We start from the raw sequence: 52999 nt of genomic DNA, 5'->3' as shown, positions 1-52999 counted from the left end.
CATCTGCCGCTGCATCTTGAGAAGCTTGTTCAATTCGCTGACTTCCATGCCAGCCCCGGCGGCGATGCGCTTTTTGCGGCTGGCCTGCAGGATCTGCGGATTGGCGCGTTCGAGCTTGGTCATGGAATTGACCAGCGCGATCTGGCGCTTGATCATCTTGTCATCAAACCCGGCCTCGGCCACCTGTTTCGACATCTTGGCCATGCCGGGCATCATGCCCATCACGCCTTCCATGCCGCCCATCTTCTGCATCTGTTCCAGCTGCATCTTGAGGTCGTTCATGTTGAAGCGGCCCTTCTGGAACCGTTTCATCATGCGTTCGGCCTGTTCGGCCTCGATGGTTTCCTGTGCCTTCTCGACCAGCGCGACGATGTCGCCCATGCCAAGGATACGGCCCGCAATCCGGTCCGGCTCGAAGGTTTCGAGCGCGTCCATCTTTTCGCCAAGACCGACGAACTTGATCGGCTTGCCGGTCACCGCGCGCATCGACAGCGCCGCACCGCCGCGCCCGTCGCCATCCATCCGCGTAAGGACCACGCCCGAGATGCCGATCTTGCCGTCAAACTCTTCCGCGACTTCCACGGCGACCTGGCCGGTCAGACCGTCCACGACAAGCAGCGTTTCACGCGGGTTGACCACGTCGCGCACGTCCTCGACCTCTTTCATGAGGACTTCGTCGATCTGCAAACGACCTGCGGTATCCAGCATGTAGACGTCATAGCCGCCCAGCGTCGCCTGTTGCTTGGCACGCTTGGCGATCTGTACGGCGGTTTCACCCGGAACAATCGGCAGGGTGTCCACGCCGATCTGCTGACCCAGAACCTGCAGCTGCTGCATCGCGGCCGGACGGTAGATGTCGAGCGAGGCCATCAGCACGCGCTTGCCGTTCTTCTCGGTCAGGCGTTTGGCCAGCTTACCGGTGGTGGTGGTCTTACCCGAGCCCTGCAGACCGACCATCAGGATCGGTGCGGGCGCGTTGTCGATTTTCAGCTCGCCGGGTTCTTCATCATCTCCGGCAAGGACATGTTTCAACTCGTCATGAACGATCTTGACGACCTGCTGGCCCGGCGTGATCGACTTGGTCACCGCCTGGCCTGTGGCCTTTTCCTGCACCGCTTTGACAAAATCACGCGCCACCGGCAGCGACACGTCGGCCTCAAGTAGGGCCACGCGCACTTCGCGCAGGGCGGTTTTCACATCGTCTTCGGACAGGGCGCCCTGTTTGGTCAGGCGGTCAAAGACACCGGACAGGCGTTCGCTTAGATTTTCAAACATCGCTCACCGGCTCCTTCTCACCGTTTCCAACATGGCCCGAACATAAGCACGCGCCGCTCAAGTGCCAGTCCAAATACACGAAGGCCCCCGTGGGCGAAACTCGCTGACGGGGGGCGATCCCTGCACGTGGCATTGGGACCGGAAGCATTGACAGACTCCCGGATTGGGACGTCGCTTAGACTTTACACGGGCAAGAGTCAAGCGTGGCGGGTCTTTGAAAGGTCCGCGTGAAACCACACGGTATTCCCATTTCCGGCACAGCGTCGCGTTTGGCCAAGATCGAAGTAGTATATCGAAACAGTGAAAGACCGCGCAGGTGTTGACCCCTGAATATCTCATCTTTGTTGGCTGGGATACAGACCATACCGACGTTGCATTTGTAACGACGACCGACATCGCGCCGGGCGAGGTCATCTATTTCACCGACACGGAGTGGAACGGCACCGATTTCAACGCGGGCGAGCAACTGTTCGAGTGGGGTGTGCCGCCCGAAAGGATCCCTGCCGGCCGCTTGCTGTCCCGTGACATGCAGCGAGACCGGCCACCGCGCGGGTCATTGAGGGGGGAGATCTGATCAACGGGGCCGGAACCGGTGATATTGACTATATCTCTGGCGGTGGGCGCTTGCGCTTCGAAAACGAAATGGTCTGGGCCTTTCAGGTCGCGCGCGACGGCGACGAGGCCACGGCCCAATTCTTTATCTCGGTCATCGGGAACGAGGCCGACGGCAACAGCAACGTCTCGCCGAACCTGACCAATACCGGGCTGACCTCCGACACCGGCGCTATCATCATTGATGGTGACCATGTCTATATGGTGTTCGATGGCTTTGACGCACTGTCCGATCCGCTGTCACAGGACGGTGTTTTCTCGGTGATTTCGGACACGACAAACTGGACCGTGGATGGCGCCGGACGTAATCCTGTCAACAGCAAACCGTTGGTGAAAGTCGGCTTTACCAACATCACCCCGTTGCGTGCGTACGACCCAAACGACGTCAGAACGCTCTACTTCTCGGGCGATCACGTGGCGTTCATTGATGATATGTCTTCGGGCGACAATGATTTTTCCACTGATCTGAGCGTGTCAGAGCAACCGTTCCTGCCCGCCGACATCCTCGCGATTGACATCCTGAACGACCCAGTCTGGTCAGATGGCGAATTCGACTTTGATGAGGTCATCTTTGTATCCGTGCAATTCAAGCGTGACGACGTGACCTATGAGTTCGTGGTCAATGACGGATCAAAGATCAAGGAAAGCGGTGCCACCGACACCGAGTCGGGGCAGGCGGTAGAGCAGGGCGATACGTTTTCTGTCACCCATGATGATGTGAACAGCTTTGTTGCCGCGCCGCGAGGCATCTCTCTGTCCAGCGGGCTGCCCTCGGGGCGCTTGGCCTTTGCGTTGAACGCAACTTTTGTCGATGGGGGCGTGACCAACATCGTTCGCGAACAAAGCCTTGTTGACGAAAACGGTTTGCCGGTGGGGGACGAAAACGCAAACTTCTTCACCGGCCTTTCGCTTTTGCCGCCGCCACCCTGTTTTTGTGAGTGGAGCATTGATCGAAACCGATCGGGGGGCAGGTTGCCGTGAAAGACCTGCAGGAAGGCGACCTGATCAGAACCGCCGATCACGGGCATCAGTCCCTGAAATGGGTCGGTAGCCGTACCGTGGCGGCCTTTGGCGACATGGTGCCGGTCCTCTTTCCCGCCGGCAGCATTGGAAACGACCGCGATCTGCGGGTTTCACCGCAGCATCGCATGCTCTTGTTTGGGTGGCGGGCCGAGATGGTCCTCGGAATGGACGAGGCGCTGGTGCCAGCGCGTCATATGCAGATGGCAAGGATGGGGTGCGCCTGTCACGCATCAGCGCGGGTTGCGTATTTCCACCTTTTGTTCGACTGCCCCGAGATTATCTTTCCGAAAGGGTGTCGACAGAAAGCCCCGATCCCTATTGGCTGACGCAGGTCGCCGTCAACGACCCCGCCGCCGCTGAAATTCGTACATTGTTCCCTGAAATGCTCGTGCAGGATCAGGTGACTGCAGCTCGCGTCGTGGCCCGTGCCCATGAAATCCGTCTCCTGCTAGCCTGGGGTGATGTACCTCCAGTGATCAGACCTCGCCCTCCATTTTGGGAAGTGACGACCCCGTGCTATCGTCGACAGGATTACGCCGATGGAGTGTTGCGAATGCCCCAGCTACCTTCCCTGCCCCAGAATGCGCATCTGCGGGACCTTCTTGCGCGCTTTCCCAAGAATGTCGAACCGCTGATGATCTTCGTGAATGCCGTGCTTCGATCAGAGGGCGCACTCACCATTGCCGAGCGCGAACTGATTGCCGCCTATGTCTCCGGCCTGAACGCGTGCCGTTTCTGTTATGGTTCGCATGTGATCCATGCCGAAAACCTTGGTGTGGACCCGAACCTTCTTGAAAACCTGCTGAATAATATCGAGACCGCGGGTATTTCCAACAAGATGAAATCACTGCTGCGCTATGTCGAAAAGCTGAACAGCTTGCCCAACAGGCTGGTTCAGGCGGATTTGGATGCCGTACTCTCACATGGGTGGAGTGAGGAAGCCGTTTTCGAGGCGGTCGAGGTCACGGGGCTTTTCAACATGATGAACCGGATCGTTGAAGGTGGTGGCGTGACCTTTGACTATGCCGGAAATGCTCAGGGTCATACCAGTCAGAACGCAGGGCCAGAGGTGGCCAAGAATTCTTACCTGATGTTTCTCGAGACAATTCAACAGCAGGTCGCTGACAGGGAAAAAGCTGCGCGTTAGGCGACATATTCCCCCCGATCCGTTCCGACTGTTGGGGCCGGGTCATGTCAGGGTCGCCCGTCGTGTTTTTCGTCCGAACCATGATGCAGGGTGATTGCGCCGCGCGCTGAGACACGTCAAAAGCGGTGAAACGAATAGTCACGGAAGACCCAAGATGGACGCATCCTCAGATTATCAGGACACGCTGCCGGTCAGCTCTGACGCCTTGCTGGACCAGCTGCGGGCGCTTGGATTGACCTTCACTTATCACGAACACATCCCCCTGCGCACCGTCGATGAGGCCAAAGGGGTTGAACGTGGCCTTGTCGAGGACGGTGAAACCCCGTTCCGCGTCAAGAATCTCTATTTGCGCGACAAGAAGAAACGCAATTACCTTGTCACGCTGGAACAGGACCGCGAGATTGATCTCAAGGCGCTGGGCGCGCGGCTTGGGGTGGGCAACCTGTCGTTCGGTTCGGCAGATCGTCTGATGGAAAACCTTGGTATCCGCCCCGGCGCGGTCAGCCCTCTGGCCATGGTGACAGGGCAGGAAAAGGGCGTGCGGTTTTTCATGGATGCTGCTGCACGGGATGCTGACCGCATCTACATGCACCCATTGGTCAATGACCGCACCATCGGCATGACGCCAGTGGACCTGATGACCTTTTTCGACCGGATCGGGGTTGCGCCCGAGTGGTTGGCGCTGGATTAAGCGCGCTTGGGGCGGGGGTGTCCCGCCCTTTTGCGTCACTGCGTTGAGATCAGGCCGCCTGCGCGATCACTTCGTTTCCGGCCCCGTCAAGGATGGTGACATCGGTGATGCCCACAAAGCCCAGCACAAAACGCAGGTAAGACGAGGCAAAGTCGAAATCCGATCCCAGAGGCGTGCCGCCGGTGGCGATGGTGATGATGGCTCTCTTGCCCTCCAACAGGCCCTTGGGGCCGTTTTCCGTATAAGCAAAAGTCACACCTGCGCGGGCGATCTGGTCGATCCAGGCTTTCAGCACAGCCGGGATTGCGAAGTTATACATTGCCGTGCCGATCACGATCGTGTCGGCCTCTTGCACCTCGGCTACCAGCTTGTCCGACAGCTCCAGTGCGGCGGCATGGGCAGCGTCGCGATCGTCGGGCGCCATGAAGGTGCTGTTGACCCATGTTTCATCCAGAAAGGGCAGCCCCCCGGTCAGGTCGCGGCGGATTACCTTGTCGGCGGACAGGCTGTTGACGATCTCGGCCGATTTATTGCGCGAGACCGAACCTTCCAAGCGGGCAGAGGCGTCGATGTGTAATACAGTGTGGGTCATTGGGGTCTCCTCGTAGGGTGATGCGTGCTGTGGCTGTGACACTGAATTAGTCGTTGCAAATCCGAACGCAATCTCATCAAATGCACTGTATGTGTTGAAATTTGCACAAGGGGTCGTCATGGACAGTTGGGATGAAATCCGCACCGCCTATCAGGTGGCACGCATGGGCACCGTCAGTGGTGCGGCCGAGGTTCTGGGCGTGCACCACGCCACGGTTATCCGCCACATTGATGCACTTGAGGCGAAGCTGGGTGAAAAGCTGTTCCAGCGCCACGCGCGTGGTTATACCCCGACCGAGGCGGGCGAGGATCTGTTGCGCGTCGGCAAGGCAACGGACGACCAGTTCTCGCAACTGGAAGGCCGCATCAAGGGCAGCGGCGAGGCAATGAGCGGCGAACTTGTCGTGACCTCGCTTGAATCCATGTCGCCATTGCTTGTGCCTGTGCTGGCCGAATTTCAGGACCAGCATCCCGAGATCATCGTACGCTATCTGACTGGTACGCGCCTGTTCCGCCTCGAATATGGCGAGGCCCACGTGGCCCTGCGTGCAGGGCCGACGCCCGAGGAACTGGACAATGTCGTGCAACCGCTTGGGCGGCTCGAGATGGGGCTCTATGCAAGCCCGTCCTATGTCGAGAAATATGGGCTGCCCAAGGATGAAACAGACCTTGCCAACCACCGTTTTGTCGGGCCCGATGACACGCGCGTGCGCCCGCCCTTCCTCAGATGGCTGAACGAACAGGTGCGGCGCGACCAGATCGTATTCCGCACGACCGATTCGCTGGCCAATGAACATGCCGTCCTGACCGGCGCGGGGATCGGGTTTCTGCCCAAATGGGTGTACCAGTCCTATCCCGACCTGATCGAGGTCTTACCCTCGCAGGAAGACTGGAGCGGCAACCTGTGGCTCGTGACCCATGTGGACCTGCACCGCACGACCAAGGTGCAGGGCTTCCTCAGCTTCCTAAAAGACCGCGCCAAAAGTTGGGACTGTTCATGACGAATGCCGCCCGTGGCCATCTGGCCATGCTGCTGTTTTCCGCGCTGGTGGCGGGGTCGTTTTCGCTGGGCTCTTTGGCGGCCAATGAAATCGCCCCTGCCGCGCTGAATGCGTTGCGCTTTCTGATTGCCGGTGTCGTGATCGGCGTCGCTGCGCTGGCCAGCACGGGTCTGCCCCGCAGCGCGGCGCGCGCGCCTTGGCGTTATCTTGTGCTGGGCGGGCTGTTCGCCACCTATTTCGTGCTGATGTTCGAAGGTCTGAAAACTGCGGTGCCGGTCAGCACGGCGGCCGTGTTCACCCTGACCCCCCTGATGTCCGCTGCGTTCGGTTATCTCCTGCTGCGCCAGATCATGACCCGTCGCATGGCGCTGGCACTGGCCATCGGGGCGGCCGGGGCGCTTTGGGTGATCTTCCGCGCCGACTGGCGCGCCTTGGTGCAGTTCAACATCGGGCAGGGCGAGGTTTATTACTTTTGGGGCTGCGTAGCCCATGCCATTTATACGCCCATGGTGCGCAAGCTGAACCGCGGAGAACCCGCCGTGGTCTTCACCTTTGGCATGTTGCTGGCAGGGTTCGTGATCCTGACCGTCTATGGCTGGCAGGATATCATGGCGACCGATTGGGCCGCCTTGCCCGCGATTGTCTGGATCACGGTGCTGTACCTCGCGATCTTTGCCTCGGCGGCAACCTTTGTGTTGTTGCAATACGCCACGCTAAACCTGCCAAGCGCCAAGGTCATGGCTTATACCTATCTGGTGCCAAGCTGGGTGATCTGCTGGGAGGTCATCCTGCGCCATGGCGCGCCGACCCCGATGGTCCTGCTGGGCGTGGCGCTGACGGTGGTGGCGCTGGTGATGTTGCTCGAAAACGAAGAAAACGCCTCACCTGCGAAAACTTGAGCCAAATCAGTTTCCCTTACGTAAGCCTGTGCTACCTTATGCGCGGGAGGGTCGCCTGTGCCCGCAGCCACGACGAAATCAGAACTGCTAGAAACCACGGACAAAGAGTTTGCCAAACTGTCCGCGTTGCTTGACGGGCTTGATCCCGCCTTCGCCTGTCTGCCCGATGACGACGGATGGAGTATCAAGGACGTGGTCGCGCATCGGGCCCATTGGATTCAACTGTTTCTTGGCTGGTATCGCGATGGCAAGGCGGGCAAATCCGTGGCCTTTCCCGCGCCGGGCTACAATTGGAACCAGCTGAAAGACTACAATCAGGCCCTGAAGGATGCGCAGGCCCCCATGACATGGGAGGATGCCCGCATCGAATTGCTGGCCGCGTATGATGCACTTGGGGCGCTGATCGTGTCGCTTGAAGAAACGGCGCTTTACGATGGCCCCATGCAGGGGGGGCAGAACGCGTGGACCACGGGGCGCTGGGCCGAGGCTGCCGGTGCCTCGCATTACCGGTCGGCGGCCAAATTCATCCGTGCCCGCCTGCGCGAACTGGAACGGCTCTGCGCCTGATCCTGTCGCCGCTTATCCTTCGCCCAGTTCTTCTTTCAGAAACCGCTCGAACGCATCAAGGTTCACCGGCTCGAACTGGCCGAACCCCTGCATCCAGACCGATGCGGCCTTGAGCGCGTCAGGCTCCAGCTTGCACCATTTCACCCGCCCGCGCTTTTCCTGCGAGATCAGCCCGGCCTTGGTCAGGATCATCAGATGCTTCGAGATCGCGGCAAGGGAAATCTCGAACGGCTCGGCCACGTCGGTCACGGCCATGTCATCTTCCAGCAACATGGTCAGGATCGCGCGCCGGGTCGGGTCGGCCAAGGCGGCAAAGACGGTATCAAGGGCGGTTGTGTCAGTCACGCTTTCGCCTAAGCGAAAAGGGGTGGGGCGGTCAAGCATCGCCTGCCGCCCCGCCCGGATCAGTCGAGCGCGTTCTTGTAGACCTTGCCGTCCTTCATGATCAGGTCGAAATTGTCATGCGGGTTGGCGATCAGGTCGATATCTTCCAGCGGGTTGCCGTCGACAAGGATCAGGTCGGCATAGGCGCCCTCGGCAATCACCCCCAGCTTGCCCTGTTGATAGGGGTGGCGCGGGCCGGACAGTTCCAGCAGCTCGGCATTGGTCGAGGTGGCCATTTTCAGCACCTCGTAGGGCGTATACCAGCGCTGCAGCTTGGCAAGGAAGGCGCCCTGACGCTCGGCCAGTTTTGCATCGAACAGGATATCGGTGCCAAAGGCCACTTTCACACCGACCTCTTTGGCGGTCTTGTAGGTGAAATCGGTGCCGTTGGTCACGTCGATCCATTTCTGCTGGCTGACCGGATCGTCAAAGGAAAACCCGTCTTCGTCGTCCGCCAGCGGCTGAACCGAGAGCCAGACATCGTTTTCACGCATCAGCTCTATGGTTTCGCGGCTCATCAGGAAGCCATGTTCAACGGATTTGACGCCGGCTTCAATGGCGGTCTGCACGGCTGCGTCCGTGAACAGGTGCGAGGCGACATAGGTGTTATAGGTCTCGGCCACTTCGACAAAGGCTTTCAACTCGTCCAGCGTATACTGGCTGACGTCCAGCGGATCATAGGTCGACGAGACGCCGCCCCCGCCGGAAATCTTGAGCTGGGTCGCGCCCATGCGGAAGATCTCGCGTGATTTCTTGATCACTTCGGGCACGCCATCGGCCTGCGCCATAAGGCCCACGGCATACCAGTACCATTGCGAGTCGCCGGGGTTGGTGGGCACCGCCTGATAGGGGCGATAGTCGAAATGGCCCCCGGTCTGGGTGATCGGCGGCCCCGAGGGCAGGATACGCGGGCCGTTGATTTCGCCCCGGTCGATCATCTTCTTGATGGCAAAGGAATTGCCGCCCACGTCGCGCACCGAGGTAAAGCCGCGCATCAGGGTCTTCTCCGATCCCATCGCGCCACGGATGGCCACCTCGTAGATATCACCGGTCACGACGACACTTTGCGGATTGCAGCAGTAAAGCGTGTGCCAGTGCACGTCGATCAGGCCGGGCATCAACGTGCGCCCGCCGCCATCGATGACCGTGCCGCCCGCAACGGCGACATCCTCGGTCGTGACCGACGTAATGAGATTGTTGGTGATGACGACATTGGCATTTTCGATCAGCTTTTCGTTGACGCCGTCGAAAACATTGACGTTGGTAATCAGAACCGGTGGAGTCTCGGCATCCTGCGCCGCAGCTGACGTCGCTGCCGCCAGGAAAATCGCCGTGGCAAAACGGGGAAGGTTCATTTTATGCTCCTTGCAAGGGGGGCGGGACGGACTCCCACTCCTTTTTGGGGGCAAGTTTATCGCCAAAGCGGCTGAGTATTGAGTAACAAAGCTATGCAAATACTTAAATCGGCAGGAATCCCCCGGTCAGCTTCCCGGATTGCCCGGTTTTCGAGCCCTTTGAGCGGGTTGGAGGACATGGGGCTGATGGACGGGCAGATCGTTCAATACGCTCCGGGCGAGGGGCTGGATCAGGTCATGGGGTTTGGCACCGGACGGGTACGGCTTGCGCATATCCGGTTTCCGCATGTGGCATGTGTGCGAACCGGGCAACCGGCGCGCGCAATCCCTTTTTCGCTGCCGCTGGTATCTGCGGAAACATGGACCGTGAACGGGGTGTCGGGGTTTGAGCGGACGCTATTTCTGAACCAGAGCCTTGATGAGACCCATGTGTTTGCCCCCAACCGCAACCTGATCGCGGGCGCGGTGGATCGGGACTTGTTCCTGTCGACGCTTGCGCGGCTTGGGGGGCAGGAACTGGATGAGACAGAGCTTCCCCGTGGCCCGTTGTACCTGACGCACGAGGCGCATGCGGCGGCGCGATGTGCTTTTCTGGATGAGATCTATGACTGGGCCTCTGATACCGATGTAGAACTGGTCGAGGAAGCCGTGGCCTCGACGCTTGCAGAAGCCGTGCTTTCGGTTCTGCGGCCAAACAAAGTGCGGACCAGGGCAGATGCGAGGAGCTACGCGATCTTTGCGACGGCGCATGCGCATTTGCAGTCCTGCGGGGGGCGGGCTGTCTGCATTGACGATCTGTGCCGGATCACCGGGGTCAGCGGGCCGACCCTGACTTCTGCGTTTCGTCGGGTCTGCGGGCAAACCCCGATGCGCTATGCCGCGCGCCTGCGACTGGCTCAGGCCCATCGGCTTTTGACGCGCCACGACGCCGATATCGTCTGCGTCAAGGAAGCCGCCTTGCGCGCCGGGTTTACCGAGATGGGCCGGTTCAGCGCGCTCTATGAAAGTGCTTATGGCGCCTTGCCTTCCGGGGTTTTGCGCAGTGCGCGGCAGGACGGTATCGCTCTGGGCCAATGGTTGCGCGCAAGTGGCGACCCGGTGGCGTCGAATAAAACTCAACCAAACTGTTGAATATTGGTTTTGGCGCAAATGCCGGGATTTTCCGCCTGCGACGGAATCTCCTCTTTGGATTGGGCGTCTGTTAGTTTTCATAAAATCAATGAGTTAGCTTTGATTTATGAGGTGTGTGTAATCCATTGACTCAGAACGTGCTGCACCGTAGCAATGCCCCAACGTCTGAAGTGGGAAATTGCGTGTGACCGATCCCGAACACCAAGAGCGTATGACGCAGCTTGAACAACGGATCGAGGCGGCCAAAAGGGCCCAGGACCCCAAGCCCCGCGCGGACGAGCACTATTCGGCAGCCAACCTGGCCTGGCGCATGGTGATTGAACTGGTAGCCGGTCTCGGGATCGGCTTCGGCATCGGATACGGGCTGGATATCCTGTTTGGAACCCTGCCCATCTTCATGGTGCTGTTTACAATGTTGGGTCTGGCGGCCGGTATCAAGACGATGCTGCGCAGCGCCAAAGAGATCCAGAAGGAACAAGAGGCCGAACAGGCCGAGAGAAACGAGAGGACGTAAACGTGGCAAGCGAAGCACACGGCGCCGAAGAGGGCGGTCTGGTATTCCACCCGATGGATCAGTTCATTATCAAGCCGCTGTTTGGTGGCGACGCGATCCACTGGTACACCATCACCAACGCGACCCTTTGGATGGCTCTGGCCGTTCTGGCCGTCATTGCCATGATGGTCTTCGGCACCCGCAGCCGCGCCATCGTGCCCAGCCGTTCGCAATCGATCGGCGAACTGGCGTATGGTTTCATTTACAAGATGGTCGAAGACGTCGCCGGCAAGGACGCGGTCAAGTTCTTCCCCTACATCATGACGCTCTTCATGTTCATCGTTATGGCCAACTTCCTTGGCCTGATCCCGATGTCCTTCACCACAACCTCGCACTTCGCCGTGACCGTGGTTCTGGCGCTTCTGGTCTTCGTGACTGTCACGGTTGTTGGCTTTGTCAAGAACGGCGCGGCGTTCCTTGGCCTCTTCTGGGTCTCGTCGGCCCCGCTGGCCCTGCGCCCGATCCTGGCGATCATCGAGATCATTTCCTATTTCGTCCGCCCCGTCAGCCACAGCATTCGTCTGGCCGGCAACGTGATGGCAGGCCACGCCGTGATCAAGGTTTTCGCAGGCTTCGCCGCGATCGCCGTCGTCAGCCCCGTTTCGGTTGTCGCCATCACCGCGATGTACGGTCTTGAGGTCCTCGTGTCCTTCATCCAGGCCTACGTCTTCACCATTCTGACTTGTGTTTACCTGAAGGACGCTCTGCATCCGTCGCACTAGGGTCAAGGTGGGTTTCACACCCACCCAATGCCAAACGACAAGTCACACCCGAACACACCTAATACCAACTTCCAATCGTAAGGAGATACACCCATGGAAGGTCAACTCGCACACATCGGCGCAGGTCTCGCAGCAATCGGTTCCGGCGCAGCCGCTATCGGTGTTGGTAACGTTGCAGGCAACTACCTGGCCGGCGCTCTGCGCAACCCCTCGGCAGCTGCTTCGCAAACTGCCACCCTGTTCATCGGTATCGCATTCGCAGAAGCACTGGGCATCTTCTCGTTCCTGGTTGCTCTGCTGCTGATGTTCGCCGTCTAAGCCGACTGGACTTATCCTTACGTGCGGGCGCGGGCGCGTCCCTGACAGCGCCCCGCCCGTAATCTAACGGAAGTTCCCAGGAGGACGACATGGCATCTTCAACAACAGAAGCCGCAGGCCACGCCGCCGACGCCGCCGCGTCCGCGCCCGGCATGCCGCAGCTCGACTTCTCGAACTGGGGCAACCAGATTTTCTGGCTTTTGATCACGCTGGTCGTGATCTACTTCGTCCTGTCGCGCATCGCGCTTCCGCGCATCGCAGCGGTTCTGGCCGAGCGCCAGGGGACAATCACGAATGACATCGCCGCAGCGGAAGAGCTGAAGGCGAAAGCCGTCGAAGCGGAAGAGGCCTATAACAAGGCGCTCGCAGATGCGCGTGCGGAAGCACAGAACATCGTCGCTGAGGCCAAGGCCGAGATTCAGGCCGATCTGGATGCAGCCACCGCCAAGGCGGATGCAGAGATCGCTGCCAAGGCCGCCGAGTCGGAAAAGGCAATCGCCGAGATCCGCGCCGGTGCGCTTGAAAGCGTCAAGGTCGTGGCAACCGAGACGGCAGCCGAAATCGTATCGGCACTGGGTGGGAAGGCAGATGACTCTGCCGTGACCGCCGCTGTCGACACACGGATGAAGGGGTAAGAGAAATGCGGAAACTGGCAACTCTCATCGCCCTGACGGCAGCTTCGCCGGCCTTCGCCGCAAGCGGTCCGTTCTTCTCGCTGAAAAACACGGACTTTATCGTGTTTCTCGCGTTCATCCTGTTCATCGCGGTCCTGTTCTACTTCAAGGTTCCGTCGCTGCTGGCTGGCATGTTGGACAAGCGCGCCGAAGGCATCCAGTCGGAACTTGACGAAGCGCGCGCCCTGCGTGAAGAAGCACAGACCCTGCTGGCCTCTTACGAGCGCAAGCAGAAAGAAGTGCAGGAACAGGCCGACCGCATCGTCGAGCACGCCAAGGCAGAAGCCGCCAACGCGGCGGAATTGGCCAAGGCCGACCTGAAAGCGTCGATTGCACGCCGCCTGGCCGCCGCCGAAGAGCAGATCGCCTCTGCCGAAGCCGGCGCTGTCAAGGAAGTGCGCGATCAGGCGATCACCGTGGCCATCGCTGCCGCCAATGACGTCATCGCCAAGCAGATGACTGCAGCGCAGGGCAACAAGCTGATCGACGACGCAATCGCCGAAGTGGAAGCCAAGCTGCACTAAGCGGTTTCCACCGGACAGATTTGAGAAACCCGGCCTTTGGGCCGGGTTTTTCTTTTTCGGGATTTGGGGGGCATCACAACTGCGACGCCCTTTTCTTGCCACGATGATGTGTTTCTTTTCCGGCATCCGCTTTGAAAATGACAAGGCTGCCTTATGAAACACGTCGCTTTTCTCCTGTGCGTGGCCTCGATCGCCGCGTGCAGCGCCTCTCCCAACACGATGCGTGTCTCCAGCAAATCCGTGACCTCGGATCCACGCGAAGTGTTCAACGCCAAGAATGTTCTGGCCTCGAAAACCGTGCGCCCCCACGAAGCAAGCTTTACCGGATTTCAGGCGTTTGCCCTCGGCAATGGCGATCGGGTCTATTGCGGGCAAATGGATGCGACACTTCCCACGGGCGCGCGCACCGGCCAGATCCCGTTTTACGTCCGAACCGATGGCGTGACCGTCAAGGCACTTCACTACAAACCCGAGTCAGCCGAGTTCGCCAGCCGCAAGTGTACAGAGGTCAACAAGGGCTCTATCAAGATTAGCCCGCACTAGGGGCGGGCGTTTCGGCCTAACCCGCTGTTAAGCCTTGGACGCTGTTAAATTTGGACGCTGTCAAATTTTGTACAAAACAACAAGATGCCGCGCGAAGTACGTACAAACCAGACCATTTCCAGCACTACCGCACCGGATCGAACCGCGCATTGTTCAGGGTGCAATCCTTGATGACGTCCCGCCCGCAGGGTACCGGCTTCAACTCTCGTGACAGGCAAATCCGCGCTTCCTGAATGAACCCGTCGCGGCAGGTGATGGTCACCATATCGTGCTCAAGCTGCGGATTGGCCTTGAGAAACGCGTCCTCCACCACGCTGGCGGGCAGCTTGATGGTCTTGTCGAGCTTGCGGAAAACCTGCGGTTTGGTGACACTGTCAAAGGCGGTGCGCGACAGGTCATAATACCTCTCGGCAGACAGGCCGGAACAGCGCCCGTGTTTCTTCCATTGATACCAGGCGAGCCCGGAAGTCCCCATGATATCAGAGATTTGTTCTGTCATCCATCGGGGTGGGTTGCGATGGATGGTCGAACATTGTTCGGGCCAGCCGCGATGGTATTGCGGCCACAACCCGTGCAACACCCAGCCGAAATCCTCATCATAGTCGCATTGCGGCGATTTCTTCGCGTCTCCCTCGGTCGCGCACCAGTTCGGCGACCAGCTGAGCGCAAGCACGTAATAGTCGAATTCGCCGGCCTTGTGGGTCTGGGCCGTGGCTTGCATTGCCAGCAGAAACACGCTGGCACAGAAAATCAGGACACGCATTCACTCTTTCCTTATGGGTTTCTTGCCACTATATAGGCGCCAAGTTCCCCGACAACGGAAACCCGCACCCCTCAAAAGGTGCCGCCTGCAAAGTCAGGCAACGGGGAAGATTTATGTGAAGGAGAAGTGCAAATGGCCAAATTGCTGCACCCCAAGGCAACCGCCGTATGGCTGGTCGACAATACCACGATCAGCTTCAAGCAGATCGCGGATTTTGTCGGTATGCACGAGCTGGAAATTCAGGGCATTGCCGATGGCGACGTAGCGGCGGGCGTCAAGGGTTTTGATCCCGTTGCCAACAACCAGCTGACCCAGGAAGAGCTCGATACGGCCGAGGGCAATCCGCTGCACAAGTTGAAGCTCAAGTTTAACGCTGCAGCCGCTGGCGAGGAAAAGCGCCGTGGCCCGCGTTACACCCCCCTGTCCAAGCGTCAGGACCGCCCGGCCTCGATCCTGTGGCTGGTCAAGTTCCACCCTGAACTGTCGGACGGCCAGATCTCGAAACTGGTGGGCACCACCAAGCCGACCATTCAGGCCATCCGCGAGCGGACCCATTGGAACATTGCCAACATCCAGCCGATTGATCCGGTTGCGCTTGGGCTGTGTAAACAGTCCGAACTGGACGCTGCGGTTCAGAAAGCCGCCGCCAAGAAAGCTGCCGATGGCAGCGTGATGAGCGATGACGAGCGTCGCAAGCTGGTCTCAACCGAACAGTCGCTTGAAATGGAAGCGGAACCCAAGATTCCGACCGCGATCGAGGGGCTGGAAACCTTCTCGCTCTCGACGGATGACGTGGATGACGATGAAGATGATCTGCGCAAGGGCGACTACTCTGATGCGGACAGCTTCTTCAATCTGCCTGGCGGGGACGATGACGAAGACGAACAACCCTAAATCGCAGGGGTTTACCATCTAAAAGGCCGTTCCTTCGGGGGGCGGCCTTTTTGTTTAGGTGGCGCGTGATCGGGCGACCAGTCAAGAACGGTCGCGCAGCCAGACGGGCAGGGCCGCGAAGGCGATCTGCCCCGCAAGCCCCACAGCCCCGTGAAGCGTGCCGAACCCGGCAAGGAACGCGTGGGCTGTCATATCAAACAGGGTCACGGCAACCGCCAGTTCCGCCAGCATCAATAGGGCAAAGGCGACGGCGCCCATCACCATGGCCTCGCCTTTGGTCAGCCGCGGGACCTTGCGCAAAAGACTTATGCACAGGACATAAGCCACCGTCAGGATCACCGGCAGTTCTATCAGAACAGCAATGAGTGGGCCGCTCAGAGGGACTAGAATAACTGTTCGCAGTGCACCGAACAGGAAAGCCACCGGAAACAGGATGGCAACATACAGAACCCCCAGACGCGCTGCCATCGGGTGTCAGATCTGTTTGCGAGCGGTCAGGGCCGCGCTGATCGTGCCTTCGTCGAGATAGTCCAACTCGCCACCGATCGGCACACCTTGGGCCAGCGAGGTCAGGCGCACCCGTCCCTCCAACTGATCGGCGATGTAATGGGCGGTGGTCTGGCCATCCACCGTGGCGTTCAGCGCAAGGATGACCTCGGAAATACCCTCGGCGGTCACGCGGTCGACCAAACGCGGGATCGACAGGTCTTCGGGGCCGACCCCGTCCAGTGCCGAAAGCGTGCCACCCAAGACGTGATAGCGCCCCTTGAACACACCCGCCCGTTCCATCGCCCAGAGGTCGGATACATCCTCTACCACGCAGATTTCACCGGTGGCGCGTTTGTCGTCGCTGCAGATCTCGCAAATTTCACTGGTGCCAACATTGCCGCAGTTCAGGCATTCGCGGGCGCTGATCGCGACAGCCTGCATGGCGTCGGACAGCGGCGTCAAAAGCAGGGCGCGTTTCCGGATCAGATGCAGCACGGCCCGTCGTGCTGAGCGCGGCCCAAGACCCGGCAGCTTGGCCATCAGGTCAATCAGGGTTTCGATCTCGTTGCTGCGCATGAACTGCCCCATTCTGGCTGTCGGCACGGGACTGCGCCGACAGGTCTTGGTTCGTCATAGTAAGTGGATGACGGGGCGCGGCAAGCCCTTAGAAGGGCATCTTGAAATCGGCGGGCAGACCAAGGTCGCCGGCGATTTTCTGCATTTCCTCCTGCGCGCGCTCGGCCGCCTTGGTCTGGGCGTCCTTGATCGCGGCCAGGATCAGGTCTTCGACTACTTCCTTGTCGTCGCCGTTAAAGATCGACGGGTCGATATCCAGTGCCTTCAACTCGCCCTTGGCAGTGGCGGTCGCCTTGACCAGACCCGCGCCACTTTCGCCGGTGACGGTGATGGTTTCCAGATCTTCCTGCATCTGGGCCATCTTGGCCTGGGCTTCCTGGGCCTGTTTCATCATCTTGGCCATATCGCCAAGCTGGCCGAGTCCTTTGAGCATATGTCGTCTCCTGATCGGGGTTGTAGGATTTGGCCCTAGATATGCGGAAACCGTCGCCGCCACAAGAATGCAAGGGCCTTGCGGGTCTTGGTGGTCGGGCCGGACCTCAGTCTTCTTCGAAGGGATCCCATTCGTCCTCGACCTCGGGCAGGGCCTCGGCCATGGCTTCCTGTGCGATTTCCTGCGGGGTCTTGATTTCAGTGATCTTGGCTGTTGGGAAGGCGGCGATCACGGCCCGCACCATCGGATGCTGCATGGCTTCTTCTTTGAGTGCGTTCTCTGCTGCGTTGCGCTTTTCAAGAATGGTCTCGGTGCCACCGCTGTTGACAAGGATCACGGCCCAGCGATTGCCAGTCCAGCTTTGCAGGCGCGACCCAAGCCGTTGGGCGAGGTCTGATGGCGCTGTCGGCGTTGGTTCGAATTCAATCCGTCCGGGGCGATAGCTGACAAGACGCAGATCGGCCTCGACATCCATCAACAATTTGCCGTCGCGGTTCTTGCGGATCAGTTCGATCACGTGGTCGAAGGTGGCATAGCGTGCCAGCGCGTTCTCGCTCTGCGGGGCCAGCGCCACGACCGTACCGCCGCCAGACGGGCCTGACACGTGTGTGCTGCCATAGGCGGTGGTCCCGCCTTGCGGACCGGGGGTCGGGGCGCCGCCACCGGGGCCACCGGGCATGGGCGGCGGCGGGGTGGCGTCTTTGAGTTTGCGGACCAGTTCTTCGGGGCTGGGCAAGTCGGCCACATGGGTCAGGCGGATGATCGCCATTTCCGCCGCCATCATCGCGTTCGGGGCGGCGGCGACCTCTTCCAGCGCCTTGAGCAGCATCTGCCACATCCGCGTCATCACACGCATGGGCAGCTTGCCCGCCATCTCGACACCGCGGGCGCGTTCATCGGGGCTGATCGTGGGGTCATCGGCGGCATCCGGCGTAATCTTCACCACGCTGACCCAATGGGTGATCTCGGCCAAATCGCGCAGCACCGCCATCGGATCGGCCCCGTCGGCATATTGGGCCGACAACTCGGCCAGCGCAGCGGCGGCATCGCCCCGCATGATCATGTCATAGAGGTCCAGCACACGACCCCGATCCGCCAGCCCCAGCATTGCGCGCACCTGATCGGCGGTGGTTTCGCCCGCCCCGTGGGAAATCGCCTGATCGAGAAGCGAGGTTGCGTCGCGGGCCGATCCTTCGGCAGCGCGGGTGATGAGCGCCAGGGCCTCGTCGGTGATCTGCGCACCTTCGGCGGTCGCGATCTTGCGCAACAGGCCGATCTGGTCCTCGGGTTCGATACGGCGCAGGTCAAAGCGTTGGCAACGCGACAAAACCGTGACCGGTACTTTGCGGATTTCAGTCGTGGCAAAAATGAATTTCACATGCGCGGGCGGTTCTTCCAGCGTCTTGAGCAGCGCGTTGAACGCGCTGGTCGACAGCATGTGCACCTCGTCGATGATGTAAATCTTGTAGCGGGCCGAGGCCGCGCGATAGTGGACCGAGTCGATGATCTCTCGGATGTCGTTCACACCTGTGCGCGAGGCGGCGTCCATCTCCATCACGTCGACATGGCGACCTTCCATGATGGCGGTGCAATGTTCGCACTGCCCGCAGGGTTCGGTGGTCGGTCCGCCATTGCCATCGACCCCGATACAGTTCATGCCCTTGGCAATGATCCGGGCGGTCGTGGTTTTCCCGGTGCCGCGAATCCCTGTCATCACAAAGGCCTGTGCGATCCGGTCGGCCTCGAACGCGTTTTTCAGGGTGCGTACCATGGCATCCTGCCCGACAAGATCGGCAAAGGTCTCGGGGCGGTATTTACGGGCGAGAACCTGATAGGCGGTGTCGGGTGTGTCGGTCATGAAGGGCCTTCGCGCAGGATTCGGCAGTTCGGTCAGAGGTTACGGGGCCTCGCGGGCGAGGTCCACCTCAGAGCGCCCACAATATGGCACCGGTTGCAAGGGCAGCGATGGTCATCAGCACGGTCAGACGGGTATAGGCGCGCGTTGGCATCGGCTCGGAGTCCTGATCGTTCAGGCGCGAAAGGGTCCGGCAGGCCTGACGACGTGCCGCCCAGAAAATCACGATGGCCGTGATCAGAAACAGCGAGGCCACGGCCTTGGCCGCCCAGGTCGGGTCGAAATCCCCGAACACCGCCTTAAGCCCCACGGCAACGCCAATCGCGCCCAGCCCCGTGCCCATCCACGCCGAAAAGGTGCGTTCATTGGCCATGATCGTGCGATCTTCGGCCCATCGGGTGCGGCTCTCCGCGCGGTCTTGGGTGTCATCACTCATGCTCTGAACCATACCGTGCTTTTGCGGATGCGCCACTGCGGAAATGGCGCTGTTGCAAGGCCGGGGCGCGTCACGCTTGGCGCTGTCGGGGTGTTGCGGTATGGTGATCGCTGTTTGACAAGAGGTGCGGTATGCGTTTGCGCGGGGTTAGGAAAAGCCGGAACATAGAGGACCGACGGCGCAGCGGCACGGGCCGTGGTGTCGGGATCGGCGGTGTGGGCCTGCTTATCGTGCTGGCGATCGGCTATTTCGCGGGCGTCGACGTGACGCCCTTGTTGCAAGAGGCATCCGCCCCGCAGCCTGCCGAACAGCAGGAACTGAGCGTCGAGGAACAACGCGCCGGTGCCTTTTCCGCCGCCGTTCTGGGCACCACCGAGGATGTCTGGAGCGATATTTTCGCAGAAGAACTGGGCCGGTCCTATGTGCCGCCCGTGCTTGTCCTCTATTCCGGCGTGACCCAAAGCCCCTGTGGCGGGGCCAGCGGTGCCACGGGGCCATTCTATTGTCCGGCGGATCAAAAGGCCTATCTCGACACTGAATTTTTCGCCACCATGGCCCGCCAGTTGCAGGCCGGGGGTGATTTCGCGGCGGCCTATGTGATTGCGCATGAGGTGGCCCACCACGTGCAGAACGAACTGGGCATCCTGCCCGAGGTCAATCGCATCCGCCAGCGTGTCTCGCAGACCGAGGCCAACGCCCTGACCGTGCGGCTGGAGCTGCAGGCCGATTGCCTGTCGGGCGTCTGGGCGCGTCATGTCGACGGGTTGCTGGAACCCGGTGACATGGAAGAGGCGCTGAATGCCGCGCGGATGATCGGCGATGACCACCTGCAAAAGCGCGCAGGGCGCGTGCCGCAACCACACACCTTTACCCATGGCACCTCGGCCCAACGGGCGCGCTGGTTTGCGCGGGGCTATGAGCGTGGCGATATCAGCCGCTGCAATACATTCGAGGCATCCCGCCTATGAGTTTCGGAATTTCCAGTCTGAGTGCCGGCGCCGGCGATCTGGGCATCTGCCCCGCGCCCGGGCGCTTTGGCGATTATCCTGCCGATATGGCTTCGGTCGTGGCATGGGCCCCGCGTCTGGTTCTCACCATGACCGAACAATGTGAACTCGACAGGATCGGCGCGGCCCGGTTCGGGCCGGATCTTGAAAAGCACGGCATCGGGTGGGTGCATTTGCCGATCCGCGATTTCGGGGCCCCGCAAGGCGCAACACTGGCCCAATGGCCCGAGGCCAGCGGCCGTGCCCGCGCCGTGTTGTCGGCGGGGGGGCGTGTGCTTGTGCATTGTTATGGCGGATGTGGGCGCTCGGGCATGGCGCTGTTGCGGCTTCTGGTCGAGATGGGGGAAGAGGTCGACGTGGCCCTGCATCGTCTGCGCGCGGTGCGCCCCTGTGCGGTGGAAACCGACGCCCAGATGAGCTGGGCCGGATTGTCTGGCGCGATCCGAACCGGCCTTTGATGACAGGGGCGCGACCTCTGCCGCGCCCCGCCGGATCAGCGGTTTCGCCGGCGTTTTTCCTGCATCACCGAGCGGACCATCTTGCCAAACGCTTTGTCCTTCGCGCGGGCCTCGTGCAGCGCGGCGCTGTTATGGGCGTCTTCGCGCAACAGTTTGTTCCAGCGCACAAGACGGTCGGGCGACAGGGTGCCCTGCGCAATCGCCTCTTGCACCGCGCATCCCGGCTCGGAGTCATGCTGACAGTCTGAAAACCGGCAGTTTCGTGCCAGTTGCGCGATATCGTCGAATACCGCGTCGATCCCGTCAGCGGTCCCGGCCAGCCGAAGGGCACGCATGCCGGGCGTATCGATCAGCCACCCGCCATGCACCGTGCGAAACAGGCCGCGCGCGGTGGTGGTATGGCGGCCCTTGGCGTCATCCTCGCGAATGCCCTGCGTTGCAAGATGCGCTTGGGTCAGGCCATTAGAGATCGTCGACTTGCCGACGCCGGAACTGCCCACCAACGCAAGGGTCTGACCATTGCGGCACCAAGGCGCAAGCCGCGCGACATCATCCGGTGCCTGCGCATTGAGGGCCAGTGCGGTCACCAGCGGTGACAGGCGTTCGGCCTGCCGCACGTATTCGCGCGCGTTCTCGCAAAGATCGGCCTTGGTCAGGATCACCAGCGGCAGGCACCCGGCCCCGGATGCCAGCGCCAGATACCGTTCCAGTCGCGCCTGGTTGAAGTCGGCATTGCACGAGGTCACGATCCCGAGCGTATCGACATTGGCCGCGATCAACTGGGTTTCGGCCGATGTGCCGGCGGCGCGACGGCTGAGCGTGGTCTGGCGCTCAAGCACCCTTTCAAGCCGCTGTTGATCCGCGGTCATGATCCCCCAGTCGCCCACGGCAAAGGCCGCGGTAGATGTCTTGGGGGGTGGCAACAGGGTCAGGTTGCCGTCCGGTCCTGACACGAACAGGCGGTCACGCGCCACCGAGGTGATGCGCACGGCGCGCGCGGCATCGTCTGGCGAAACCTGCGCACGGAAGTATGCCGACCAGCCAAGGTCAGGCAGTGAATATTGGGTCATTGTTTTGAAGTCCCGAGAATGAATCAATCAGTTGCGCAAACCAAGGGTCGCGCAGTGCAGGTTCATCGGGCAGAAGCGTCCTGTTTCAGGCAGCTACGGCCCGGAAGGGTGCTACATTCTCCATGTATCCTCCGGGTACTTTGTGGGTGAGAGGTTGGACATCGACCCAAGCGGGGCTCGTTGTGGCTGCTACCTTCCGGTCCTGACCAGGTTGGCGAGGCGCTTGCCCGCGCCAACCTCTCGATGCGGGATATAGGCGTTTGGGGCGGGTGATGCAAGATGTCGAGATCAGGTCAAATCATAACGGCACAGCAGAAACCCGTCCGGCGTTGCGCCGATCTGCGACAGGCGGCGTGAGTCCGACAGGTGCGAAACCGCTGCGGGGGTGGTTGCAAACGTGGCTGCGGCGCCGGGAACGGGTGTGAATTGCCACGGGGTCCGCGCCGCGCCGACCTGTCCGTCAATCGCCTGCAAATGGGTGATGATCAAGTCGCGCACCTTGGTTGTGTCCTCGAAAATGATTCGGTCCGGCGCGACATGCGGGACATATCCGCCGCCGCCCGCACGATAGTTGTTCACGGCCACCACGAAGTCCTGGGCGGGGTCGATAGGGGCGCCTTTATGGCAGATGTTTTGCACGCGGCGCGTGGCCGGACTGCGCAAGCCGCCATCCGTGCCATAGCGGGCCGGCTGGGACAGGTCGATCTGATAGGTCAGGCCAAAGATTGTGTCGCTGTTGTAGGGCGGAAATGAAATATCGACCAAGGGCTGGTCGCCCCGACCGGGCAAGGCCTGTCGATAGATGCTCGCCGCCATTTCCAACCAGTCGGCAAGTTCGGCGCCCGTCATGCGCAAAGCACAGATTTCGTTCGGGAAATACTGGATATCCGTAATGTGGCTCAGGGCAATCGGACCCGCAGGCACGTCGGTATAGTGGGTTGGCCCGCCTCGACCGCCGCATTTCTGGGGGGCGCTGGCCGACAATAGGGGCAGGTCGGCGTAGGGGGTGCCCCGCAGTTTCTGGTGAACATAGCGGGCCTGCGCATCGGCAATGACCTGAAGGCACAGATTGCCCGGCAAGAGGCCGAAATAACTGTGTAGGGGACGGTCGGTATGCCCGACCGGTTTGCGGATTTCACTGATTAGCCAGTCATGTGCGGGTTGCAGAAGACGGACGAAATCCGGGTCTTCCGCTACCAGCGCCGGGGCGCCGCTTGCCAGCTCGGCCTTGGCCGCGCCAAGCCGGAACCCCGCATCGCAGGGCGACAGCACCAGCGTGAACTTGGCCAGAGATCGCCCCCCTGGTCCGGGCATGAGCGTCGACGTGCCGTGAATGCGGGCGTTCTCGTGGTCAAACGCCGCGTCGTCGGGTTGGCCGCTACCGGGAAAGGCAAGATGCGAATGTCCGGCCACCACCACGTCGACCCCGTCAAGGGCAGCCACCGCTGCCGCAGCATGTTCCATGCCCGCGACATGGGGGCCTGCGCTCAGCCCGGTGTGGGCCAGCGCGATGATCAGATCGACGCCCTGCGCCCTCAGGCGATCCACAGACCGGCGCGCGCCCACAAGAATGTCCTCGGCCCGAATCTTTTCACCGATTCGCGAACGATCCCAGCTCAGCACCTGCGGCGGCATGACCCCGAACAGGCCGATCCTGAGTGTGTGCGACCGCCCGCTGCCATCGGTAACGCTGCGCTCAAGCACTGTGTCAGGTAGCCAGATGTCCTTGGTGAGTTCGGCACTGGGGTCTGTGGCTATCAGGTTGGCGCAGAGTTTGGGAAACCTCGCCCGCGCCAGCGTCGCCTTCAGGTCTGCCAAGGACAGGTTGAATTCATGGTTGCCCAAGGCTGCCGCATCATAGCCAAGGTGGTTCATGGCCGTGATCACGGGGTTTTCCAATGTCTCGGGCGGGGTCAGATCCACGAAAAGATCAGACAGCGGCGTCCCCTGAAGAAAATCTCCGTTGTCCAGAAGCAGGGTATTGGCACTCAAGGCACGTTCCCGCGCGATCAGGCTGGCAAGGCGGCTGAGCGCAGGGCGTTCGCTCGGCTGGTCCGCGTAATAGTCGTAGGACAAGAGGTTCGCATGCACGTCGCTGGTCGCGAGCACGGTCAGCACGATGTCATCAGGCGAAAGGGTCAAATCAGATGTCATGGCCATGTGTGCATGAAATAGTGGAAAGAAAACAATTTGGTACGACCAACCTGTGTCTCTAGGGAATCATCAGCAGGCCCCTTGCACAAGAGGTGAATTGTCCCACCGTGTCCATCACCAACCCGTTTTCTGAGGCGCAAAGACAGCTTTCCATTGCCCGCCTGCCCAACACATGGCAAGCGGGGTCAAGCAGGAGGCGTATATGAAACACGCGGAGACAGTGACATTTGGCGGGTCCGGACTGGACCGGTTTGCCCATATCCGGGGCGACGAGGCGGCCCTCAATGCGGCACGGGAACAGGCCGAAACGACAGCGATCCTTTTGTGGCGGGGCAAACCGCTTGTCGGTGGCGAGGCGCTTGACCATCTGGTCCGGCTGCCGATGGATCATCCCGTTCTGGCCGAGGCAAACCCGAACCCCGTCTATCTCGGGCGTGAAGACAGTGGAGACAATGGTGGCCATTGCTTCGCCTTCGATCTCTCGGGGTGGACGCCCCCGGATCTGGATGACGCAAGTTTCAACAGCTTTCTTGACCGCAGCGAACAGCAGCACCCGCTCTTGCCGGACGGACAGGTCTTTGCCGAACTGCGCGGGCTGATGACCCGTCTGGACGCGCGCGACGCAGAACTGGCGGCCACGGCCAAGGCCGTGTTCGGCTGGCACCGGTCGCACATGTTTTGTGCGCTGTGCGGCGCGCCAAGTGTTATGGCGATGGCCGGATGGCAGCGGGATTGTCCCAGTTGCGGCGGTCACCATTTCCCGCGCACCGACCCCGTGGTGATCATGCTGATTACCCACGGTAACAAAGTTTTGATGGGGCGCAGCCCCGGCTGGCCCGAGGGCATGTATTCGCTGCTCGCAGGGTTCGTCGAACCTGGCGAAACACTCGAGGCTGCGGTGAGGCGTGAGGTGGCCGAGGAATCGGGCATCAAGGTCGGAGAGGTTTGCTATCTCGCCAGCCAGCCTTGGGCCTTTCCGTCCTCGCTAATGTTTGGGTGCCGGGGTGAAGCTCTGACAGAAGAGATCACGCTGGACCCGAACGAGCTTGAACATGCGATGTGGATCAGCCGCGAAGAGATGATGCAGGCCTTTGCCGGGCTACATCCCGTACTGAAACCCGCCCGAAAAGGGGCCATTGCGCATTTCCTGCTGCGCAACTGGCTTGCGGATCGGTTGGATTAACGCAAAACTGACAAAAACATCACAAGAGCAGTGCTATGGAAATTTCTTCGAAGGCAGACATGGACGTCCCGATCGCGCAGGCGTTCGAACTCGTGACCGATTTTGCACGGCATGAACGCTCGGCGATGCGACGCGGCGCCGAGGTGTCGCGCACCGATGCGCTCAAAGTACCCGGGGTGGGGGCCAGTTGGGACATCCGCTTTGATCTGCGCGGCAAAACCCGCGAGATGACACTCGAGGTTGTTGAATTCGACCGTCCCAATCAGGTCGCGCTGAGCAGCACCATGCAGGGGCTTGATTCGCGGGTTGAGATTGAACTTGTCGCTCTGTCACGGACCCGCACGCGCCTGATCCTGCGGTCGACGATGAAACCCAAGACGTTGACCGCGCGGCTGTTGCTGCAATCGGCCAAACTGGCCATGGGCAACATCACCAAGAAACTGGACAAGCGTATGCTGGCCTATGCCGAAGACCTCGAAGACCGTTATTCCAAGATGGCCTGAAACGGCCTGAGGCTATGGTCCTGCGTCAGTCGAGGTGACGCGGTTTGGCCGCCGGATAAACTCCGAGAATATTCAAAGAGTTGGTGAAATAGTCCAGCTCCTCCAGCGCACGGCGGACCGGCGCGTCGTCGGGGTGGCCTTCGATATCGGCATAGAACCGCGTGGCCGTGAACGACCCGTCCACCATATAGCTTTCCAGCTTGGTCATGTTGACGCCGTTGGTGGCAAAACCGCCCATACCTTTGTAAAGCGCGGCCGGAATGTTGCGTACCTCGAACACGAAGGTCGTCATCATCTCGATATCGCCACGACGGCTGTAGTCCGGTTCGCGCGACATGATGACAAAGCGGGTGGTGTTGTGGCCGTGGTCCTCGATATCCGAGGCCAGCACGTCCAGCCCGTAAATCTCGGCCGCCAGTTCCGAGGCCAGAACACCTTCGTTGAGGGCCCCGCTTTCGGCCAGTTCGCGCGCCGCACCGGCGCTGTCGGCGGCGGCAATGCCGTGAATCCCGTGCATCTTCAGAAAGTTGGCCGATTGCGGCAGCAATACCAGATGCGCGCGCACGGTGTCGATCTCGTCCAGCGTTGCGCCGGGCTGTGCCATCAGGCTGATCCGGACGCGCACAAAGGCCTCATCCACGATGTGCAGCCCGCTTTCCGGCAAAAGGCGGTGGATATCCGCCACGCGGCCATAGGTCGAGTTTTCAATCGGCAACATGGCAAGCTCGGCCTCACCCGACCGCACGGCGGCGATCACCTCTTCAAACGTATGGCAGGGCAGGGCCTCCATGTCGGGGCGGGCCTCGTGACAGGCCTGGTGGGAATAGGCACCCGGCTCTCCCTGAAATGCGATGCGTTTGGTCATCTGTTGCTTTTCCGTCTTTTGCGCCAAGTTGGGCGTTTCGTCGCGGTAACTATACCTTGCCTTTGGTAAGAGGAAGCGGATAGATACCCCGCAAACGCCACGAGATGGAAACGTAGCATGTTTGACACGATGACAATGACCAAGACCCTCGGCGCACTGTGCGGGTCACTTTTGATCCTTTTGCTGGGCGCATGGGTTGCTGAATCCCTGTACCACGTCGGTGGCAAAGGCCACGGCGATCACGCCGAACAGGCATATGTGATCGAAGTCGAAGGTGGTGACGACGCCGGAGCTGCCGAAGAAGAAACCGGTCCGACCCTCGAAGAATTGCTGGCTGCGGCAGATGTTGCCAAGGGCGCCAAGGCGTTCAGCAAATGTAAAGCCTGCCACAAGCTGGAAGATGGCGCCAACGCCACCGGCCCGCACCTGTTCGGTGTCGTGAACCGCGCGGTTGGCTCGGTTGACGGCTTTGGCTACTCGGGCAATCTGGTTGCCGTGGCCGACACCTGGTCGCCGGAAAACCTCGACGCCTTTATCGAGAACCCCAAGAAATTCGCACCGGGCACCAAAATGTCCTTCTCGGGCATGAAAAAGCCCGTCGACCGTGCGAACCTGATCGCGTATCTCGAGACGATCCAATAAGCCGCAATATCGCGCTTGTTTCAAAGGCCGCTGCCCCGTGCAGCGGCCTTTTTCTTTTTGGGGATTGCCTTTCGCGCGCTATTTCACGTCTTGTTTATGCATTCCCGCCTTGAAGTCCAGTGGGGTGGCACTTTAGCTTGCGCGTCAAGAAGAATGACGCAAAGTCCGGAAACCAGAGGAGGAGCCATGTCCCGCACCCGTGTTCAGGCTGTTGAGTTGCAGGGTTTCACCCGACTGGGCAAATGGTTGGCCGCCGGTGCCGCGGCGCTGGCACTCATGGCCGCGGCCCAGACCGCCAGAGCCGAGGATGACGGCATCATCCGCAGCCACGGCTATTCCTATTTCGGGGATCTGACCTATCCCGAGGATTTTACCCATTTCAGCTATGTGAACCCCGATGCCCCCAAAGGCGGAGAAATCGCGCTCTGGGCGCCGGGTACGTTCGACTCGATGAACCCCTATAGCCGCAAGGGACGCGCAGGGCGTTATAGCTGGATGATGTATGAAAGTCTGCTGGGCGAAGCGCCTGCCGGTGGCGCGGGCCTTCCTGCCGATGTCTATGGCGAAGCCTACGGTCTTCTGGCCGAACGTCTTGAATATGATGAAGGCAAGACGTGGGTAATCTTCCACATGCGCCCCGAAGCCCGGTTCTCCGACGGCACCCCCGTAACCGCGCATGATGTCGTGTTCAGCCATAATCTTTTGCTGGATCAGGGTCTGCCGTCCTATGCACAGGCCGTCAGGAAACGCGTGCTCAGCGCCGAAGCGCTGGATGACCACACCGTGAAATTCACCTTTGCCGAGGGCATTTCGCGGCGCAGCCTGATTGATCAGGTGGGCGGCGTGCCAGTCTGGTCGCAAAAATGGTACGAGGAAACCGGCGCCCGTCTGGACGAGCCGCGCATGGAAACCTCGCCCGGCTCTGCACCCTACATGGTCGACAGCTATGATGTGAACCGGCGCATCGTCTATAAACGCAACCCCGATTACTGGGGCTGGCACCTGCCGATCAACAAAGGGCGGCACAATTTCGATACGATCCGGATCGAGTATTTCGCCGATGATTCTGCCGCGTTCGAGGCGTTCAAGGCGGGCGAATACACCTTCCGCGCGGAAGGCAATTCCAAGCAATGGGCGACCGGCTATGATTTCCCCGGCATTCAAAAAGGCTGGGTCAAAAAAGAAGAACTGCCCAACGGCACCCCGCCCACCCCGAACGGGATCGTGTTCAACCTTGGCAAAGAGGTGCTTCAGGACCGCCGCATCCGCGAGGCTGTCGCGCTGGCTTATAATTTCGAATGGACCAACGAATCCCTGCAATACGGCCTGTTCAAACAGCGCCATTCCTTTGTGCAGGGGGCCCCGCACGAAGCCAAAGGCATCCCCGAAGGCAAGGAACGTGAACTGTTCCTCAGCCTTGGCGATCTCGTGCCCGAGGAAATTCTGACCGAACCGGCCGTCATGGCCCATGAATCCAGTCCGCGCCGTGAAATCGACCGCCGCAATCTGCGCACGGCGATGGCCCTTCTGGACGAAGCAGGCTGGGCTGTTGGGGATGACGGGATGCGCCGCAATGCGGCGGGCGAGACCCTGAAACTAAACTTCCCGATTCCGTCTTCGGCCTCGGGGACGCTGGGCGCCTTTATCGAGGTGTTCATCCAGAACCTGCGCCGCATGGGCGTGGACGCGACCATGGAAAAGGTCGATCCCGCCCAATACACGCTGCGCGAACGGGATCGGGACTATGACCTCGTGTTCGACAATTATGTCTCGTTCCTCGACACCGGCACCGGCCTGCATCAACGCTATGGCTCGGCCGAGGCGGCGTTTTCGCTGTTCAACCCCGCCGGTCTGGCCAGCCCGCTGGTCGATAAGATCATCGATATCTCGCTGGAAACCGAAACCCGCGAAGACCGCGATGTCGCCCTGATGGCGCTGGACCGCGTGCTGCGCTGGGAAAGGTTCATGATTCCGGTCTGGTACAATGACAGCACATGGGTTGCCTACTACGACCAGTACGAGTACCCCGAGCCCCTGCCGCCCTATGCGTTGGGAGAGCTTGATTTCTGGTGGTACAACGCGGAAAAGGCCGCGAAGCTGCGCGCCGATGGCGCCTTGAGGTAAACGCTGCATGGGCGCCTATATTCTCCGAAGACTGTTGCTGATCATTCCGACGCTGCTCGGGATCATGATCATCAACTTTACCCTCGTCCAATTCGTGCCAGGCGGGCCGGTCGAACAGGTCATTGCCCAGATCCAAGGGCAGGGCGACGTGTTCGAAGGCTTTGCCGGGGGCGGACAGGATGCGGGCAATCTCCAGACCGAGGATTTCGCCGGAAGCGCGGCTGGCAGCAGCAAATATGCGGGTGCACAGGGCCTTCCGCCGGAATTCATCGCCCAGCTTGAAAAGGAATTCGGGTTCGACAAGCCGCCGCTGGAACGGTTCCTGACCATGATGGGCAATTACCTCACGCTGGATTTCGGCGAGAGCTACTTTCGCAAGATTTCCGTGACCGATCTGGTGCTTGAGAAAATGCCGGTATCGATCACGCTGGGCCTGTGGTCCACGCTGATCGCCTATCTGGTGTCGATTCCGCTGGGCATTCGCAAGGCCGTTCGTGACGGCACACCGTTCGACACATGGACGTCGGGCGCGATCATCGTCGCCTACGCGATCCCCGGTTTCCTGTTCGCAATCCTGCTTCTGGTGCTGTTCGCGGGCGGGTCTTACTGGAAAATCTTTCCGCTGCGCGGTCTGACCTCGGACAATTTCGAAGACCTCACCATGATCGGCAAGGTGCTGGACTATTTCTGGCACATCACGCTGCCGGTTATCGCCTCGACCATCGCGGCCTTTGCCACGCTGACGCTGCTGACCAAGAACTCGTTTCTGGACGAGATCAAGAAACACTATGTCATGACCGCCCGCGCCAAGGGCCTGACCGAAAGCCGGGTTCTTTATGGGCATGTCTTCCGCAACGCCATGCTGATCGTGATTGCGGGCTTTCCGGCGGTGTTCATCGGCGTGTTCTTTGGCGGGTCGTTGATTATCGAGACCATCTTCTCGCTCGACGGTCTGGGCCGGCTCGGGTTCGAGGCCGCCGTCGCGCGCGATTATCCGGTGATCTTTGGCACGTTGTTCATCTTTGGCCTGATCGGCCTGGTGGTCGGCATTCTGACAGACGTTGTCTATGTGCTGGTCGATCCGCGCATCGATTTTGAGAAGAGGGAAGGCTGATGGCGCTGTCCCCGCTCAACCAACGCCGCTGGCGCAACTTCAAGCGCAACCGCCGCGCCTTCTGGTCGCTGATCATTTTCTCGATCGCCTTCTTCGTGACCTTGTTTGCCGAAGTGCTGGCCAATGACAAACCGATCCTGGTCAGCTTTCGCGGTGATCTTTATGTCCCGATTGCCAAGTTCTATCCCGAAACCACCTTTGGCGGCGATTTCAAGACTGAGGCGGACTATAAAGACCCCGTCGTGCAATGCCTGATCGCCACGGGCGGGGTGGATTTCTGTTTTGACGAACCCGAGGACATCCTGTCCGAGGTCAACGCCGGCACCTATGCCGAGGACGGGTTCGACAAGGGCTGGGCGATCTGGCCGCCGATCCCTTATTCCTATGATACGCCCGTCGACCGCCCCGGTGCGGCGCCGCTGCCGCCGAACGGCCACAACCTTTTGGGGACAGATGACCGCAAACGTGATGTGCTGGCGCGGGTGATCTATGGCTTCCGCCTGTCGATTTTCTTCACCCTGATCGTGACCACGCTGGCCAGCATCATCGGCATCATTGCAGGCGCGATCCAGGGCTATTTTGGGGGCTGGATCGACCTGATCTTCCAGCGCGTGATCGAAATCTGGAGTTCGACGCCCAGCCTTTACATCATCATCATCCTGTTTGCGATCCTCGGACGAAGTTTCTGGCTCTTGGTGTTTCTCACGGTCCTGTTCGGCTGGACGGCGCTGGTGGGGGTCGTGCGGGCCGAATTCCTGCGTGCCCGCAACCTTGAATATGTGCGCGCGGCCAAGGCATTGGGCGTTAGCAACCGCGTCATCATGTTCCGCCATATGCTGCCCAACGCGATGGTGGCGACTGTGACCATGCTGCCCTTTATTGTCACCGGCACGATTTCGACCCTGGCCGGTCTCGATTTCCTCGGGTTCGGCCTGCCCTCGACCGCGCCATCGCTGGGCGAGTTGACGCTTCAGGCGAAACAGAACCTTCAGGCCCCTTGGCTGGCCTTCACCGCCTTCTTCACCTTTGCCATCATGCTGTCGCTGCTGGTCTTCATCTTTGAAGGCGTGCGCGATGCGTTTGATCCCAGAAAGACCTTTTCATGACGACCCCCGCCTGCGAGAGCAAATGGCACTGTCAGTTGAACGGCCTGTTCAATACCGCCGCCCTTGTAACCGGGATTGCCCTTGTCTGGGGAACGGTTGAGATGCTGATCGCGTCGTCCGGCATGGCCCGCTTTGCCCTTGCCATGGCCGTGCCGCTGGCCTCGGTGCTCTATGCGGTCACGCTGCGCGCCCGCCACCGCACGCCGGGCTGGGGCGGTCTGGGTTTCGTGTTCGGGGCGATGGGATGGGCGATCTATGCAATGAACACGATGGTGCAGTCATGAGCCTTCTTGAAGTCAGGGATCTGCGCGTCGCCTTCCGCCAGGACGGCACCTCGGTCGAAGCGGTCAGGGGCGTGTCTTTCACCGTCGACAGGGGCGAAACCGTGGCGCTTGTCGGGGAATCCGGGTCGGGCAAATCTGTCACTGCCCTGTCAACCGTGTCGCTTCTGCCGCCCAGTGCCGAGATTTCGGGCAGCGTCACCTATGACGGGCAGGATATGGTCGGGGCCAATGAACGCCTGCTGCGCAAGGTGCGCGGCAACGACATCTCGTTCATCTTCCAGGAACCGATGACCTCGCTCAACCCGTTGCACACGTTGGAAAAGCAACTGGCGGAATCGCTGGCCTTGCATCAGGGCATCGCGGGGGACGCCGCGCGGACCCGTATCATCGAGCTTTTGGAGAAGGTCGGAATCCGCGACGCCGAAAGCCGCCTTGGCGCCTATCCGCACCAATTGTCCGGCGGCCAGCGTCAGCGCGTGATGATCGCAATGGCCCTTGCCAACAAGCCCGACATCCTCATCGCCGACGAACCGACCACGGCTCTGGACGTGACCATTCAGGCGCAGATCCTTGACCTCCTGGCCGAGCTCAAGAAAACCGAGGACATGGGCCTTTTGTTCATCACCCACGACCTTGGCATCGTGAAACGCATCGCCGACAAGGTCTGCGTGATGAAGGGCGGCGAGATCGTCGAGGCCGGCCCCGTGGACGAAATTTTTGGCAATCCGCGCCACCCCTATACTAAAACCCTGCTTAGTGCGCGCGCCGCCGGGGCGCCGGATCCGGTGGCACCGGATGCGCCTGTCATGGCGGAAACGGAAAATCTCAAGGTCTGGTTCCCGATCCAGCGCGGGTTCTTCCGCAAGACGGTGGGCCACGTGAAGGCCGTGAACGATGCCACGATCTCGGTCCGTGCAGGCGAAACCCTGGGCATCGTCGGGGAATCCGGCTCGGGCAAGACGACGCTGGCACTGGCAATCATGCGGCTGATTTCCTCGGAAGGCGGGATCACCTTCGACAACCGCGATGTGCGCAAATGGTCAACCAAGGAACTGCGGGACCTGCGCAAAGACATGCAGATCGTGTTTCAGGACCCGTTCGGCAGCCTGTCCCCGCGCATGACCTGTGAACAGATCATCGCCGAGGGGCTGGGCGTGCATGGCAACCCTGACGGGCGCGGCGAGCGCGATCTGGTGGCCGAGGTGATGGAAGAGGTCGGGCTTGATCCCGCCACGATGGATCGCTACCCGCACGAATTTTCGGGCGGCCAGCGCCAGCGCATCGCCATTGCCCGCGCCATGATTCTGCGCCCCAAGCTGGTGGTGCTGGACGAACCCACCTCGGCGCTGGACATGACGGTGCAGGTACAAATCGTTGATCTGCTGCGGAACCTGCAACAGAAATACGGGCTGGCCTACCTGTTTATCAGCCACGACCTGCACGTGGTGCGCGCGATGAGTCACAAGATCATGGTGATGAAGGCGGGCGACGTGGTTGAACAGGGCGAGGCGCAGGCATTGTTCGACAATCCGCAAACCGAATACACCCGCAACCTTCTGGCGGCGGCCCCCGACCTGATCAAGGTGCCTGCCTAAAGCCCCGGCAGGTCAATCACCACCGCCGCGTGGTCGCTCGCATGGGGACGGTGCGTGCCCACCGTATCCAGACGCGGCCCGTCATGGCGGTCGGCCTCGTACCCCATACCGACGCGGATCACGCGCGGGCAGGTTTCTGGAAAACGCGCGGCCAGCGCGGGCGAGGCGAAAACGGCGTCCGGAGTGCTGTAAAGATCATCCTGCGCCCCGTGATAGCTCCAGCGCTCCGACTTCGGCAGCCGCGCCATCAGGTCCACCGAAAACCTGCCACGCAGGGGTGCGAGGTTGTTCTGCCCCCTGCGTGCTTCGTTCAGATCCCCCAGAAGCAGCCACAGCGCCTCGTCCCGATCCGCGAACCGTGCCTCAATGATCTGGCGCATGGCCAGTGCCTCAAGATGGCGCACCTGTGCCGTGCGGCCAGTCTCGGGATAGGGGGCTTTGAAGTGGCAGATGAACAGGGTCAGCGCGGGCAACGTTACCTCAAGACAATCGCGCCGAAAGATCGGGGCATCCGCATCAAACCCATCTGGCACGGGCAGCCCCGCCCGGCGCGGCGTCAGGTCGGCATGGCTGATCACGGCTACGGGTTTGATCCGTGACAGGATCGCCACGTCCAGCCCGCGCCCATCATTTCCCGGCAGGCACTCGCGATAGGGATAGGGCGTGGCACCCGCGGGCCCCAAGTACCGGTCGTGAAAATGGTCAAGCGTGGCCTGATCGAACACTTCCTGCAGCGCGACTATATCGGCGTCTGCCTGCGCCAGCACCCCAGCCGTCAACCTGCGATCATAGTCATCCAGCACGCCCGCCGCTGGCCCAAGGTCATCAGGCAAGTCGCGGTCGCGCGCACCGTCCAGATGGTCGGCGCGCAAACGCATGTTCTGCACGTTGAACGTTGCCAGTCGCATGTCATGTGGCGGGCGGCTCAGATCGCCGAGCTGTGCCCTGCCTTGTCCAGATCATAGGCATCCAACGCCCGCGCGATCATCCGCGTCAGCGGCCGCGCGGCGACCGGGATCGACAATCCCCCCGCCGTCAGATCCAGCATTTCCGGGAAAGCACGCATGATGTGGGCGTAATAATCCTGAAGCTCTGCTTCGGAAATCCCGAACGTGTCGCGGATCTCGGCCGAGTCGATGCGGAAATCGCACATAAGCGCCTCGATCATGCGGCCCCGCAGCAGGTCTTCGCCGCTGAACACGTGCCCGCGGCTGGTCGAGAACCGACCCGCGCGGATGGCCGTGGTATGGGCCGACGTTGCAGGCGCATTCTGGGCATAGCCCTGCGGAAAGCGCGAGATGGACGACGCCCCGACCCCGATCAGCGCCTCGGCGGTGTCATCGGTATAGCCCTGGAAGTTGCGGCGCAGCGTGCCGTTGCGCTGTGCCACGGCCAGCCCGTCTTCCTTGGTGGCGAAATGGTCGATGCCGATCTCGTCGTAATTGTCCCACAGGAACAGCTTGCGCGCGGTCTCGAACAATTCGAGACGCTCCTGTGGCGTGGGCAGGGCGTCCGACGGGATCATCTGCTGGCGCTTGGCCATCCACGGCACATGTGCATAACCATAAAGCGCAACCCGATCGGGCGACAGCGACAACAGTTTCTGAACGCTTTCGGTGATGCGGGCATTGGTCTGGTGCGGCAGACCGAACAGGATATCGGCATTCAGGCTTTTCACCCCGTGACTGCGGATCATCTCGACCGCGTCGCGGGTGATGTCATAGCCCTGGATGCGGCCAATGGTTTTCTGGATTTCGTCATCAAAATCCTGCACCCCGATCGAGGCGCGGTTCATGCCCGCATCGGCCAGAACCTGCAAACGGGCGTCGTCAACCTCGCACGGGTCGATCTCGACCGAGAATTCGCCATTCGCTGCCATCGGGGCGACATCGAAAATGGCCCCGGCCAGATCTTCCATCATGCCCGGTTCAAGAAGGGTCGGCGTACCGCCGCCCCAATGCAGGCGCGACAGGGTGACACCCTGCGGCAACGAGGCTTTGAGGATCTGCAATTCGGCCTTGAGCGTCTCGACATAGGCCGCCACGGGCGAGGCCGTTGCCGTGCCCTGCGTCCGACAGGCACAGAACCAGCACAAACGCCTGCAAAACGGCACGTGCACGTAAAGTGATATCTGCGAATCATCTTTGATTGCATGGATCCAATTCCTGAAAATTTCAGGAGTTACATCGTTATGGAAGTGTGGTGCCGTGGGGTAACTTGTATAACGCGGCACTTTCGCGTCAAATAACCCCAGCTTTGCCAATTGTGTTTTCGTTGTCATGAGCATACGCTTATGCGTATCCGGTCAGGGCTCTCCTTGACTCAGATCAAGCGCGAACAATGAATATGCTCAAAGAACCTATGCTCAACACGCCACACGATTGTGTGGACTGTCCGATCCGCCATCGTGCCGTGTGCGCGCGGTGCGAAACGGACGAATTGGAAGCGTTGGAACAGATTAAATATTATCGTACGTTTGAAGCTGGCCAGACTGTCATCTGGTCGGGGGACCCGATGGATTTCGTCGGGTCGGTTGTTTCCGGTATCGCAACGCTGACACAAACCATGGAAGACGGGCGCACCCAGATGGTGGGCCTGCTTCTGCCGTCCGATTTCGTCGGGCGGCCCGGTCGCGATGGTGCGGCCTATGACGTGGTGGCCACAACCGATCTGGTGATGTGCTGCTTCCGTAAGAAGCCGTTTGAACAGCTGATGATGGAGACGCCGCATATCGCGCAGCGCCTTCTCGAGATGACGCTAGATGAGCTGGACGCGGCTCGCGAATGGATGCTGGTGCTTGGGCGCAAGACCGCCCGCGAAAAGATCGCGTCGCTCTTGTCGATCATCGCACGGCGTGATGCGTCACTCAAACTGGACGCCACCAAGGACACGCTGGTATTTGATTTACCGCTGACCCGCGAGGCGATGGCGGATTACCTCGGGCTCACGCTCGAAACGGTCAGCCGGCAGATCTCCGCCCTAAAAAAGGACGGCGTTATCCAGCTTGAGGGCAAACGCCACGTGACCATCCCGAACCTGTCGCGCCTTCTGGAAGAAGCGGGCGATGACTCGGATGGCGGGATCATGGCCTGATCTGCCGCCCAAATGCGAAAAAAGACAGAGGCGGGCCATCCCGCCTCTTTTTTTTGGCGTATCGCTTCCCATTTAGGGTTCAGGTCCCCCGTCCGGACGTTCACCGCGTCCCGAATACCCGGACGGGCGGATCGGGGGATATGTCATGAAATGGCGCGACCTCGCGGAACACCAGATCCAGAAGGCCAAGGCTGAAGGCCAGTTTGACGGCCTTGCGGGCCAAGGCCGCCCGCTACCGCCACGTGCGGGCGGGGATATCATGTCCGCAGGTCTGGGCATCATGGCCGAGGCCGGGGTTCTGCCCCGAGAAATCCAGTTGAAAAAGGCCGTTGACGCACAACGCGACAGCCTCAAAGCCGAAACCGATCCAACGCGCCAAAAAGAGATCATGCGCAAACTCGCCGATCTCGAAATGAAACTGGCCATCGAACAGGAAGCGCGCCGCAAATTCTATCGCACGACCTGAGCAACCGGGGTCCACGAAAAAGGCCCGCCGGTATTTGGCGGGCCTTTCGCGATTCAGTTTTGGTCGCGATCAATGCGCAAGGAATACCGGAATTTCTGCCTGTTCCAGCATGTTACGGGTGGCACCACCCAGAATGGCCTCGCGGAAACGCGAATGCCCGTAGGCGCCCATCACCAGCATCTCGCACTGCGCGTCCTTGGCGTGGCGCATCAGCACATCCGACACACGCGGCAGGGTTTTTGACAGAACGTCGATTTCGACCCGCACGCCATGGCGCGCGAGATATTGCGACAGCATTCCGCCCGGATCGGACCGGTTCGGCCCGTGGGTCGGCGGGTCGATCACGACCACATGCACCGTGTCCGCCTTGATCAGGAAGGGCAGGGCGGCGCGCACGGCGACCAGCGCTTCGCTGCTTTCATTCCATCCGATCGACACCTTTTTCGGCGCACGGATCGGGTCACAATCGGTCGGGATCATCAGAACCGGAGCCTGCCCCTCGAACAGGGCTGCCTCCATTGTGGGTTCCAGCTCAGCGCCGGTATTTTCGCCATAGGGCTGCGGCAGGATCACGAGGTCCGAAAACCGCGCGCGCTGTGCCACGTGACGGCCAAGATCCGCGATCTGCGCGACCCCGGCCTCGGTGCCCCAACGCACGCCAGAGGCCCGCAAAAGGTCAGTCGCGGACTTTTCAAGCGCCTCGCTTTCCTGCTGGGCACGGTTCAGGGTTTCCTGCAAAATCATCGCGTTAGCACCGGCGTAATAGTATCCGGTCTGGCTGCGGTCCACGCCAAGGCAAAGCGCGTCGTAATGCGCGTCCATTTCCTGAGCGAGCGCGATGCCTTGCGCCAGAGTGGGGTCTACAAGTTTCGGGTCGGTGAGGACCGACAGCATCGATCTGTACGCCATGGAAAATCTCCGTGGATGTGAAAAGTCTGGTTGAACGGGGGCTGACCACCTGCGGCTGCCCCGGCTTTTTAGCAATAGGTGACAAATCGATCCGCTCTGCTTTGACTCAGATCAAGGTATTGCTGCGCCTGCGAACGCAAAACACCATCAGTCTAAATCCGTCGGAGACAACACGAATCATTTCCGGCAAGACGAAGGGACGCAAAATGTTGAATTATATCAAGCTTATCGCGCTTGCTGTGGTCACGCTGTTCGCGATGATCGCCGCAAACTATGCGCGCGATTTGGCTTACCAGATTCACGCCATCATCGTGGCGCTGGTATCCGGTGGGCTGTTTATCTGGACCTTGCGGGGGATCGGTGACGTAAAAGTTGCTCCGCAGAACGAATATCTTGACGGCGTGGTCCGCGCCGGTGTCATCGCCACCGCCCTCTGGGGCGTTGTTGGCTTTCTGGCGGGCGTGTTCATCGCTTTCCAGCTGGCCTTTCCGGGCCTGAACTTTGACTGGGCACAGGGCTATGCCAACTTTGGCCGCCTGCGTCCGCTGCACACTTCGGCGGTTATTTTCGCTTTCGGCGGGAACGCCCTGATCGCGTCATCGTTCTTTGTCGTACAGCGCACCAGCGCCGCACGCCTCTGGGGTGGCAATCTGGCGTGGTTCGTGTTCTGGGGCTATCAGCTCTTCATCGTTCTGGCGGCGACCGGCTATCTGCTGGGCGGCACGCAGTCGAAAGAATACGCTGAACCCGAATGGTATGTGGACCTGTGGCTGACGGTTGTCTGGGTGGCCTACCTGGCGGTCTTCCTCGGCACGATCATCAAGCGTAAAGAGCCGCACATCTACGTGGCCAACTGGTTCTACCTGTCGTTCATCGTCACCGTTGCAATGCTGCACTTGGTGAACAACGCGACCATCCCCGTGTCGATCTTCGGCTCGAAATCGGTCATCCTTTGGGCCGGTGTTCAGGATGCGATGGTTCAATGGTGGTATGGCCACAACGCTGTGGGCTTCTTCCTGACCGCGGGCTTCCTCGGCATGATGTATTACTTCATTCCGAAACAGGCTGAACGTCCGGTGTTCTCGTACAAGCTGTCGATCATCCACTTCTGGGCGCTGATCTTCATCTACATCTGGGCTGGTCCCCACCACCTGCACTATACCGCGCTGCCTGACTGGGCGTCGACGCTGGGTATGGTCTTCTCGATCGTCCTCTGGATGCCGTCGTGGGGTGGTATGATCAACGGCCTGATGACGCTTTCGGGCGCATGGGACAAGCTGCGCACCGACCCGATCATCCGTATGATGGTAATCTCGGTCGGCTTCTACGGCATGTCGACCTTCGAAGGTCCGATGATGTCGATCCGCGCGGTGAACTCGCTGTCGCACTACACTGACTGGACCATTGGTCACGTGCACTCGGGTGCGCTTGGCTGGAACGGCATGATCACTTTCGGTGCTCTGTACTATCTGGTTCCGGTTCTGTGGAAACGCGAGCGCCTCTACTCGCTGTCGCTGGTATCCTGGCACTTCTGGCTGGCCACCATCGGTATCGTTCTCTACGCCGCTTCGATGTGGGTAACCGGTATCATGGAAGGTCTGATGTGGCGCGAAGTTGACGCCAACGGCTTCCTTGTGAACTCGTTCGCCGACACCGTGGCCGCGAAATTCCCGATGTACGTTGTGCGCGGTCTGGGTGGGGTCATGTTCCTCGCTGGTGCCGTCATCATGTGCTACAACCTCTGGATGACTGTGAAAAAAGCGCCGGCGAAAGAGCCGCTCGCCACCGCAGTCCCGGCTGAATAAGGAGGGTTCGAACTATGGGAATTCTCGATAAACACAAGGTCCTCGAGACCAACGCGACACTCCTTCTGGTCTTCAGCTTTCTGGTTGTTACCATCGGTGGTATCGTGCAGATCGCTCCGCTGTTCTGGCTGGAAAACACCATCGAAGAGGTCGAGGGCATGCGCCCCTACACCCCTCTCGAACTGGCCGGTCGTGAAGTCTACATCCGCGAAGGCTGCTATGTCTGCCACTCGCAGATGATCCGTCCGATGCGCGACGAGGTAGAACGCTATGGTCACTACTCGCTGGCCGCGGAATCCATGTATGACCACCCCTTCCAGTGGGGCTCCAAGCGGACAGGTCCCGACCTGGCGCGCGTGGGCGGTCGTTACTCGGATGACTGGCACGTAGACCACCTGCGCGATCCGCAGTCGGTTGTGCCGGAATCGGTGATGCCGAAATACGGCTTCCTCGAGCGCAAGCTGATCGATGGCAAGTATATCGGTGACATCATGGCCACCAACGCCATCGTCGGTGTTCCCTACACCGAGGACATGATTGCGAACGCGCAGGCTGACTTTGCGGCGCAAGCTGATCCCGACAGCGACTATGACGGTCTGCTGGAACGCTATGGCGAAAAGGTCAACGTCCGCAACTTTGACGGCCAGCCCGGTGTGTCCGAAATGGATGCCATGGTCGCTTATTTGCAGATGCTGGGCACGCTGGTTGATTTCTCGACCTTCACCCCTGACGCGTCGCGGTAAGGAGCAGGGAAGATGGAAACATATTCCTTCCTGCGAGAGTTCGCCGACAGCTGGATGCTGCTGTTCCTGTTCCTGTTCTTCATTGGTGTGATCGTCTGGGTTTTCCGCCCGGGCGCCACCAAGGAGTACAGCGACACCGCAGACATTCCGTTCCGGCACGAAGACAAACCCGCCACGGATGAGGAGGCGAGGACATGAGTAAAAAACCTGTACAAAAAGGCAACCAGGTCGAAACGACTGGTCACAGCTGGGACGGGATTGAAGAGTATAACAACCCTTTGCCGAAATGGTGGGTCTATATCTTCTACGCCTGTATCGTCTGGGGCATTGGTTACACCATCGCATATCCGGCATGGCCGGGGATCCAAAGCGCAACTGCGGGCGTTCTCGGGTGGTCCACCCGTGCGAACGTCGCGGCCGACATCGAACAGGCTGCGGAAAAGCTGGCCCCGATCAACGCCAAGCTGGAAGCGGCTGAGTTGACCGCAATCCAGTCGGACGCCGAACTGAACGCCTATGCGGTGTCGGCGGGTGCGGCCGTGTTCAAGACCTGGTGCGCCCAGTGTCACGGATCCGGTGCTGCCGGCGCGGTTGGCTATCCCAACCTGCTGGACAACGACTGGCTGTGGGGTGGCGACATCGAAGCCATTCACGCCACGATCAGCCACGGGATCCGCAACGAGGATGACGACGATGCGCGTTACTCCGAGATGCCGGCCTTTGGTGAATTGCTCGAGCCTGCCGAAGTCGAACAGGTCGTCAATTTCGTGATGACCCTGTCGGGCGGCGAAGCCAAGGATGCGTCCTTGGTCGAAGCGGGTGCCGTTGTGTACGAAGACAACTGCTCTGCGTGCCACATGGAAGACGGCTCTGGTGACCGTGAACAAGGGGCACCGAACCTGACCGACGCGATCTGGCTCTATGGCGGCAGCTACGAGGACATCCTCGAAACTGTCAACTATAGCCGCTACGGCGTGATGCCGCCGTGGTCGGCGGATGCGTCTGAAGCAGGTCGTCTGACCGAAGCGCAGGTGCGCGCGGTCTCTGTCTACGTCCATCAGCTGGGCGGCGGCGAGTAAACACATCCCTAAAGGGCGGCGCATCACCTGCGCCGCCCTTTTTCCTATTCCGAACCTTGCGGGGTTTGGTCTGGACACCGGCTTTCCGTCCTGTTCGCGCGTTTCCTGGAAAGCCGGTGCTTCCTTTTTCCTCAGAACAATCCAGCCAGAAACCCCCACAGCCCTTTGCGCCGCGGCACAATGGATTTTGTTCTGGGCGCATCTAGCGGTGAAAACTCGGTGCCTCTCAGAAAGGTCGCGGTCTGAAAGGATTTGGCAAAGATTAGTAACATGTCCGTTGTCCTGTTCTGGTGTAATCCTTGTTGATAATTGGATGTTTTGCCTTCACTCTGCGAGTCAGGAACATTTTTAACGTGTAAGTTGCAGTTACATATGGATTGGCGCAGCCTTCCCCCGCTCAGCGCGCTGCGCGCTTTCGCGGCCTTTGCAGAAAAGGGCTCGGTGCAATCCGCCGGTGCGGCCCTGAATGTCAGCCATGCCGCGATCAGCCAGCAAATCCGCAATCTGGAAACGCATCTTGGCCTGGGCCTGCTGGACCGCTCGGGGCGGGCGGCGGTTTTAACGCTTGAGGGGCGTCAATTGGCCGAGGCTTTGCTGAGCGGGTTTGAAGTGATGGCGCAGCGTGTCGAGGAACTGACATCGCAGCAGACCGTGCGCGCCTTGCATGTTGCGACAACCCCGGCTTTCGCGACGCATTGGCTCGTGCCGCGCCTGCCCGAGTTCCGCGCCAAACACCCCGAAATTGACATCATGATTGATCCCAACCCGGCCCTGACCGATCCCACGCCGGGCGGCGTCGACATTTGTGTGCGCTATGGAGACGGGCGTTGGTCCGGATTCGACACGGAAGAGCTTTTGCCGTCGTCCATTGTCGTAATCGCGGCGCCATCCCTGATCGCGGGGCGCCAGATCACGACCCCCGCCGATCTGGCACAGTTTCCGTGGCTGCAGGAATTCGGCACCTCGGAAAGTACCGAATGGTTAAGGAAGCACGGGGTTGACGAGGGCACCGCGCGGGGCGGGATGGTGCATTTGCCGGGCAATCTGTTGACGCAGGCCGCCTGCAACGGACAAGGTGTTGCCGTGACCGCCCGCGCCTGGGTCGAAGACGACCTTGCCACGGGTGCCGTGACCCTGCTGTTCGAGGATGCGCGCGAGAAAGGGTATCACATTGTCACCCATCCCACGGCGTTGCGCCCTGCGGCGCGGTCCTTTCGGGCGTGGCTGCGCAAACTCGCCACGCCGCGCGCCTAACCCATCGCGCTGTCAGTCTTGCGCAGGGCGGCCCGTTTTGCATCGTTGCGGTCGCTCCAGATTGCCAGCCCGCTCCAGGCCAGCATATAGGCCGCGCCGAACCCGATGATAAATTCGCCGGGCAACGGCCCCACATCCGCACGCCGGAACGCCTCTTCCCAGCTTGTGACGGCGGTCGGATGCACCGCGATCTTGCCGGCAAAGGCCATGGACTGGATCAGCAGGATCCACAGGTAATTGCGCCGGATGCGCCGCCCCACCGCAGTAAGGTAATCCACGTGATAGCGTGGCTTGAGGTAATCATTGGCCAGAACCTTCTGCCAGTTTTCCTCAAGATGCAGGTTCCCGTCATACAGCATCGGCGCATAGAAATGGGTCTCGATCCAGCGCGCCCGCGCCCGCCAGACATTGAAATACCGATAGCGCCGCGCCTCCAGCATCAGGAAAAAAATGATCAGCACGCCCACCAGCACCAGCGGCAGGGGCGAGGCGTCAGGCGATGCAAAGGAAATCGACAGGGCAACGCCCAGCGTCACCACCGCCCAGTTGGTCGTCGTATCCAGCCGCGTGCGCCAGATGGTGCTGCGATAGACCTCGCCGCGATACAAATGCGCCACGGCCCCGATCTCGGCAGATTCGAGCGTTTTACGCTCGTCGTTCAATTCGGAAATCTCTCCCGCCTCCCTTTCGGACAAAAAATTTCCGCTCCCTGCGTGAATAATGCACGTCGTTTGATCTGGGTCAAAGGACAAACGTCCGGAATCAATCAGTCTGAAAGCAACCTTGGTGCAGACATGCGCTGTATCGGGGAGGAGATTGCCAGCGGAATTATCCGCTGACAACATGGTGTCGGCTTTCCGTCCTGTTCGCGCGTTTCCTGGAAAGCCGACACCGTTTCATACAAAATATCACATCTGGATACATCTTCAAGCCCGGTGCCGCCGCGCGGTTTGGTCGCCACGACAGGGCTGGAAAAGCTGTATCTGAAAAACATAATTTGACCCATGTCAAAGCCATTGCACCGGCAAGGCGTCAAAAGACAATCAGTGAATTCTAAATGCGCGAGTGATTCCAGTGAGCAGCACCGATAACGAGCCAGGCCTTTACGCCGCCCGAGAACCGATTTTCCCCAAACGGGTCAGCGGGAAGTTCCGTAATCTGAAATGGATCATCATGGCGGTGACGCTGGGGATTTATTACCTGACGCCGTGGATTCGCTGGGATCGCGGGCCCAGCCTGCCGGATCAGGCGGTTCTTCTGGACCTTGCCAACCGCCGGTTCTTCTTTTTCATGATCGAGATCTGGCCGCACGAATTCTATTTCGTTGCTGGGCTTCTGGTAATGGCGGGTCTTGGCCTGTTCCTGTTCACTTCGGCGCTGGGGCGGGTCTGGTGCGGCTATGCCTGTCCGCAAACCGTCTGGACCGACCTTTTCATCCTTGTGGAACGCTGGATTGAAGGCGACCGCAACGCGCGCCTGCGCCTGCATCGTCAGAAAAAATGGGACTTCCGCAAGGTCCGACTGCGCCTGATCAAATACCTGTCCTGGGTGGCGATCGCCATGGCCACCGGCGGTGCATGGGTGTTCTATTTCACCGATGCCCCGACCCTGATGGTTGATCTGTTCCAGGGAACAGCACACCCGGTCGCCTACACCACCATCGGTGTGATGACCTTTACCACGATTTTCTTCGGCGCCATCGCACGCGAACAGATCTGCATCTATGCCTGCCCGTGGCCGCGGATTCAGGCCGCGATGATGGACGAAGATACACTGACCGTGGGCTACCGAGACTGGCGCGGCGAGCCGCGCAAAGGCTCGGAAGAGGTGCGCAACGGTGCCGAGCAGGGCGACTGCATCAACTGCATGGCCTGTGTGAACGTCTGCCCGATGGGCATCGACATCCGCGAAGGTCAGCAGCTTGAGTGTATCACCTGCGCGCTGTGTATCGACGCCTGTGACGAGATCATGGACAAGATCGGCAAGCCGCGTGGCCTGATCGACTATCTTGCCCTGTCGGACGAAGAAAACGAACGCTCCGGCAAAGAGCCCAAGAACATCTGGAAACACGTGCTGCGCCCGCGTACCATTATGTACACGACGCTCTGGTCACTGGTGGGTGTGGGTCTGGTCGTGGCGCTGTTCATGCGCACTGATATCGACCTGACCGTGGCGCCTGTGCGCAACCCGACCTTCGTGACCATGTCTGACGGCACCATCCGCAACACCTACGAGGTGCGCCTGCGCAACAAACATGGTGAAGAGCGTCCGTTCCGCATTTCGGTCAAGGGCGACCCCGCTCTGCGCGTCAGTCTTGAAGGCACGCCTTATGAAACCGTGAATGTGCCTGCGGATACGATGAAACTGCAACGGGTCTATGTGCTGGCACCGCCGAACTCGACCCCGGCCACATCCAGCCTCACCGATTTCCGCATCTGGGTCGAAGATGTCTCGAACGGCGATCGCGTGTATAAAGACACCACATTCAACGGAAAGGGCAACTGATGTCTGAGGAACGTCAATTCACCGGGCGCCATGCTCTCATGATCTTTGTGGGGGCTTTCGCCATCATCATCACCGTCAACCTGGCGCTGGCCTATAACGCGGTGGCCACCTTTCCGGGCCTCGAGGTCAAGAACTCTTACGTGGCCAGCCAGGAATTCGACCAACGCCGCGACGCGCAGGAATCTCTGGGCTGGAATGTCTCGGCCCAGCATGTCGGAGGTCTGCTGATCCTGTCGATCACCGACGATCTGGGTAAACCTGTCCGTGTCGATGAACTGAACGCCGTGCTGGGGCGGGCGACCCACGTCAAGGACGACATCCAGCCCAGCTTTCAGTTTGACGGCGGCGCCTATGTCGCGCCCATGGCTCTGGCCGATGGCAACTGGAACATCCGCATGACCGCCAAGGCAAAGGACGGCACCGAGTTCCAGCAACGGGTCATCCTGCACGTGAAAGGGTAACACCATGACGGCTGCCATGCGTCCCAGTGCTTCGGCCTGTCCGGCTTGCGCCGCCGCGCCCGCAGCCGAAGCCCTTGCCGAGCAAGAGGCCCAGAAAGACGCGCGTCTCGCGCTGTCCCTGCCCACCATCCACTGTGCCGCCTGTATCTCGGCTGTGGAACGCGAACTTGGCAAACAGCCGGGCGTGAAATCGGCGCGCGTAAACCTGACCCTGAAACGCGCCACGATCGAGGCCGATCATGATGTGACCGCGCAGGATCTGGTCACGGTGCTGGATGGCATTGGCTACGAGGCGCATGAACTGGACGCCGGCACCCTGTCCGCCACCGAAAACGACAAGGCGGGCCGCGACCTTCTGATGCGTCTGGCCGTGGCGGGCTTTGCATCCATGAACGTGATGCTTCTGTCCGTGTCGGTCTGGTCCGGTGCCGAGGCCGCCACCCGCGACATGTTCCACTGGATTTCGGCGGCCATCGCCCTGCCCACGATTGTGTTCGCAGGCAAGCCTTTCTATGTGAACGCATGGTCCGCGCTCAAGAACGGGCGCCTGAACATGGATGTGCCGATTGTGCTGGCCATTGTGCTGGCGGTTGTCACCTCGCTCTGGGAAACCTCGCTTTCGGGCGAACATGCCTATTTCGACGCCGCCCTGACGCTGGTCTTCTTCCTGCTGAGTGGCCGTTACCTTGATCACCGCACCCGCGCCGTGGCCCGGTCCGCAGCCGAGGAACTGGCCGCGCTCGAGGTGCCCCGCGCCATTCGGATCGAAGATGGCGAGGAAACGACCGTGCAGGTTGCCGAGCTCGCCGTCGGAGACCTGATCCTCGTGCGCCCCGGCGGGCGTATGCCGGTGGATGGCGACATCGTCGAGGGCCAGTCCGAACTCGACCGGTCGCTTCTGACCGGGGAAACCCTGCCTGTCTTTGCCGAACCCGGTCAGGGCGTCAGTGCAGGCGAGGTAAACCTGACCGGCCCGCTCGTGATCCGCGCCACCGCCGTGGGGCAGGAAACCAGCCTGCACCGCATGGCCGACCTTGTCGCCATCGCCGAATCCGGCCGCTCGCGCTATACCTCGCTGGCTGACAAGGCTGCGAAACTCTATGCGCCGGGCGTGCATATCCTGTCTGCGCTCGCCTTTGTGGGCTGGTATATCTACACTTGGGATGTGCGCACCGCGCTGAATATCGCCGCTGCCGTTCTGATCATCACCTGCCCCTGTGCTCTGGGGCTGGCAGTGCCTGCCGTGACCACCGCCGCCTCGGGGCGTCTGTTCCGCAAGGGGATGCTGATCAAGCATTCAACCGCGCTGGAACGCCTGGCACAGGTGGATACCGTCGTTTTTGACAAGACCGGCACCCTGACGGCTGGCACTCCCGGTCTGACCAATCTTGACGACCTTGACCGCGAAGACGTGTCGGTGGCTATGGCGCTGGCCATGGGGTCGTCGCACCCGCTGTCGCAGGCCATCGTGACCGCCGCCAATGCCGCCGGGATCAAACCCGCCAAACTGTCCGAGATCGAAGAGGTGCCGGGCTTTGGTACACAGGCCCTGTTGAACGGTCAGCGCGTCCGCCTGGGCCGTGCCGCATGGGTCGGCGCCGATGCCCGCGCCCAGACTTCGGCCTTCCTTGCCTTGCCCGACGGGGCAATTCACGCCTTTACCTTCACCGACACGCTGCGCGATGGCGCGGAAGAGGCCGTGCGCGCCCTGATCGCGGATGGCAAGGATGTCATGCTGATTTCCGGCGATAGCACCGGCGCGGTCGAGGCCCTGGCCAACCGTTTGGGCATCGATAAATGGATCGCCGAGGCCCTGCCCGAAGACAAGGCCGCCAAGGTTCAGGCGCTTGCAGAAGAAGGCAAGCATGTGCTGATGGTCGGGGACGGCCTGAACGACACCGCCGCGTTGGCCGCGGCCCACGTGTCAATTTCGCCCGCCTCGGCGCTGGATGCGGCCCGTGTGGCATCGGACATCGTGCTTCTGGGCGGGGATCTCAGCCCGATTGCCGACGCGCTGTCCACCGCCCGCTCGGCGATCAAGCGTATCCGCGAAAACTTCCGCATTGCCACGGTTTACAACATCATTGCTGTGCCGCTGGCCATTGCGGGCCTGTGTTCGCCCCTGATTGCCGCATTGGCGATGTCGACCTCTTCCATTACAGTCTCACTCAACGCATTGCGGCTGAGGTAAGCACAAAAATGGAAGTCCTGTCTATTCTGATCCCTGTTTCCCTGATCCTTGGGGGCGCGGGTCTGCTGTTTTTCGTATTCACCCTGAAAAGCAACCAGTACAGCGACCCCGAGGGCGACGCGCGCCGCATCCTGAGTGATGAATATGACGACCACCCCAAGCCGTGAGGCTTGGGTCACAGCTGTTCCCAAGGCCCGGCCCCGCGCCGGGCTTTGTGCTTTATGAAAAGGTAACGGTGGCGGGGCTCAGCCCCGCGATCTCGACCGTGCAGGTCTGGCCGGGCGCAATGGCCCCAACCCCCGCAGGGGTGCCGGTCATGATCAGGTCGCCGGGGGCCAGCGTGACAAGCCGTGACAGGAAGGCAATGATTTGATCCGTGGGCCAGATCATCTCGGACAGGTCTCCGTCCTGCCGTAGTTCTCCCTCCACTGAACAAGTGATCCGCCCGGACGTCATCGGCCCGGTTTCCGGGGCGGCGTGCAGCGCGCCGATCACCGCTGAGGCATCAAACCCTTTGGCCATGTCCCACGGACGACGCATCTCTTTGGCTTCGGCCTGAAGATCGCGCCGCGTCAGGTCATTGCCCGCGCCATAGCCCCAGATGTGCCGCGCGGCATCCGCAGCGGCGATCTCTGCGCCACCGGTGCCGATGGCCACGACCAGCTCCGCCTCGTGATGCAGATTCTCGGTGGCCTTCGGAAAGGGCAGGGTCACCCCCGAGGGCACCGCCGCATCCGCCGGTTTGGTGAAAAAGAACGGCGGGTCGCGATCCGGATCATTGCCCATTTCGCGGGCATGTTCGGCATAGTTGCGTCCGACACAAAAGATCCGGCGCACAGGAAACAAAGCATCTGAACCGGCCACAGGCAGCAGGGACGGGGTGGGGGCGGGAAGAACAAGATCAGCCATGCGCCCAGTCTTGGCGCAGGGCGCCCCGTCCTGCAAGAGGGATCAGGAGGACGGGCCGATGGTCAGGCAGGTGATCTTGCGCGCCTGAAGGCGGCGACAGGCCAGATCTGCGGTCTCGCGGGTCATACCCATGAAATTCGCATCATACCCGCGCGAATTCTTGACCACCTTGCGCAACGTGCCATCCAGCGTGCTCATCTCGGCCAGCGCAGTTTTCAACAGCTGTTTTTCCGCGGCATAGCGGCTCTGGTAGCGCCCGATGTTGATGCCCCAGTGACGCCCGCCCGAGGTGGACAGACGCGTCACAACCTGTGGTTCGGGCGGCGGTTCGGGCACGTTCTTGACCAGAACCAGCGTGCTGTCGCTTTCCTGCGCCTCAAGCAGCGCGGACTGGATATCGTGCTCGATCTCGACGGTGGCGGTGGCCACGGCCACGGGCTGGTTCGCGGGTTCGTTGGCGCGTGGGCGCATCTTGGGCCGCAAGCTCTTGGTGACGGCGGTGGCCACGCGGATCGTCTTCCCGGCGGCGGGTTTGTCATTCCCGGTATAGGCGGGACGCTTTGGTTTGTTCACAGCCACACGGCTGGGCGCGCGCTTGAACCCGAGGTCCAGCAATTCCGCGACCTTGGCATTGCGGCTTGCGGTGGAACGGCCCCCGAACACCGTGGCAATAATACGCTCATTGCCTCGTTCCGCCGACGCCACAAGATTGAACCCCGCCGCCCGCGTGTAGCCGGTCTTGATGCCGTCCGCCCCGCGGTACGCCGCCAGAAGCCGGCGGTTGGTGTTCGACACCTCGCGAATGCCCGCATGGGTCGAGCGGCGCGAGAACAGGTTGTAATATTCGGGATAGTCATAGAACAGGTGCCGCCCCAGCGTGGTCATGTCGCGCGCGGTCGAAAGGTGCCCCGACTCGGTCAGACCATGGGCGTTCTTGAAGGTCGTGTTGGTCATGCCCAACGCCTTGGCCGTGCGGTTCATGCGGCGGGCGAACTTGGCCTCGGACCCCGAGATCGCCTCGCCGATGGCGGTGGCGGCGTCATTGGCGGATTTCACGGCCGCCGCCCGGATCAGATAGCGGAAGGCGATGCGCTGGCCGGGTTTCAGGCCCAGCTTCGAGGGCGGTTCCGCTGCGGCGTTCTTGGAAATACGGACCTTGGTGTCCAGGGAAATCTCGCCGCGCTCGACCGCCTCGAACGCGATGTAGAGTGTCATCATCTTGGTGAGAGAGGCCGGGTGCAGGCGGGTATCCGCATTGCGCGAATGCAGAACTTCGCCCGAGCGCGCATCAATCACCATCGCTGCGTAGGGTGCTGCCGCGACCGACAAGGGAAGACATGCGAGCAGCCAGACTGCCGCCCACAATACGAGCCCCCATCGGGCCGGCTGAGTGTGCCGAACCTTCACGTGAAACTGCCTTTTTCTGCCTCGTGCCGCCGGTTTTTTCCGGTCTGGCCTGTTGTTTTCTACAGCAAGGCTAACACAGGCGCGGCACCGAATAAACCCCTTGCAAACAGGGAAAACATTCACGTCACGCAAATGGGAACTCAAGATTTTGGGGGGCTGTCGGGGCAGGCCCCAACACTGGCGATTGTGGCGAAAATGGGGCGCGGCGCGCCCTCGATTCAAAGATTCGTGTCAAAGTCACGTTTTGGGATGGCGCGACAGAGTCGCCTATCCGATCTCGCGTACCAGATTGGGCAGACCGCCCAGTGTGTCCAGCGCGCGGTATCGCGGCTCGGCGACCGGCGGCTCGGCATGTTCCAGCTCCCATGTCAGGCCGTGCGGCACATAAACGCCCCAGCTTCCGGCCTTGATCGCGGGCACCACGTCGGATTTCATGGAATTGCCCACCATCATCGCGTGATGCGCGCCGTCCGCGTGGCGGTCGAACACCGTTTGATAAATCTCCGGCGTCTTGTGCGACACGATCTCGACCCAGTCGAAAAGATCGCCCAATCCTGACTGCGCCAGCTTGCGTTCCTGATCCAGCAGGTCACCCTTGGTGATCAGGATGATGCGATAGTCGCGGGCCAGGTCCCCGACCACCTCCTGCACATCGGGCAGCAATTCGATCGGGTGGCGCAACATCTCGCGCCCGGCCGCCATCAACTCGGCAATCACCGAGGCCGGAACCCGTTCCTCGGTCACTTCGATCGCGGTCTCGATCATCGACAGGACAAACCCCTTGATGCCGAAACCATAGTGCCCCACGTTGCGCTTTTCCGCTTCGAGCAGGCGCTGTTCAAGGTGATCCTGCGCCACGTAGTCCGCCAGCAATTCGGCAAACCGTTCCTGCGTGATGCGAAAGAACCGCTCGTTATGCCAAAGCGTGTCATCCGCGTCGAAGCCGATGGTGGTGAGGTGTCTGGGCATGGTTTTTCTTGTTCCGCCTGCGTCCCGAGCGGGGCCTCTCCTGTAATATTGGGCCCGAGGCTCTTTTCTAACGCAACTGAGAGGTTATATAAACCGTCCAATGCTACGAGGGGATTCTGGACCGACCATGCGCAAGCAACCCGTGATCATGTCCGCTGGCAAGGATGACGATGGCGATTTCGGCGTCGCGCTGGAAACGCGCACGCGCACCCGCCGTCCCCCGATGTACAAGGTAATGCTATTGAACGACGACTACACCCCGATGGAATTCGTGGTGCATGTGCTTGAACGGTTCTTTGGCATGACCCACGCGCAGGCCTTCGAGATCATGTTGACCGTGCACAAGAAAGGCGTTGCCGTCGTGGGTGTGTTCAGCCACGAGATCGCCGAAACCAAGGTCACGCAGGTGATGGACATGGCCCGTCGCCACCAGCACCCGCTGCAATGCACCATGGAAAAGGAGTGATCCGCGCCACTGCCGGATCGCAAAAACCACATGTCCCAGTCCCGCCTGTCACTGGCTGTTCACGAGAACGGTCTGAACATTCCTGAAACCGCGCGTATGGCTGTCTTTGCGCCGCGTGTCGGGTTCGATCTCTCGGCGCTGCCGCGCGCCGCGTGCCACATCATCCAGCCACTGAAACCCGATTACGACGCCTTTGCCGCCGCCGGATTTGACTGTGCCGTGCACGAGGACGGTCGCTATGATTTTGCGCTGGTCTGCCTGCCACGGGCCAAGGCGCAGGCGCGTGACCTGATCGCCCGCGCTGTTACCTGCGCGGATACGGTGATCGTGGATGGGCAGAAAACCGATGGTGTCGACAGTCTGTTGAAAGACTGCCGCAAACGCGCCGGGCTGACCGGCAGCCTCGCCAAATCCCATGGCAAGCTGTTCTGGTTCTCGGGCGGAGACTTTGCCGATTGGCGCGCGCCCGACCAGCAAGAGGTTGCGGGCGGGTTTCTCACCGCTGCGGGTGTCTTTTCGGCGGACGGGATCGATCCGGCCTCGGCGCTTCTGGCGCAGCACCTGCCGCAGAAACTGGGCCGCACGGTTGCCGATCTCGGGGCGGGCTGGGGCTATCTCTCGGCGCAGATCCTGCAACATCCCGAGGTCGAGACCCTCTATCTGGTAGAGGCCGACCATGTGGCGCTGGACTGTGCGCGGGCCAATCTTGATGATCCGCGTGCCGCATTCCACTGGGCCGACGCAACCACGTGGCATGCGCGCGCGCGCATGGATACGGTGGTGATGAACCCGCCCTTCCACACCGGGCGCAGCGCCGATCCGGCCCTTGGCGCCGCGTTTATCAAGGCTGCCGCCCGCATGATGGCCCCGGCGGGGCAGCTTTGGATGGTGGCCAACCGGCACCTGCCGTATGAACCCATTCTTGCGTCGCATTTTACCAAGACCGAGGAAATCGCAGGCGATACCCGGTTCAAGGTGCTGTGGGCCGCACGACCATCTCGCGCGCGGACCTGAAACGCCGTAACCTGATCTTTCAGAATCACCCCGGAGACCGCTCATGTCTTTCAACATCTCTGGCAAGACCGCCATCATCACCGGTGCCGCCAATGGCATCGGGCTGGCCGTGGCCCGCCATTTTGCCGATCACGGGGCCAACGTGATGTGCGCCGACATGGACGAAG

60 protein-coding genes and 1 other RNA gene (2 of these 61 cut by a window edge) are annotated in these 52999 nt (G+C 60.8%); 40 read left to right on the top strand and 21 right to left on the bottom strand.

What is annotated here, in order from left to right; genetic code table 11:
* Positions 1-1275: the 5' portion of a signal recognition particle protein gene (gene ffh, locus WNE31_RS14125; protein ID WP_349980523.1), read on the bottom strand. Its footprint begins 231 nt before the window's first position; 1275 of the gene's 1506 nt are visible here — the first part of the coding sequence; its start codon is at positions 1273-1275; its stop codon lies beyond the left edge, outside the window.
* Positions 1276-1591: 316 nt separating this feature from the next.
* Here ffh and WNE31_RS14120 point away from each other — a divergent pair, with 316 nt between their 5' ends.
* The 5 genes from WNE31_RS14120 to WNE31_RS14100 all read left to right on the top strand — a co-directional run bounded on the left by WNE31_RS14120 (position 1592) and on the right by WNE31_RS14100 (position 4748).
* A complete protein-coding gene (locus tag WNE31_RS14120; RefSeq protein WP_349980522.1) occupies positions 1592-1849 on the top strand; it encodes a hypothetical protein in 258 nt (85 codons plus the stop codon).
* A gap of 50 nt (positions 1850-1899) precedes the next feature.
* A complete protein-coding gene (locus WNE31_RS14115; RefSeq protein ID WP_349980521.1) occupies positions 1900-2868 on the top strand; it encodes a hypothetical protein in 969 nt (322 codons plus the stop codon).
* The gene (locus WNE31_RS14110; RefSeq protein WP_349980520.1) at positions 2865-3236 is read left to right on the top strand and encodes a Hint domain-containing protein; all 372 of its coding nucleotides are present in this window, start codon (positions 2865-2867) and stop codon (positions 3234-3236) included. The genes WNE31_RS14115 and WNE31_RS14110 overlap by 4 nt, the downstream gene beginning before the upstream one ends.
* A gap of 227 nt (positions 3237-3463) precedes the next feature.
* Positions 3464-4057, top strand: coding sequence for a carboxymuconolactone decarboxylase family protein (locus tag WNE31_RS14105; protein ID WP_349980519.1), 594 nt, complete (start codon positions 3464-3466; stop codon positions 4055-4057).
* Between the two features lie 154 nt (positions 4058-4211).
* On the top strand, positions 4212-4748 hold the full coding sequence (locus tag WNE31_RS14100; RefSeq protein WP_349980518.1) for a prolyl-tRNA synthetase associated domain-containing protein: 537 nt from the start codon (positions 4212-4214) through the stop codon (positions 4746-4748).
* Positions 4749-4797: 49 nt separating this feature from the next.
* On the opposite strand, the gene WNE31_RS14095 is transcribed toward WNE31_RS14100, so the two are convergent.
* On the bottom strand, positions 4798-5340 hold the full coding sequence (locus tag WNE31_RS14095) for an FMN-dependent NADH-azoreductase (protein WP_349980517.1): 543 nt from the start codon (positions 5338-5340) through the stop codon (positions 4798-4800).
* A 118-nt stretch (positions 5341-5458) separates the two neighbouring features.
* On the opposite strand from WNE31_RS14095, the gene WNE31_RS14090 reads away from it, so the two are divergent.
* Genes WNE31_RS14090 through WNE31_RS14080 form a run of 3 tightly spaced genes read left to right on the top strand, consistent with a single transcriptional unit; the run spans position 5459 to position 7806 of the window.
* Positions 5459-6340 (top strand): LysR family transcriptional regulator, encoded by an 882-nt coding sequence (locus WNE31_RS14090; protein WP_349980516.1) that lies wholly within the window; start codon positions 5459-5461, stop codon positions 6338-6340.
* Positions 6337-7239 carry a DMT family transporter gene (locus tag WNE31_RS14085; RefSeq protein ID WP_349980514.1) on the top strand — a complete coding sequence of 301 codons (903 nt, stop codon included), beginning with the start codon at positions 6337-6339 and terminating at the stop codon, positions 7237-7239. Before WNE31_RS14090 ends, WNE31_RS14085 begins: the two co-directional genes overlap by 4 nt.
* A 57-nt stretch (positions 7240-7296) precedes the next feature.
* Positions 7297-7806 carry a ClbS/DfsB family four-helix bundle protein gene (locus WNE31_RS14080; protein ID WP_349980513.1) on the top strand — a complete coding sequence of 170 codons (510 nt, stop codon included), beginning with the start codon at positions 7297-7299 and terminating at the stop codon, positions 7804-7806.
* A 12-nt stretch (positions 7807-7818) separates the two neighbouring features.
* On the opposite strand, the gene WNE31_RS14075 is transcribed toward WNE31_RS14080, so the two are convergent.
* Positions 7819-8151 carry an ArsR/SmtB family transcription factor gene (locus WNE31_RS14075; protein ID WP_349980512.1) on the bottom strand — a complete coding sequence of 111 codons (333 nt, stop codon included), beginning with the start codon at positions 8149-8151 and terminating at the stop codon, positions 7819-7821.
* 59 nt (positions 8152-8210) lie between these two features.
* Entirely contained in the window at positions 8211-9545 is a 1335-nt protein-coding gene (locus WNE31_RS14070; protein ID WP_349980511.1) for a metal-dependent hydrolase family protein, read from the bottom strand.
* A 186-nt stretch (positions 9546-9731) separates the two neighbouring features.
* Here WNE31_RS14070 and WNE31_RS14065 point away from each other — a divergent pair, with 186 nt between their 5' ends.
* The 7 genes from WNE31_RS14065 to WNE31_RS14035 all read left to right on the top strand — a co-directional run bounded on the left by WNE31_RS14065 (position 9732) and on the right by WNE31_RS14035 (position 14010).
* The gene (locus WNE31_RS14065; protein ID WP_349980510.1) at positions 9732-10676 is read left to right on the top strand and encodes an AraC family transcriptional regulator; all 945 of its coding nucleotides are present in this window, start codon (positions 9732-9734) and stop codon (positions 10674-10676) included.
* Positions 10677-10860: 184 nt separating this feature from the next.
* Positions 10861-11190: an AtpZ/AtpI family protein gene (locus WNE31_RS14060; protein WP_349980509.1), complete on the top strand. Its 330-nt coding sequence runs from the start codon at positions 10861-10863 to the stop codon at positions 11188-11190.
* A gap of 2 nt (positions 11191-11192) precedes the next feature.
* The gene (locus WNE31_RS14055; RefSeq protein WP_349980508.1) at positions 11193-11951 is read left to right on the top strand and encodes a F0F1 ATP synthase subunit A; all 759 of its coding nucleotides are present in this window, start codon (positions 11193-11195) and stop codon (positions 11949-11951) included.
* Between the two features lie 93 nt (positions 11952-12044).
* A complete protein-coding gene (locus tag WNE31_RS14050) occupies positions 12045-12269 on the top strand; it encodes a F0F1 ATP synthase subunit C (RefSeq protein ID WP_022572950.1) in 225 nt (74 codons plus the stop codon).
* A gap of 89 nt (positions 12270-12358) precedes the next feature.
* Positions 12359-12904 carry a F0F1 ATP synthase subunit B' gene (locus tag WNE31_RS14045; protein WP_349980506.1) on the top strand — a complete coding sequence of 182 codons (546 nt, stop codon included), beginning with the start codon at positions 12359-12361 and terminating at the stop codon, positions 12902-12904.
* A gap of 5 nt (positions 12905-12909) precedes the next feature.
* Positions 12910-13467, top strand: coding sequence for a F0F1 ATP synthase subunit B (locus WNE31_RS14040; RefSeq protein WP_349980505.1), 558 nt, complete (start codon positions 12910-12912; stop codon positions 13465-13467).
* A gap of 153 nt (positions 13468-13620) precedes the next feature.
* Positions 13621-14010: a hypothetical protein gene (locus WNE31_RS14035; protein WP_349980504.1), complete on the top strand. Its 390-nt coding sequence runs from the start codon at positions 13621-13623 to the stop codon at positions 14008-14010.
* A 124-nt stretch (positions 14011-14134) separates the two neighbouring features.
* Here WNE31_RS14035 and WNE31_RS14030 read toward each other — a convergent pair whose 3' ends face one another.
* Complete coding sequence (locus WNE31_RS14030; RefSeq protein WP_349980503.1) at positions 14135-14773, bottom strand: ribonuclease T2; 639 nt, start codon at positions 14771-14773, stop codon at positions 14135-14137.
* 132 nt (positions 14774-14905) lie between these two features.
* On the opposite strand from WNE31_RS14030, the gene WNE31_RS14025 reads away from it, so the two are divergent.
* Entirely contained in the window at positions 14906-15667 is a 762-nt protein-coding gene (locus WNE31_RS14025; protein WP_349980502.1) for a DUF1013 domain-containing protein, read from the top strand.
* 81 nt (positions 15668-15748) lie between these two features.
* Here the strand turns inward: WNE31_RS14025 and WNE31_RS14020 are convergent, their stop codons facing one another.
* From WNE31_RS14020 to WNE31_RS14000, 5 genes are all read right to left on the bottom strand, one after another.
* On the bottom strand, positions 15749-16135 hold the full coding sequence (locus tag WNE31_RS14020) for a hypothetical protein (RefSeq protein ID WP_349980500.1): 387 nt from the start codon (positions 16133-16135) through the stop codon (positions 15749-15751).
* 6 nt (positions 16136-16141) lie between these two features.
* A complete protein-coding gene (gene recR, locus WNE31_RS14015; RefSeq protein WP_349980606.1) occupies positions 16142-16732 on the bottom strand; it encodes a recombination mediator RecR in 591 nt (196 codons plus the stop codon).
* Positions 16733-16820: 88 nt separating this feature from the next.
* Positions 16821-17165 (bottom strand): YbaB/EbfC family nucleoid-associated protein, encoded by a 345-nt coding sequence (locus WNE31_RS14010; protein WP_349980495.1) that lies wholly within the window; start codon positions 17163-17165, stop codon positions 16821-16823.
* A 106-nt stretch (positions 17166-17271) separates the two neighbouring features.
* Positions 17272-19023 (bottom strand): DNA polymerase III subunit gamma/tau, encoded by a 1752-nt coding sequence (locus WNE31_RS14005; RefSeq protein WP_349980492.1) that lies wholly within the window; start codon positions 19021-19023, stop codon positions 17272-17274.
* A 67-nt stretch (positions 19024-19090) separates the two neighbouring features.
* A complete protein-coding gene (locus WNE31_RS14000; protein ID WP_349980488.1) occupies positions 19091-19456 on the bottom strand; it encodes a YidH family protein in 366 nt (121 codons plus the stop codon).
* Between the two features lie 131 nt (positions 19457-19587).
* Here WNE31_RS14000 and ypfJ point away from each other — a divergent pair, with 131 nt between their 5' ends.
* On the top strand, positions 19588-20424 hold the full coding sequence (ypfJ, locus tag WNE31_RS13995) for a KPN_02809 family neutral zinc metallopeptidase (RefSeq protein ID WP_349980486.1): 837 nt from the start codon (positions 19588-19590) through the stop codon (positions 20422-20424).
* A complete protein-coding gene (locus WNE31_RS13990) occupies positions 20421-20921 on the top strand; it encodes a phosphatase domain-containing putative toxin (protein ID WP_349980484.1) in 501 nt (166 codons plus the stop codon). Before ypfJ ends, WNE31_RS13990 begins: the two co-directional genes overlap by 4 nt.
* Before the next feature lie 35 nt (positions 20922-20956).
* Here WNE31_RS13990 and rsgA read toward each other — a convergent pair whose 3' ends face one another.
* From rsgA to WNE31_RS13975, 3 genes are all read right to left on the bottom strand, one after another.
* Positions 20957-21991 carry a ribosome small subunit-dependent GTPase A gene (rsgA, locus tag WNE31_RS13985; RefSeq protein WP_349980482.1) on the bottom strand — a complete coding sequence of 345 codons (1035 nt, stop codon included), beginning with the start codon at positions 21989-21991 and terminating at the stop codon, positions 20957-20959.
* Positions 21992-22135: 144 nt separating this feature from the next.
* An RNA gene (gene ffs / locus WNE31_RS13980) (signal recognition particle sRNA small type) lies at positions 22136-22234 on the bottom strand.
* A gap of 45 nt (positions 22235-22279) precedes the next feature.
* Entirely contained in the window at positions 22280-24145 is a 1866-nt protein-coding gene (locus tag WNE31_RS13975) for a bifunctional 2',3'-cyclic-nucleotide 2'-phosphodiesterase/3'-nucleotidase (protein ID WP_349980480.1), read from the bottom strand.
* Between the two features lie 202 nt (positions 24146-24347).
* Between WNE31_RS13975 and nudC the strand changes: the two genes are divergently transcribed.
* Both nudC and WNE31_RS13965 read left to right on the top strand, forming a co-directional pair.
* The gene (nudC, locus tag WNE31_RS13970; protein ID WP_349980478.1) at positions 24348-25328 is read left to right on the top strand and encodes an NAD(+) diphosphatase; all 981 of its coding nucleotides are present in this window, start codon (positions 24348-24350) and stop codon (positions 25326-25328) included.
* Between the two features lie 35 nt (positions 25329-25363).
* Entirely contained in the window at positions 25364-25831 is a 468-nt protein-coding gene (locus tag WNE31_RS13965) for an SRPBCC family protein (protein WP_349980476.1), read from the top strand.
* Between the two features lie 25 nt (positions 25832-25856).
* On the opposite strand, the gene WNE31_RS13960 is transcribed toward WNE31_RS13965, so the two are convergent.
* A complete protein-coding gene (locus WNE31_RS13960) occupies positions 25857-26696 on the bottom strand; it encodes a prephenate dehydratase (RefSeq protein ID WP_349980475.1) in 840 nt (279 codons plus the stop codon).
* 117 nt (positions 26697-26813) lie between these two features.
* Between WNE31_RS13960 and WNE31_RS13955 the strand changes: the two genes are divergently transcribed.
* From WNE31_RS13955 to WNE31_RS13930, 6 genes are all read left to right on the top strand, one after another.
* The gene (locus tag WNE31_RS13955) at positions 26814-27338 is read left to right on the top strand and encodes a c-type cytochrome (protein ID WP_349980474.1); all 525 of its coding nucleotides are present in this window, start codon (positions 26814-26816) and stop codon (positions 27336-27338) included.
* Between the two features lie 186 nt (positions 27339-27524).
* Entirely contained in the window at positions 27525-29462 is a 1938-nt protein-coding gene (locus WNE31_RS13950; protein ID WP_463407436.1) for an extracellular solute-binding protein, read from the top strand.
* A gap of 7 nt (positions 29463-29469) precedes the next feature.
* Complete coding sequence (locus tag WNE31_RS13945; protein ID WP_349980473.1) at positions 29470-30576, top strand: microcin C ABC transporter permease YejB; 1107 nt, start codon at positions 29470-29472, stop codon at positions 30574-30576.
* The gene (locus WNE31_RS13940; RefSeq protein WP_349980471.1) at positions 30576-31682 is read left to right on the top strand and encodes an ABC transporter permease; all 1107 of its coding nucleotides are present in this window, start codon (positions 30576-30578) and stop codon (positions 31680-31682) included. The genes WNE31_RS13945 and WNE31_RS13940 overlap by 1 nt, the downstream gene beginning before the upstream one ends.
* Positions 31679-31966, top strand: a complete 288-nt coding sequence (locus WNE31_RS13935) for a hypothetical protein (RefSeq protein ID WP_349980469.1) — start codon at positions 31679-31681, stop codon at positions 31964-31966. The genes WNE31_RS13940 and WNE31_RS13935 overlap by 4 nt, the downstream gene beginning before the upstream one ends.
* Positions 31963-33561, top strand: coding sequence for an ABC transporter ATP-binding protein (locus WNE31_RS13930; protein ID WP_349980468.1), 1599 nt, complete (start codon positions 31963-31965; stop codon positions 33559-33561). The genes WNE31_RS13935 and WNE31_RS13930 overlap by 4 nt, the downstream gene beginning before the upstream one ends.
* Here WNE31_RS13930 and WNE31_RS13925 read toward each other — a convergent pair.
* Both WNE31_RS13925 and hemN read right to left on the bottom strand, forming a co-directional pair.
* Positions 33558-34469 (bottom strand): endonuclease/exonuclease/phosphatase family protein, encoded by a 912-nt coding sequence (locus WNE31_RS13925; protein ID WP_349980467.1) that lies wholly within the window; start codon positions 34467-34469, stop codon positions 33558-33560. The two genes, WNE31_RS13930 and WNE31_RS13925, sit on opposite strands and share 4 nt — an antisense overlap.
* 17 nt (positions 34470-34486) lie before the next feature.
* Positions 34487-35842 carry an oxygen-independent coproporphyrinogen III oxidase gene (hemN, locus tag WNE31_RS13920; RefSeq protein ID WP_349980466.1) on the bottom strand — a complete coding sequence of 452 codons (1356 nt, stop codon included), beginning with the start codon at positions 35840-35842 and terminating at the stop codon, positions 34487-34489.
* Between the two features lie 65 nt (positions 35843-35907).
* Between hemN and fnrL the strand changes: the two genes are divergently transcribed.
* Positions 35908-36654, top strand: coding sequence for a transcriptional regulator FnrL (fnrL, locus tag WNE31_RS13915; protein WP_349980603.1), 747 nt, complete (start codon positions 35908-35910; stop codon positions 36652-36654).
* 145 nt (positions 36655-36799) lie between these two features.
* Positions 36800-37120, top strand: a complete 321-nt coding sequence (locus WNE31_RS13910) for a DnaJ family domain-containing protein (protein ID WP_349980465.1) — start codon at positions 36800-36802, stop codon at positions 37118-37120.
* Between the two features lie 69 nt (positions 37121-37189).
* On the opposite strand, the gene WNE31_RS13905 is transcribed toward WNE31_RS13910, so the two are convergent.
* Positions 37190-38029 (bottom strand): universal stress protein, encoded by an 840-nt coding sequence (locus WNE31_RS13905; protein WP_349980464.1) that lies wholly within the window; start codon positions 38027-38029, stop codon positions 37190-37192.
* A 206-nt stretch (positions 38030-38235) separates the two neighbouring features.
* Here WNE31_RS13905 and ccoN point away from each other — a divergent pair, with 206 nt between their 5' ends.
* The 5 genes from ccoN to WNE31_RS13880 all read left to right on the top strand — a co-directional run bounded on the left by ccoN (position 38236) and on the right by WNE31_RS13880 (position 42910).
* A complete protein-coding gene (gene ccoN, locus WNE31_RS13900; RefSeq protein WP_349980463.1) occupies positions 38236-39834 on the top strand; it encodes a cytochrome-c oxidase, cbb3-type subunit I in 1599 nt (532 codons plus the stop codon).
* 14 nt (positions 39835-39848) lie between these two features.
* The gene (gene ccoO, locus WNE31_RS13895) at positions 39849-40577 is read left to right on the top strand and encodes a cytochrome-c oxidase, cbb3-type subunit II (protein ID WP_349980462.1); all 729 of its coding nucleotides are present in this window, start codon (positions 39849-39851) and stop codon (positions 40575-40577) included.
* 12 nt (positions 40578-40589) lie between these two features.
* Positions 40590-40775, top strand: a complete 186-nt coding sequence (locus tag WNE31_RS13890) for a cbb3-type cytochrome c oxidase subunit 3 (RefSeq protein ID WP_349980461.1) — start codon at positions 40590-40592, stop codon at positions 40773-40775.
* The gene (gene ccoP, locus WNE31_RS13885) at positions 40772-41656 is read left to right on the top strand and encodes a cytochrome-c oxidase, cbb3-type subunit III (RefSeq protein WP_349980460.1); all 885 of its coding nucleotides are present in this window, start codon (positions 40772-40774) and stop codon (positions 41654-41656) included. The genes WNE31_RS13890 and ccoP overlap by 4 nt, the downstream gene beginning before the upstream one ends.
* 372 nt (positions 41657-42028) lie before the next feature.
* Positions 42029-42910, top strand: coding sequence for a LysR family transcriptional regulator (locus WNE31_RS13880; RefSeq protein ID WP_349980459.1), 882 nt, complete (start codon positions 42029-42031; stop codon positions 42908-42910).
* Here WNE31_RS13880 and WNE31_RS13875 read toward each other — a convergent pair.
* Positions 42907-43605, bottom strand: a complete 699-nt coding sequence (locus WNE31_RS13875; protein WP_349980458.1) for a DUF2270 domain-containing protein — start codon at positions 43603-43605, stop codon at positions 42907-42909. The genes WNE31_RS13880 and WNE31_RS13875 overlap by 4 nt on opposite strands.
* A gap of 379 nt (positions 43606-43984) precedes the next feature.
* Between WNE31_RS13875 and ccoG the strand changes: the two genes are divergently transcribed.
* From ccoG to ccoS, 4 genes are read left to right on the top strand one after another with little or no spacing between them, the layout of a single operon-like run.
* Complete coding sequence (gene ccoG / locus WNE31_RS13870) at positions 43985-45415, top strand: cytochrome c oxidase accessory protein CcoG (protein ID WP_349980457.1); 1431 nt, start codon at positions 43985-43987, stop codon at positions 45413-45415.
* Positions 45415-45876, top strand: a complete 462-nt coding sequence (locus WNE31_RS13865) for a FixH family protein (RefSeq protein WP_349980454.1) — start codon at positions 45415-45417, stop codon at positions 45874-45876. The genes ccoG and WNE31_RS13865 overlap by 1 nt, the downstream gene beginning before the upstream one ends.
* Positions 45877-45880: 4 nt before the next feature.
* The gene (locus tag WNE31_RS13860) at positions 45881-48067 is read left to right on the top strand and encodes a heavy metal translocating P-type ATPase (protein ID WP_349980451.1); all 2187 of its coding nucleotides are present in this window, start codon (positions 45881-45883) and stop codon (positions 48065-48067) included.
* Positions 48068-48075: 8 nt separating this feature from the next.
* Complete coding sequence (gene ccoS, locus WNE31_RS13855; protein ID WP_349980449.1) at positions 48076-48234, top strand: cbb3-type cytochrome oxidase assembly protein CcoS; 159 nt, start codon at positions 48076-48078, stop codon at positions 48232-48234.
* Between the two features lie 52 nt (positions 48235-48286).
* Here the strand turns inward: ccoS and WNE31_RS13850 are convergent, their stop codons facing one another.
* The 3 genes from WNE31_RS13850 to WNE31_RS13840 all read right to left on the bottom strand — a co-directional run bounded on the left by WNE31_RS13850 (position 48287) and on the right by WNE31_RS13840 (position 51352).
* Positions 48287-48976, bottom strand: a complete 690-nt coding sequence (locus tag WNE31_RS13850) for a fumarylacetoacetate hydrolase family protein (protein WP_349980447.1) — start codon at positions 48974-48976, stop codon at positions 48287-48289.
* 42 nt (positions 48977-49018) lie between these two features.
* On the bottom strand, positions 49019-50383 hold the full coding sequence (locus WNE31_RS13845) for a D-alanyl-D-alanine carboxypeptidase family protein (RefSeq protein WP_349980445.1): 1365 nt from the start codon (positions 50381-50383) through the stop codon (positions 49019-49021).
* A 267-nt stretch (positions 50384-50650) separates the two neighbouring features.
* Complete coding sequence (locus WNE31_RS13840) at positions 50651-51352, bottom strand: HAD family hydrolase (protein WP_349980444.1); 702 nt, start codon at positions 51350-51352, stop codon at positions 50651-50653.
* Between the two features lie 127 nt (positions 51353-51479).
* Between WNE31_RS13840 and clpS the strand changes: the two genes are divergently transcribed.
* The 3 genes in view from clpS to WNE31_RS13825 are tightly spaced (at most 43 nt apart) and all read left to right on the top strand, a layout consistent with a single transcriptional unit that may run on beyond the window.
* On the top strand, positions 51480-51818 hold the full coding sequence (gene clpS, locus WNE31_RS13835) for an ATP-dependent Clp protease adapter ClpS (RefSeq protein WP_463407435.1): 339 nt from the start codon (positions 51480-51482) through the stop codon (positions 51816-51818).
* 30 nt (positions 51819-51848) lie between these two features.
* The gene (locus tag WNE31_RS13830; RefSeq protein ID WP_349980443.1) at positions 51849-52832 is read left to right on the top strand and encodes a class I SAM-dependent methyltransferase; all 984 of its coding nucleotides are present in this window, start codon (positions 51849-51851) and stop codon (positions 52830-52832) included.
* A 43-nt stretch (positions 52833-52875) separates the two neighbouring features.
* A protein-coding gene (locus WNE31_RS13825; protein ID WP_349980442.1) for an SDR family NAD(P)-dependent oxidoreductase crosses the window boundary here: on the top strand, positions 52876-52999 show its beginning. Its footprint extends 677 nt past the window's final position; 124 of the gene's 801 nt are visible here — the first part of the coding sequence; it begins with the start codon at positions 52876-52878; its stop codon lies beyond the right edge, outside the window.

This window comes from Shimia fortis (assembly GCF_040225985.1).
In the GTDB taxonomy this organism is placed as follows: Bacteria; Pseudomonadota; Alphaproteobacteria; order Rhodobacterales; family Rhodobacteraceae; genus Shimia.
Note: the sequence above shows the minus strand (reverse complement) of the source record. Positions and strands in the feature narration are given on the sequence as shown.

What these genes read in the sequence shown, in the direction of transcription:
- WNE31_RS14050 (WP_022572950.1), top strand. Translation starts at nt 12,045, where the DNA reads ATGGAAGGTCAACTCGCACACATCGGCGCAGGTCTCGCAGCAATCGGT.
- WNE31_RS13945 (WP_349980473.1), top strand. Translation starts at nt 29,470, where the DNA reads ATGGGCGCCTATATTCTCCGAAGACTGTTGCTGATCATTCCGACGCTG.
- WNE31_RS13990 (WP_349980484.1), top strand. Translation starts at nt 20,421, where the DNA reads ATGAGTTTCGGAATTTCCAGTCTGAGTGCCGGCGCCGGCGATCTGGGC.
- WNE31_RS14020 (WP_349980500.1), bottom strand. Translation starts at nt 16,135, where the DNA reads ATGGCAGCGCGTCTGGGGGTTCTGTATGTTGCCATCCTGTTTCCGGTG.
- WNE31_RS14090 (WP_349980516.1), top strand. Translation starts at nt 5,459, where the DNA reads ATGGACAGTTGGGATGAAATCCGCACCGCCTATCAGGTGGCACGCATG.
- WNE31_RS13910 (WP_349980465.1), top strand. Translation starts at nt 36,800, where the DNA reads ATGAAATGGCGCGACCTCGCGGAACACCAGATCCAGAAGGCCAAGGCT.
- WNE31_RS13940 (WP_349980471.1), top strand. Translation starts at nt 30,576, where the DNA reads ATGGCGCTGTCCCCGCTCAACCAACGCCGCTGGCGCAACTTCAAGCGC.
- hemN (WP_349980466.1), bottom strand. Translation starts at nt 35,842, where the DNA reads ATGACAACGAAAACACAATTGGCAAAGCTGGGGTTATTTGACGCGAAA.
- WNE31_RS13975 (WP_349980480.1), bottom strand. Translation starts at nt 24,145, where the DNA reads ATGACATCTGATTTGACCCTTTCGCCTGATGACATCGTGCTGACCGTG.
- WNE31_RS13955 (WP_349980474.1), top strand. Translation starts at nt 26,814, where the DNA reads ATGTTTGACACGATGACAATGACCAAGACCCTCGGCGCACTGTGCGGG.
- WNE31_RS14105 (WP_349980519.1), top strand. Translation starts at nt 3,464, where the DNA reads ATGCCCCAGCTACCTTCCCTGCCCCAGAATGCGCATCTGCGGGACCTT.
- WNE31_RS13890 (WP_349980461.1), top strand. Translation starts at nt 40,590, where the DNA reads ATGGAAACATATTCCTTCCTGCGAGAGTTCGCCGACAGCTGGATGCTG.
- WNE31_RS13840 (WP_349980444.1), bottom strand. Translation starts at nt 51,352, where the DNA reads ATGCCCAGACACCTCACCACCATCGGCTTCGACGCGGATGACACGCTT.
- WNE31_RS13850 (WP_349980447.1), bottom strand. Translation starts at nt 48,976, where the DNA reads ATGGCTGATCTTGTTCTTCCCGCCCCCACCCCGTCCCTGCTGCCTGTG.
- WNE31_RS14065 (WP_349980510.1), top strand. Translation starts at nt 9,732, where the DNA reads ATGGACGGGCAGATCGTTCAATACGCTCCGGGCGAGGGGCTGGATCAG.
- WNE31_RS14100 (WP_349980518.1), top strand. Translation starts at nt 4,212, where the DNA reads ATGGACGCATCCTCAGATTATCAGGACACGCTGCCGGTCAGCTCTGAC.
- ccoS (WP_349980449.1), top strand. Translation starts at nt 48,076, where the DNA reads ATGGAAGTCCTGTCTATTCTGATCCCTGTTTCCCTGATCCTTGGGGGC.
- WNE31_RS13925 (WP_349980467.1), bottom strand. Translation starts at nt 34,469, where the DNA reads ATGCGACTGGCAACGTTCAACGTGCAGAACATGCGTTTGCGCGCCGAC.
- WNE31_RS14010 (WP_349980495.1), bottom strand. Translation starts at nt 17,165, where the DNA reads ATGCTCAAAGGACTCGGCCAGCTTGGCGATATGGCCAAGATGATGAAA.
- fnrL (WP_349980603.1), top strand. Translation starts at nt 35,908, where the DNA reads ATGCTCAAAGAACCTATGCTCAACACGCCACACGATTGTGTGGACTGT.
- ypfJ (WP_349980486.1), top strand. Translation starts at nt 19,588, where the DNA reads ATGCGTTTGCGCGGGGTTAGGAAAAGCCGGAACATAGAGGACCGACGG.
- recR (WP_349980606.1), bottom strand. Translation starts at nt 16,732, where the DNA reads ATGCGCAGCAACGAGATCGAAACCCTGATTGACCTGATGGCCAAGCTG.
- WNE31_RS14045 (WP_349980506.1), top strand. Translation starts at nt 12,359, where the DNA reads ATGGCATCTTCAACAACAGAAGCCGCAGGCCACGCCGCCGACGCCGCC.
- WNE31_RS14035 (WP_349980504.1), top strand. Translation starts at nt 13,621, where the DNA reads ATGAAACACGTCGCTTTTCTCCTGTGCGTGGCCTCGATCGCCGCGTGC.
- WNE31_RS14040 (WP_349980505.1), top strand. Translation starts at nt 12,910, where the DNA reads ATGCGGAAACTGGCAACTCTCATCGCCCTGACGGCAGCTTCGCCGGCC.
- WNE31_RS14030 (WP_349980503.1), bottom strand. Translation starts at nt 14,773, where the DNA reads ATGCGTGTCCTGATTTTCTGTGCCAGCGTGTTTCTGCTGGCAATGCAA.
- WNE31_RS14095 (WP_349980517.1), bottom strand. Translation starts at nt 5,340, where the DNA reads ATGACCCACACTGTATTACACATCGACGCCTCTGCCCGCTTGGAAGGT.
- WNE31_RS13905 (WP_349980464.1), bottom strand. Translation starts at nt 38,029, where the DNA reads ATGGCGTACAGATCGATGCTGTCGGTCCTCACCGACCCGAAACTTGTA.
- WNE31_RS13860 (WP_349980451.1), top strand. Translation starts at nt 45,881, where the DNA reads ATGACGGCTGCCATGCGTCCCAGTGCTTCGGCCTGTCCGGCTTGCGCC.
- WNE31_RS13935 (WP_349980469.1), top strand. Translation starts at nt 31,679, where the DNA reads ATGACGACCCCCGCCTGCGAGAGCAAATGGCACTGTCAGTTGAACGGC.
- WNE31_RS13960 (WP_349980475.1), bottom strand. Translation starts at nt 26,696, where the DNA reads ATGACCAAACGCATCGCATTTCAGGGAGAGCCGGGTGCCTATTCCCAC.
- rsgA (WP_349980482.1), bottom strand. Translation starts at nt 21,991, where the DNA reads ATGACCCAATATTCACTGCCTGACCTTGGCTGGTCGGCATACTTCCGT.
- WNE31_RS14000 (WP_349980488.1), bottom strand. Translation starts at nt 19,456, where the DNA reads ATGAGTGATGACACCCAAGACCGCGCGGAGAGCCGCACCCGATGGGCC.
- clpS (WP_463407435.1), top strand. Translation starts at nt 51,480, where the DNA reads ATGCGCAAGCAACCCGTGATCATGTCCGCTGGCAAGGATGACGATGGC.
- ccoN (WP_349980463.1), top strand. Translation starts at nt 38,236, where the DNA reads ATGTTGAATTATATCAAGCTTATCGCGCTTGCTGTGGTCACGCTGTTC.
- WNE31_RS13930 (WP_349980468.1), top strand. Translation starts at nt 31,963, where the DNA reads ATGAGCCTTCTTGAAGTCAGGGATCTGCGCGTCGCCTTCCGCCAGGAC.
- WNE31_RS13865 (WP_349980454.1), top strand. Translation starts at nt 45,415, where the DNA reads ATGTCTGAGGAACGTCAATTCACCGGGCGCCATGCTCTCATGATCTTT.
- WNE31_RS14085 (WP_349980514.1), top strand. Translation starts at nt 6,337, where the DNA reads ATGACGAATGCCGCCCGTGGCCATCTGGCCATGCTGCTGTTTTCCGCG.
- ccoO (WP_349980462.1), top strand. Translation starts at nt 39,849, where the DNA reads ATGGGAATTCTCGATAAACACAAGGTCCTCGAGACCAACGCGACACTC.
- WNE31_RS14005 (WP_349980492.1), bottom strand. Translation starts at nt 19,023, where the DNA reads ATGACCGACACACCCGACACCGCCTATCAGGTTCTCGCCCGTAAATAC.
- ccoP (WP_349980460.1), top strand. Translation starts at nt 40,772, where the DNA reads ATGAGTAAAAAACCTGTACAAAAAGGCAACCAGGTCGAAACGACTGGT.
- WNE31_RS13830 (WP_349980443.1), top strand. Translation starts at nt 51,849, where the DNA reads ATGTCCCAGTCCCGCCTGTCACTGGCTGTTCACGAGAACGGTCTGAAC.
- WNE31_RS13965 (WP_349980476.1), top strand. Translation starts at nt 25,364, where the DNA reads ATGGAAATTTCTTCGAAGGCAGACATGGACGTCCCGATCGCGCAGGCG.
- WNE31_RS13880 (WP_349980459.1), top strand. Translation starts at nt 42,029, where the DNA reads ATGGATTGGCGCAGCCTTCCCCCGCTCAGCGCGCTGCGCGCTTTCGCG.
- WNE31_RS13950 (WP_463407436.1), top strand. Translation starts at nt 27,525, where the DNA reads ATGTCCCGCACCCGTGTTCAGGCTGTTGAGTTGCAGGGTTTCACCCGA.
- WNE31_RS14025 (WP_349980502.1), top strand. Translation starts at nt 14,906, where the DNA reads ATGGCCAAATTGCTGCACCCCAAGGCAACCGCCGTATGGCTGGTCGAC.
- nudC (WP_349980478.1), top strand. Translation starts at nt 24,348, where the DNA reads ATGAAACACGCGGAGACAGTGACATTTGGCGGGTCCGGACTGGACCGG.
- WNE31_RS14070 (WP_349980511.1), bottom strand. Translation starts at nt 9,545, where the DNA reads ATGAACCTTCCCCGTTTTGCCACGGCGATTTTCCTGGCGGCAGCGACG.